Origin of the sequence: Tenacibaculum sp. MAR_2010_89 (assembly GCF_900105985.1) — a bacterium.
Classification (GTDB): domain Bacteria; phylum Bacteroidota; class Bacteroidia; order Flavobacteriales; family Flavobacteriaceae; genus Polaribacter; species Polaribacter halocynthiae.
In genome coordinates this window covers 1-56412 of the sequence record NZ_FNUB01000001.1, presented here as the reverse complement: position 1 = coordinate 56412, position 56412 = coordinate 1, and the positions used below count along the sequence as shown (strand labels likewise).

Here is a 56412-nt window from a genome sequence, read left to right as displayed (position 1 = left end):
CATCCGTTCATAGCTTTAGTTCCAGCTTTAGTAGGACATGCATCATCTTTATCAGCAATACCATCACCATCAGCATCAGGACAACCGTTTAAAGCAGCTAAACCAGCAACTTCTGGACATGCATCGTCAGAATCTTTGATTCCATCGCCATCAGCATCAGGACATCCGTTGAATTCTTTTAAACCAGCAACTTCTGGACATGCATCATCTTTGTCATAAACACCATCACCGTCAGTGTCTTTTCCTCCAAATTTGAAAACTAATCCTACAGAGTGTTGGAAGTGATCCTGAACTTTGTCAGAAAATTCTTTTTTACCACCAGATTGGAAGTTTAAACCTAAGTTTTCGTTAAACCAAGTGTTAAAACCTACACCTGCATTTAAAGTTCCTTCTCCTAAGTCTCCTAAGTTAGCATAACCACCACCTAAGTATACATAAGGGTCGAACCATGAAGTATCACCAAACAAATTGTTTAAGTCATATTTTACGCTTGCATCGATAGCCCAATAAAGCTCATCCATGTCGTTTTCAGCTCTAAAAGTTTCAATTTTGTTTAAAGAACCAGCTAATTGTAATGTAAATCCATCGTTTAAGTATCTGTCAACAGAAATTCTTGAAACTGAAGGTAAGATGTTCCAGTCGCTAGTACCGATGTAATCTTTAGCATAATCGCTAAATTCTGAAGGTATTCTAAAGTCAACAGCGTTAACTCCGAATCCAACTACCCATGGATTGTCTGAATCCTGTGCGCTTGCCGTTCCAATTGTTGCGAACGTAAACAAAGCCATCACAGCTAATTTTAAGTGTTTCATTATTAAAAATTTAAATTAAAAGTTCGTTTATATACAACGCAAATGTAAGTTGTTAAAACTTATTTACAAAAACAAATCTACAAAAACTTACAAGAAAAGCAAGTTTTTTTAGAGTATTATCTATATTACCTTTAGTTCTTTACCAATTTTGATAAATGCGTTTATTGCTTTATCTAGATGTTTTTTATCGTGGGCTGCAGAAAGCTGAACTCTTATGCGTGCCTGTTCTTTTGGTACTACTGGATAAAAGAATCCGATAACATATATACCTTCATCTAATAGTTTTTCAGACATTACTTGAGAAAGCTTTGCATCATAAAGCATTACTGGTACAATAGCAGCATCTGCACCTACTAAATCAAAACCAGCTTTTTCCATTTCGCTTCTGAAATAATTAGTGTTCCATTCTAATTTATCTCGTAAGGAAGTATCTTTAGATAATAAGTCAAATACTTTTAAAGAAGCTCCTACAATTGCAGGGGCTAAAGAGTTTGAAAATAGGTATGGACGGGAGCGTTGACGTAAAATTTCTATTACTTCTTTTTTTGCTGTAGTGTATCCACCCATTGCTCCACCAAGTGCTTTACCTAATGTACCAGTTACAATATCAACTCTACCTAAAACATTTTTTAATTCTAAGGTACCACGCCCTGTTTTACCAATAAAACCAGCAGCATGACATTCATCTACCATAACTAATGCATCGTATTTGTCAGCTAAATCACATATTTCATCTAATTTTGCAACAATTCCATCCATAGAAAACACACCATCTGTAACTATGATTTTAAATCTGTGGTTTTGCTTGTTAGCCTCTATAAGTTGTTCTTCTAAAGAAACCATATCATTATTATTATAACGATAACGAGCAGCTTTACATAAACGTACACCGTCTATAATTGAAGCATGATTTAAACTATCAGAAATAATTGCATCTTCTTTAGTTAGTAAAGGTTCAAAAACACCACCATTTGCATCAAAAGCGGCTGCATATAATATAGTATCTTCAGTTTGGTAGAATTCTGCTATTTTTTGTTCTAATTGTTTGTGTATATCTTGAGTACCACAAATAAATCGTACTGAAGACATTCCAAAGCCATGAGTGTCCATAACATCTTTTGCAGCTTGTATAACTTCAGGATTGTTTGATAAACCTAAATAATTGTTAGCACAGAAGTTTATAACTTCTTCTCCAGTTGAAACTTTAATTACTGCGTCTTGTGATGATGTAATAATACGTTCTGATTTATATAATCCAGCATCTTTAATATCTTGGATTTCTTTTTGTAAATGTTCTTTTATATTTCCGTACATGTTGTTTGTATTTAAAGTTTGTAAAGTTACAAAGTTTAAGTTTTTCGATTAAACTTCTTCAACCGAAATTTCTTCATTAATATATATGAGTAGTTTTTTTAAAATAGTAAAGTTCATTGATGTTAATACTTGTGAATATTTTAATAATTGTTGATGGTGTTTTTTTGAGGGAATACCTGTTTTGTAATCTATAATTGTTACTTGGTTGTTCTTGAAAACTAATCTGTCAGGAATTATGATTTGATTATCAATTGTCACTATTTCTCTTTCATTGTATATAATAGTATCCTCTGAAAAGAATTCTGATAGTTGAGGATGCTGAACAATTTTTTTTATGATACCTTCTATTTTCGGAATAGCATCTTTGTGTATTAATCCTTGATTATTATATGAGTCAATAACAGATTGAATATCTCTTTCATGATAAATTTCTGACATCATTTGATGAATAAGGTTTCCGTATTCAATAGCTTTTTGTTGTTTTGTATTCCAAAGTTTTGATGCACTTGCCAACATATATATATTATGGTCTTGCCATGGTGATGATATAAATCTTTCTTGAGTTTTTGATGTTGTTTTTTCTATGTTTCCTTTTTTACTAACTCTCTCTTTGGCGCCAAAAGTAAAAGTAGGTTCTTCATTACTCCAAACACCTATTTTTTTTAGGTAGTTGATGAAGAGACCAGAATAGTAATTAGTGTTTTCTCCCGTTTTGGTAATTCTTTTTTCTGTAATAATATGTAGTTGTTCTACTGATCTTGTAAGTGCGACGTAAAGTAGGTTTAAGTTGTCAAGTTCCAGCTCTTCTCTTTGTTGTTGGTATGTTTGTGTTCCTTTTTTACTAATAAAGTTTAAATCTTTATTAAATGGAATTAATAGTTCTTTAAATCCGTTAAAATTATTAGGGAGTTCGTTTAACCAAGTCTTTGGATTTATTTGGTTGTAAATATCTAAATCACAAGGAAATATTACAATTGGAAATTCTAGCCCTTTGGATTTGTGAATAGTCATTATTTGAACAGCATCAGAACTATCTGGTGCTACAATGCTTAAATTGTCTTTTTTGCGGTTCCAGAAATCTAAAAAATTTTGAATGTCTGTGCCTTTTCTTTGTTGTTCTAGAACAACATCTAGAAAAAATTGGATATAGGCGTCAGAAGTATTGGTTAAGTTAAACCCTCTTATAATTTCTTCTATTTTTTCATAAAAAGGTAGTTGATTAAAATACATACTATTGAAGTTTGTATTGTAATTTTTTAATTCTTCGAATAAAGAAAATGTAGATAGTTTTATGTGTTTAGCAATAAAAGCATGTTTGTCTTCATTGATGATTAAGTGATGATGTAAAAAATATAAAACTTCTAAAAAAGACTCTTTGTCTGATGGGTGTTGTATTACTTGAAGTATATCAATAATAAAGTTTACTTTATTGTTGTTTTTGAGTAATAAAGTTTCAGAAGAAACGATTGAGACATTGTTTTCAGATAGATAATTTGCAACAGCAATTCCATCACTTTTTTTACGAACAAGTACACATATTTCATGTAAAGAAAATTCAGTTCGTAGTTGTTTAATAGTTTCTAAAACTTTTTTAGGGTATTTTATATCGTTGTTATCTTTGTCTTCTAGTTTTTCTAGAAAAGAAATACTTATGTGTCCGCCTTTTTTTGAATTCTCTAATTGTTTGTTTCCTTCAATATATAATTGTTTGTATTTCTCATTTTGTAAAAAATTAGCTATATGCTGAAAAAAATCATTGTTAAAATTGATAATTTCGGAATAACTCCTGTAGTTAGTGTCTAAGGTCTTTATTATCTTTTTTATATGAAATGGATTTTTTGAATTTTCATTATCTGTTCCAAGATTAATGAATTGTTCAGCTTTTCCTCCTCTCCATCTATATATTGCTTGTTTTCCATCTCCAACTAAAAGTAGATTGCTTTTTTCTTGGGCTAATGCATTATTTATTAAGGGGATTAAGTTTTTCCATTGTAAAACAGATGTGTCTTGCATTTCATCAATGAAATAATGCATAAACCGTTGACCAATTCGTTCGTAAATAAATGGAGTAGGTTGATCTTTTATATTGGTTGATATTAGTTGATTGAATTCAGCGTTTAGTCGAATGTTATTGTCTTCTTTTATTTGATTTAACTCTGTGTTTATGTTATTCAGAACCGCTAAAGGAATGATGCTTTTTAATGCTAATTGAGAAAGTATAAGTTCTCCATAAATAGTTTTACTTTGGTAGTATAGATCAACCAATTTTGGAAGTATGCTCTCAATTGAATTAACAATTTCACTAGTTGCTGTTTTTGTGTAAAAGTTGTTTTGTTCAATAGCTTTTTCTATTGTTTCACTTCGTTTTTTATAATCAAACTTAGAGTTGAACTCACTTAAGTCTTTTAAAAATTTAGGAAAAGTAGCGCGTGTAAAGTTTTTGGGTTCTAAACCTTCACGGTCAATAATACTTAATGCATCTTTTCCAGTTTTTTTTATTTTTACTAATAATTCTTTTTTACTTGTTGATAATGTGTTTTTTAGGTTGTTGAAATCTTCAAGTGTTTTTGTAGATAGTTCTTTAAAGTGTTTTGCGTCGTCTTCGTTTAGTAGAATTTTTGAGATATCATTAAGCTCTCTAGAGATATCCCAAGACTTATCATCATCCGTTTTGTCAAGAGAAAATTGAATAAGAAGTTTGGTGATATCTTTGTCTGTTCCAATTTTTGAAATAAGAACATCTACTGCTTCACTTAATAAAGAAATGGCGTCCATTTCTACTTCGAAATTTAATGATAGTCCTAAATCAAAAGCAAAACTTTTAATTATTTTGTGAGTAAAGCTGTCAATTGTTGTTATTGAGAAGGCTGCATAATTTTGTAAAATAGTATCTATTATTTTTTTACTACGCTTTTTAATGATTTTTTTATCGACAGAGGTTTCTTTTAATATGGCTTTTAATAAATCATTTTCTGCTCCTTCAGAAAAAACTTGTAAATTTTCTAATACACGTTCTTTCATTTCTCCAGCTGCTTTATTGGTAAAAGTGATGGCTAGTATTTTTTGGAAATGAAAAATGTCTTCTGATTGTAAAAGTACTTTAAGGTATTCTTTAACTAATGTAAAAGTTTTTCCACTTCCAGCTGAAGCATTATATATCTCAAAGCTTGAAGGTGTTTGCACGAGGTTTCTAATTTAATGCAAAGTAGTTTTTTTTATGCCAAGCGACAAGTAAAAAAGTTGGTAGAATGTTCAAAAAATTATTAGCCTCTAAATAGAAAGAAATCATTTTTCATTGATTCTATTTCGGTGTCATCATTAGTTATAATATAATTAATTGCTTTTTCTGTAAATAGCTTTCCTTTTGGAGTAAGTGAAATAATTTTTTTATTAATAGTAATCATGTTGTTTTTCTCCGCCAACTCTACAATTAATTTTGATTTAAGTTTGTGCCAGTTAATGTGTTCATTTAAATGATTTATGTGTCTCTCTTTTTCATCTGAATGATTGTTAAGATGTAGTAAAAAAGTAAGAAGTTGAACTTCCTTTTGTTGTTGTTTATTTCTGTACAATACGGAGATTAGTCCCTTATTTGGGGCGAATAAATAAACAATTAAAAATACTAAACCTAACATTGTTGTCATAGAGCCAGAAATAGAAGCGTCTAACAAGTGTGCTACCCAGTACCCTGATATGGCTGAAAAAACTCCAAATGTTATAGAAAGAGTTAGCATTTTTTTTAAATCGTTTGTAAGTAAATATGCAGTTGCTGCTGGAGCTATCATTAAAGCTACTACTAAAATAGCACCAACAGCATCAAATGCTCCTACCGTAGTTATTGAGGCTATACTCATTAATCCATAGTGAATAACAGCAGGGGAGAAACCAAGGGCAGTTGCTAGTCCAGTGTCAAAAGTGCTAATTTTTAATTCTTTAAAAAAGGTAATTACAAGTGTGGTTGTTATTAGCAAGATGGTTCCAATTACCCATATTGATTTAGGACCTAAATCTGTACCGTTAATTAGAAGTCGATCGAAAGGAGCAAATGCCAATTCTCCAAGTAAAACTGCATCAACATCTAAATGTACGTCATTAGCATTTTTAGCAATTAGAATTACTCCAATACTAAATAGGGCAGGGAAAACGAGTCCGATTGCAGTGTCTTCTTTAACTAATTTGGTTCTTTGAATGTACTCTACTAGAACAACTGTTAAAATACCAGATAAAGCACCCATTAGAATTAGTAGAGGAGAATTTAAATCGTGTGTAATAAAAAAACCTATAACTAAACCAGGAAGTATAGAGTGGCTGATGGCATCACTAATTAATGCCATTTTTCGTAATACTAAAAAAGTACCTGGAATTGCACAGGCTATAGCTACTATACTTGCTATTAATTGTATTTCTGTTTGAGCACTACTCATTTTTTAAGTTTTGATTGTACAGGTTACCAGCAAATTGAAATCCTTTTTCTGTCATGGACCACATTTTTCCGTTTACATTAATGTAATCTCTTTCTTCTAGTTTTTTTAAGGTATTTCTAGTGTACCCTTGAAAATTATTTAAAATTTTTACTGCATGTGGATGTGATTTGTCTTCGTGAGTTTTAACAATGTCAAACATAAAAGATAATGTTTTGTGCAGTTTTAGATCACGTCTGTTCTTTAAAAGTCGAATTTGACGAAAAAGAAGCCCTCGTGAAGGTGAAAAGATAAAAGAAAAAACAACAAAAATAGCAGCGACAAGTACTATAACAGGTCCGGTTGATAAATTTGATTGACTAGCGCTAATTCCTGTTCCTATAACACCAGAAAAAGCACCAAATATGGCAGCAAGAATAACCATGATACTTAGTTTGTTGGTCCATTGTCGAGCAGCAGCAGCTGGAGCTAATAACATAGCGCTCATTAAAACAACTCCTACGGTTTGAAGACCTAAAACAATTGCTAATACTATAAAGGTTGTGATTAGCATATCTATAGCTTTTATGTTAAAACCTAATGTTTTGGCATAATCAGCATCAAATAATAAGATTTTAAACTCTTTCCAAAAAAGAAATAATATAATTAAGCAAACTCCAGTTACTATTGCCATAAACCATACATCGTTAATTAGTAAGGTAGCGGCTTGTCCGAATAGAAATTTATCTAAACCTGATTGGTTTGCATTTGGTTGTTTTTGGATAAATGTTAAAAGTAACATACCGAAACCGAAAAAAACGGAGAGTATTAAGCCCAACGCAGTATCGGTTTTTAAGTGAGTGTTTTTAACTATGCCTCGAATCCAGAAAGCACCAATAAGTCCACTAATTAATGCTCCTAATAATAATATGTAAGTATCTTTAGTGCCAGTAATTAAAAAAGCAATAGCGATACCAGGTAGAGAGGCATGAGATATGGCATCACCTAATAAACTTTGTTTTCTTAATACAGCAAAACTTCCTAACATCCCACATATTGCACCAAGAATTGCAGTTCCAATTGTAATAGTACGGAGCGTGTAGTCTGAAAAGATAAGTTTAAAATATTCTTGTAAATCCATTATTGTTGTACACTTACTTTGTAGTTTATGCCGTATGTTTTGGTTAGGTTATTATCGTTAAAAATTTCTTTAACTGGCCCAGTTGCTATTTTTTTTACATTTAAAAAAGTAACCCAGTCAAAATATTCAGGAACTGTTTGAAGGTCATGATGAACTACAATTACAGTTTTACCAGCTTTTCTTAATTCTTTTAAAATGTTAATTATAGCTATTTCAGTGGTAGCGTCTACACCTTGAAAAGGCTCATCCATAAAATATATTGATGCATTTTGAGCTAAAGCACGAGCCAAAAATACACGTTGTTGTTGCCCTCCTGAAAGTTGAGAAATCTGTCTGTTTTTAAAAGCTAACATCCCTACTTTTTCTAGAGCTTCTAGGGCTGTTTTTTTTTGTTTTTTACCAGGGCGTTTTATCCATCCTAGAGTGCCATATGTGCCCATCATAACTACATCTAGAGCAGTTGTAGGAAAATCCCAGTCAACACTTCCTTTTTGAGGAACGTAGGCAACTAGTTTTCGTTGTTTATTATAAGGTTTTCCATAAATTGTAACGCTACCAGCAATAGGATTTATAATTCCTAAAATTGATTTTATTAATGTTGATTTACCAGCTCCGTTGGGACCTACAATAGCCATTAAAACTCCTTCTGGAATAGCTAAATCAATATCCCATAAAACAGGTTTGTAGTTGTAGGCTACAGTTAAATCATCTATAGTTACTGCGTATTTTGTTTTCATTTTATTTTAGTGCGTCAACAATGATGTTAACATTATGGTTGTACATACCTGTATAAGTTCCTTCAATAGTTCCTTTGTTACCCAATGCATCAGAATATAGGGTTCCACCAATTAAAACTTGATGACCTTGTGCATTTACTGCTTCTTGTAGGGCTTCAATAGTTCTTTTAGGAACAGAGCTTTCTACAAAAATTGCTTTTATTTTATTGTTAATGATGAATTTTGCTAGTTTTTGAACATCTTGAACACCAGCCTCAGTAGCTGTTGATAAACCCTGTAAGCCAACGACATTAAATTTATGTTGTTTTCCAAAATAATTAAAAGCATCATGAGCAGTTACTAGTACTCTTTTGTTTTCAGGTAATTCGTTGATTTTTGAATTGATTTGAGTGTTTAATTTTTTTAGTTTTATTAAATACTGTTGTGTGTTTTTCTTATAAATAAGCTCATTTTTAGGGTCTAAATTGATTAGTTTTTTAGATATGTAAGAAGTGATTTTAGACCAATTATTAATATCAAACCAAATGTGAGGGTCGTAATTTGAAGCAAAATTTTCAGATTCAATTAAGTTTTTTTTACTTATGGTGTCTGAAGCAACTATAATTTTTTTGTTTTGATGTTTCATTTTTTCAAAAACTTCTTCAAGTTTTCCTTCTAAATGTAGTCCATTATAAATTATTATATCAGCATTGAATAATTTTGATACATCTCCTTCACTTGCTTTGTATAAATGAGGATCAACACCAGAGCCCATAAGGCCATTAATATTTACCTGATTACCACCTATGTTTTTTACCAGGTCAGTAATCATTGTTGTGGTAGTAACAATATTTAATTTACCGTTTTCTTTTGTTGTTTTTTTATTACAACTTATCATTATTACAATAATAAGTAGGATTGTAATTTTTTTCATTTTAATGTTTTTGAATATATATATTATTAGCAACCTTGTTAGATATTGTAATTGCTTGACCATTTATTTTTATTTGTAAAGATTCATCAAATGGTTCTTTTTCTATAATTTCTATTTCTTTACCTAGGGCAATTCCTTGTTTGTCTAAAAATTTTAAAAACTTAGAAGAGCTATCATCTACACCAACACAAATACCAATTTCTCCTTTTTGTAAGGTTGATAATAAACTCTTTTCAATGGTTTGTAAATTACCATCTTTATCAGGTATTGGGTCACCATGAGGATCTCTTTTTGGGTAATCAAGAAGAGCATCTAATTCGTTTATTAGTTTTGGAGATTTAATATGTTCTAATTGTTCAGCTACTTCATGTACTTCATCCCAGGAGAAGTTTAATTTCTCTACCAAGAATACTTCCCACAAACGGTGTTTACGTATAATGTTAGCGGCAGTTTTTTTGCCAAAGTCAGTTAACGTAACTCCTTGGTATTTTTTATAGATAACAACTTTTTTTTCAGAAAGTTTTTTTATCATGTCTGTTACTGAAGAAGCTTTTGTTTCTAGTTTTTTTGCAATAGCATTAGTACTGATCCCTTTTGAGGAGATGCTGTCTAGGTGATAAATTGCTTTGATATAATTTTCTTCGGTTTGACTAAACATAAATCTATTGTATTCAGGTACAAATATACAGATTTTGTTTTATGTAAACATATTTTTAGATTAATCTAAAAATTATTTTAACTTTGCAAAAAAAACAAAAATGTCGCAGAGGTATATCATTATTGCTACTTAGTTGCAATAATGATATATTTGCAAAAACATTACTTTATAATGAGAAAAAAAATAATTCTTTCAGTATTTTTATTTTTACAAATAACGTACTCAATTTTTAGTCAGACGTTATCGGGGAAAATAACATTCGAAAATAAACCTGTTCCATTTGCTTTTGTATATGTAAAAGGAGGAACTTATGGAGTAACTGCCAATGAAAAAGGGTATTATGAGTTAAATCTTCCAGCGGGTAAAATCACGATCCAAGTGAGTTCGCAAGGATTCAGAAAAGTATCCAAAGAAATAATAACTAAAAACAATGAAAAATTAAATTTAAACATTGAATTATTTGAAGATGTTTTAGGTTTAGACGAAGTGGTTATTAGTGCTACAAGAAACAGAGTAGAACGTAAAGAAACTCCTGTTGTTGTTTCAACAATAAAACCTCGTTTACTAACTGCAACTCAATCTGCTTCAATGGCAGACGGTTTAAATTATGCACCTGGTGTTCGAGTTGAAACTAACTGTCAAAACTGTGGTTTTACACAGGTTCGTTTAAATGGGTTAGATGGTGGCTACACACAAGTTTTATTGAATAGTAGACCTGTTTTTACATCACTAATAGGTGTATATGGTTTAGAGCAAATACCAACTAATATTATTGAACGAATTGAAGTTGTTAGAAGTGGAGGTTCTGCTTTATACGGTTCTAGTGCTATAGCGGGAACGGTAAACGTTATTACTAAAGATCCTGTTTTAAACACCTGGGAAATTGGATCTAATTTTGCCTTCATTGATGGTAAAGCACTCGATAGAACATTAACATTTAATACTTCTGTAGTTGCTGACGATTTGAATAGTGGTATCTCATTATTTGGAATGAACAGAAATCGTGAAAGTCTTGATGTAAACGGTGATGGTTTTACAGAATTAGTAAAGTTAAAAAATACAACTGTAGGAGCTAAAGCCTTTGTAAAACCAACTGAAAAAAGTAGAATTTCTATGAATTTGAATTCTATTAAAGAATACAGACGTGGTGGGAATAAGTTAAATCTTGCTCCTCAATTTACAGATATTACTGAAGAATTAGATCATGATACTTTTATTGGTGGTATAGATTATGAAGTGTATACTAAAGATAATTCTGGTAAATTTCAAATTTACACTTCTATGTCTAACACCGATAGAGGCAGTTATTATGGTGGTCTTGGTGGTGGAATAACTAAACAAGACAGTATTTTAGCAAACAATGCTTTTGGAACTACCAAAGATTTAGCTTGGGTTAATGGTTTACAATTTACAAAATCACTTAAAAGTAAAGATGTTTTAACTGTAGGGGCAGAATACAATTTTACCTCTACCAAAGATGAAATAGTAGGTTACAATCGCTTGGTAGATCAATCTGTAAAATCGTTTGGTGTTTATGGGCAATATGAGTGGAAAGCGTCGGAAAAATTTACAGCTCTGATTGGTGCTCGTTTGGATAATGTAAATATAGATGGAAATTATACCATTGGTACTATTGCAAGAAATATTGATGTGAGTCAAACAACTTTTTCACCAAGATTAACCATTTCATATCAATTTACTGATGCGCTAAAATTTAGAGGTGGTTACGCAAGAGGTTTTAGAGCGCCACAAGCATTTAATGAAGATGTTCATATCTCTAGTGTAGGTGGGGAGCCTCAATTTGTAATTCTTTCTGATGATTTAAAAACTGAGTTTTCCAATGCTTATACTGGTTCTTTAAATTTTTCTAAAAACATTAATCTATTACAATTGGATTTCTTGTTAGAAGGTTTTTATACAACATTAAAAAATCCTTTTACATTGGTAAGTACTGGTTCTACATTACCAAATGGTTCTATAGTAGAAGAAGTAAGGAATGGTTCAGGAGCTAAAGTTTATGGAGTCAATTTTGAATTTGGAATTTCTCCAAATCCTAAGTGGCAATTTCAGCTAGGAGGAACTTTACAAGAATCTAAATATGACGACCCTCAGGTTTTATTTGAAACTAATGGAGTTTCAGGAGAGCCTGATATTACCGTTAATGAGTTTGTAAGAAACCCAAATTTTTATGGATACTTAAACACCGCATGGATTCCAAGCGAAAAATTTAATGTCGACCTTACAGGAACATATACTGGTGGGATGACAGTTCCAAGGGTGATTAGTGATACGGGATTCTTACAATTAAACGAAGTAACAGATTTCTTTGATTTGAATTTAAAGTTAGAATCTCATATTGATTTCAATGATAATTTTATGACCACCATTTCTGCGGGTGTAAAAAACATGTTTAATGCTTATCAGGATGATTTTGATACTGGAGCAACAAGAGATTCGGATTATATTTACGGTCCGAGTGCGCCAAGAACATTTTTTATTGGTATAAAATTTGGTAAATTTCATTAGATGAAACTTTTTAAAAAGAACATATTATTTCTTTTTTTCTTTGGATGTTTTGCTTTTACAGCTATCGCGCAGCAAAAGCAGAATATTAATTGGATTTCTTTTGAACAGTTAGATGATTCTTTGGCAGTTAAACCCAAAAAAGTATTCATTTCATTTTATACAAATTGGTGTGCCTACTGTAAAAAAATGAACAAAGTTGCTTTTAAAAACCCAGAAGTAATTGCTCTTTTAAATTCAGAATATTATGCTGTTAAAATGGATGCTGAATCCAAAAAAAATATAACGTTTGAAAGAGCAGAGTATATTAATGAAGAGGTAGGAAAGAATAGGCAGCCAATACATCAAATCCCATTATTACTGGCATCTAGAAAAAACAAAACTTTTTCATTACCAGCAACAGTAATTTTAAATAAAACATTTAAAATTACAAAACGACATTTTGAATATTTATCTACCAAGAAAATGTTGAAATTTTTAAAAAATTAAATACACCTCAAGTTCTACACTAAACTAAGTATTTCAAAATGCTTAAAGTCATTTATAAAGTAAGAAAATTGTAAAAAAAGAAAGCCTTAAAAATGAGCTTTCTTTTTTAGTGATATAAAATTAATGCATTCGTAACATTACACTGTTGTGTTAACATTAAATAAACATTCTAATAATACAACAATAATTTACAGGTAACATTAGCTTTACAAGATTGCTCCACTTTTGCAGGATAAATAAACAGAATTTAAAGTTAGAATGAAAAAATTATTGTTTGTAGCTTTTTTAAGCTTATGTAATTTAGCCTTTTCACAAAGCAAAGGAACTGTATCAGGAACCGTTACAGATAAAGAAATGAACGGTGAGCCTTTACCTTTTGCTAGTGTATATATTAAAGGTACATCAATTGGGGGGACAACAGATATTGATGGGAAGTATTCTATTAGCGTACCAGCAGGAAATAAAATTCTTGTTTTTAGTTTTGTAGGATATGAAACTGTAGAAAAAGCAATTGTTGTTAAGGCTAATCAAACTATTGTAGTTAATCAAGAACTTGGTCCAAACGAAGGAGTTGCTTTAGATAATGTAATTATAAATGCAACAGTTAGTAAAGAGAAAGAAAGTGCTTTACTTTTAAAACAAAAGAAAGCTACAGTAATTAAAGAAAGTATTGGAGCATTAGAATTAGCTAAAAGAGGAGTTTCTGATGCAGCTACAGCTACTACTAAAATTTCAGGGGTAACTAAAAGTGAGGGAACAGGTAATATATATATTCGTGGTTTAGGAGATAGGTATTTATCTACTACAATGAATGGTTTACCAGTTCCATCTGATGATATTGCTAATAAGAATATTGATTTAGGATTATTTTCAACTAATGTAATTAGTAATGTTGAAATTAGTAAAACATACAATACATCAAGTTATACAGATCAAGCTTCAGGTAATGTAAATGTTGTTACTAAAGAATTTTCTAAAAATGGATTTTCATTAAGTTTAAGCGGTGGAGCAAATACAAATGCTTTAGATGTTGATAATTTTAGAAGAACTGTTATTAGTGATGATGTTACTTTTGGATTTCACAAAAAGAAATACGCTTTATTAAATCAATTAACTTTACAAGGATGGGATACTAAAGAGGCTAGTACACCTATTAACTATAGTTTTTCTTTGTCAGGAGCTAAGAAGTTTGAGTTATTTGGAAAGAAATGGAGAGTTTTAGCTTCAGCTTCTCATTCTAAATCAAATGAATATAGAAGTGGTTTGTTTAGAAGTTTTAGAGCAAATGTTTTAAATACATCTTTTTCTGAAAGTGGAGGTGATGTAGAAAACTTTATGGCAAGAACAAACAGTACTGGGTATATTAGAGTTGCTGTAAAATTAAACGATAATAATAAATTAAAGTATAATACTCTTTTTGTAAACAAAGGGGTAGATAACTTATATGAGCAAGGTAGAAGTGGAAAAGGATATGTTTTTGATCAAGATCCACAAGAAAATGGAGCTTTTGTTAGAGATCAAAACTTTAAACAAACTACTATGTTTGTTAACCAATTAATGGGTGAGCATAAGTGGAATGAAAACAATACTTTAAACTGGGCAACTGGTTATAATTTTGTATTAGCTGAAGAGCCAAACAGAATTAGAAATGAAGTAAATATTTTAGATGTTGATAACAGTTCTTTAATAGAGTTTGCTAGTGTTGGAGATTATCAACAAAGAAAAACAAGTCAAAAAATTGAAGATAAAGAGTATAATGCTTTTATTGAAAACAAGTGGGCTTTAGGTTTTGCAAAAGAAGACGAAGCAAAGCCGTATAAGTTAAACTATGGTTTAAATTTTCGTAAAAAAGAAAGAAGTTTTAGATCTTCTTTTAAAGGTTTTAGAGCAAGAGGTGTAAGAGCTGCTTCTATAGATGAATTATCATCAATACTTCAATTAGGAGAAAGTGCAGGATTAACTTTGAGAGAACAATTACCAGATGCTTATAAAGGTGAGTTTTTAGCTTTAGCAGGTTACACAAATTTTGATTTTAAATTTGATAATAAATTATCTGGTAATATCGGATTAAGATTTGAAAGAGATGAAATTGATGTAGTATGGAATGTAGGTAACTATATTAGTCCAGAGGGTGTTAATAGATATGGTAGTGCAAATAAAGTATACTCTAGTTTATTTCCTAGTGTAAATTTAAAATATGAGTTAGACGAAAAAAACTTTATTCGATTTGCTTCTAGTATCACACAAACTTTACCAGAATTTAAAGAGTTAGCTCCATTTGGATATGTATCTCCTTCAGGTCGTGTTATTTTAGGAAATGAGAATCTTGAAAAATCAGATGTGTATAATTTAGATTTAAAATGGGAATTATTTCCATCTAGGTCAGAGTTAATTTCAGCTACAGCTTTCCATAAACAAATTAAAAACCCAATAAACTTAGTAATGACAAGAGGTTCTTCAGGATACTTCAGTTATTTTAATACAGGTGAAAAAGCAGATATTTATGGTGTTGAATTAGAAGGTAAAATGAATATCATTAACAATGAAGATGATAAAAGTATATTAAGTGCTACTGGTAATATTACTAAAATGTGGTTTAACCAAGATCTTTTACCAAATTTCCAATATAAAGATAAAGTAAAGTCTGATCTTCAAGGAGCTTCTGATTTAATCCTTAATGGATCTTTAAGTTATAATAATAGAAAAGAGAATGAATTTATAGCTACGTTAACAGGTAATTATTCATCAGATAAAATTTTCGCATTAGGTGTGCCTGAAGATTTTGCTGAAAGAGCTACTATATATAATGATGAGATTATAGAGAAAGGATTTTTTACACTTGATTTAGTGTTAAGTAAAAAGTTAACAAAGAACTTAGCTATTAAATTAGTTGGTAGAAACTTGCTAGATCCTAAAATTGAACAAACTCAATTAGTTAGAAACTTAAATACAGGAATTGAAACTAATGAAACAGTTAGTCTTTATAAAAAAGGTAGAAACGTATCATTTAGTTTAAGCTATAAATTTTAGTCAGTTAACTTAAAATTAAAGTTAGCAGATTTTCATAACGAATAATTAATATTCTGTTAAATCAAATAAAAGATAAGGTTGATTTCTTTGTGAAGAAAAAAAACAAACCTACAAATACAAACAAAATGAAAAAATCTTTAGTTAAAATTTTAAGTATATCAGCATTATCAATTGCTGCTTTAACTTTCACAAGTTGTGGAAGTGATGATCCAGATGTAATTCCACCTCAGGTATCTGATGTTGTTGCTAAGTTAAAAGCAGGTGAAATGAATGGTACATTAAAAGAGAGCTATACTTTAACAGGTAACTCATATAACTTAACAGGATCGTTTATTATTGCTGAAGGAGCATCATTAACTATTCCTGCAGGAACAAGTATTATAGCAGAAAAAAAAGGAACAGATGTTTATTTAGCTGTTTTAAAAGGAGGAAAAATTAACATAAACGGAACAAATTCTAGTCCAGTTGTTATGACTTCAACTGATGGAAACCCTGGAGATTGGGGAGGACTAACAATTTGTGGTAAAGCAACTACAACTGCTGGTGTTGATGTAACTGCTGAAGTTGGAGGTTTTAAATACGGAGGTACAACTGATAATGATAATTCAGGAGTAATTAAAAACTTAGTAATTAAAGGAACTGGTGCTCAAATTAATTTAGATTCTCAATATAATGGAGTTTCTTTATATGCTGTTGGTTCTGGTACTGTTATAGAAAATATAGCTGTTTTTAATGGAGCAGATGATGGAATAGAGTTTTTTGGAGGAACAGTTTCTGCAAAGAATATTTACTTGGAAAATTTAGAAGATGATGCCATTGACTGGACTGAAGGTTGGAATGGGACTGTTGAGAATTCGTATGTTTTAAATACTAAAAAAGGATTCTCTACTGTTGTAGAAGCAGATAAAGATAATAAGAACCCTAAGTTAATAAACTTAACAGCTTCTTCTATTGTTGGAGGTACTGCATTACAGTTTAAGAAAACTTCAGGAGCTACTATTACTAATTTATATCTTGATGGTTATACTAAGCAAATAGACATGAAAGATAACGGACCTTTAGCAAATGTAATTATTGATGGCTCTGCTGCAACTACATCAGCAAACTATAATACTGGAACTAAAGTTGATATTTCTGGATGGAGTTTTATTACAGGTGTAGCTACTAGCGTTACTCCTTTACAAGGTGAAGTTTCAGGTACTGTAACATTAACTTCTGATAAAACGTATAATTTAAAAGGATCTTACATTGTAAAAGATGGAGCTACTTTAAATATTGAAGCAGGAACGAAAATTGTTGTTGATCCTAAAGGAACAGATGTTTATATAGCTGTTTTAAAAGGTGGAAAAATAAATATTAATGGTACTGCTGCTAAGCCAGTAGTAATGTCATCTGCAGCAGAAAAGCCTGGAGATTGGGGAGGATTAACAATTTGTGGAAAAGCAACTACAACTGCTGGTACTGATGTAACTGCTGAAGTTGGAGGTTTCAAATATGGAGGTACTACAGATAATGATAACTCTGGATCTATCGAGTATTTAGTAATTAAAGGAACTGGAGCTCAAATCAATTTAGATTCTCAGTATAATGGTATTTCTTTATATGCTGTAGGTTCAGGTACTAAAATAGAAAATGTATCAATAATTAATGGAGCTGACGATGGAATTGAGTTTTTCGGAGGTACAGTTTCTGTTAAAAATATTTATTTAGAAAACAATGAAGATGATTCTGTAGATTGGACTGAAGGATGGAATGGAAAAGTAACAAACACATACATGTCTCATACTAAATCAGGTTTCTCAACAGCTTTTGAAGGAGATAAACTTAATAACAATCCTAATTTTGAAAATGTAACGGCTATTTCATCTGTTGGAGGTACTGCTTTACAATTTAAAAAACAATCAGGAGCAACGATAACGAATCTTTATTTAGAAGGTTATACTAAAGAAATAGATATGAAAGATGGTGGAGCTTTATCAAACGTTAAAATTGATGGTAAAGATGCTTCAACTTCAGAAAAATATAATAAAGGAACTAAAGTAGATGTTTCTGGATGGTCTTGGAAAAAAGCAGGATTATAGTAATAACTTACTTTTAAAAAATTAAAACCGAGCAATTTGCTCGGTTTTTTTATTTTATCTAAAACTCCAGTTTTTGTAATTAGTAGAAGCTTCTAATTTTGTTTCTATTGAATTCGGCAGGTTAGAAAAAAAATCTATACCAGTAATCTTTTCAATCTCATCAATTGAAACAACAAAACTATATAAAGGTTTATTACTTTTTTGATGAGGTACTAAGAAAGCAATCGCTTTAATTTCTGGTTTTGTATAGTCTAATAATATTTTATAAAATTGTTTAGGAACGCTAACTTTATTTTTACCTATGGTTTTTAAGTTAGGTTTTAAAACACCACCAGTAACCACATATAAATGATTGTACTTTTTAGCCCAATAACGTGTTTTTTGTTCTAGTTTATTCCAAATTCCAGCATTAAAATCATGCTTTTGAGGAGAAATGTTTGAGGTGTAAAAAGTTTCATCATGTGCTTTTTTAGAAAAACGTTTGTCACCGGCTGGGCATAAATGACCTTTATCATAGCCAGATTTTTTGTAACTTCTCCAATCTGCAGATTTTGTTTTTACTTTTGGGTCACTTATAAAAAAAGGACGTTTGTGTTTGGTGTAGATAATGTCACTTTTACTTAATGAATATGCTACCCATTCAGCTTGCTCGTGTTTTTCATTATAAGATAACTGGTACCCGTTATGTCTAATAATAGCCCCTGTTGTTGAGGTTGGTAAATAGTTAAAAGCTTTTGAAGCTTTATAATCTACTTCACTATTCTCATTTGAATCATTTTCTTTTTTTTCTGACCATTGTGTCCATAAACCAATAGAAAGTATAATTATGGTAGCAATTAGCTTTATTTTTCGAGAATTACTCATTATTGTTTCAGTAAAATTTCTTGAAAATCAGTTGTTTTTTCTACTTCATTAAAAATTTCTTGGAACTTAATAGGTGGAGTTGATAATTTTCGTTTTGCCAAATCTAACCAAGCACCATAAACTGTAATTATTGCTGATAATTTACCATGACCATTAAAAACTTCATGCTGAATTTTCCATCGTTCTCCTTTATTAGACAATCCAGTCACTTTTAAATTTACTGAAATATCTTCTCCCATGTGTATCTCTTTTAAAAACTTAGTGTTTTCTTCAAATAAAATAGGACCTATTTTTTCTTTAGTAAAATCTTGTATGGTAATGTTATGTTCTTTAAAAAAACGAAGCCTAACTTCTGCTGCATAATCATTATAAGCAGTATGACGCATGTGTATATTGGCATCAAAATCAGCCCATCTAGTAGTGAAATTTACGGTAAAACTCATATTAAAATATTGTAAATTGGAAATTTGTTAAAAACGAATTGTTTTCAGCAAAGGTACTTATTAGATAAAATTAAATACTTAAAAGCTTAAAAAATATGCTATTCATTAAAAACATTTCTCTATGTGTTTTGCTTATGCTTCTAATTCAAACGAATATTGAAGATGATATAGTGAAAACATATAATCATCTTAATAAAGTTTATGAATATGGATTTAATAAAGATTTTGATAGTGCCAAAATACATTTAAAAAAAGCTAGTTTATTTGCTGTCAGATCTAAAAAAAAGGAGTTGATAGCTTACGTAAATATATATAAGTCTAGGCTATTGTACTGGGAAGCAAAAACAGAAGAAGCAAAGAGTGAATTAGAAAATCTTATTGCTAATAAAGTAAACGATACCCTTATGGTAAAACTTAAATTGTTATATGGTGAGATTTGTATCTATGAAAAAAATTATAAAAAAGCAATAACTAGTTATATTGAAATAGAGGATATAGTAAAAGAAAATGGAGTTGTTAAATCTAAAAAAGATAGTGCTAGTTTGTATAAAGGATATAATAACATAGGGTATATTCATAAAAAGTTAAATAATTTAAAAAAAGCAAAAAAGTACTACAAAAAAGCATTCAAGTTTGCACCAAGCCCTAACAGTAAAAGTCTTTTATTGTTTATGATATCTAACCTATATGAAAAAGAAGAAAATATACCACAAGCATTAAAGTATATAACTAAAGCAACACAATTTGCATCTATAAATAAATGGCAATTAATGTTACCTACTTATTATTCAGATTTAAGTAAATATTACATTAAAATGGGTAAGGGTGATAGTGCTGTTTATTTTGCTAAAAAAGGATTAGAAAATAATACTTATTGTCGATTGAATTGGTTGAATGATAATTTAGGAAAAGGGTATTGGTTAAAAAAAGAATATAGTAAAGCAATACATTTTTTTGAAGTGGCATTAAATTATACAACTCTTGATGAAAGCGTAGAGGTTCATCAAAATTTAAGAGAGTTATATACTGAAACAAAAAAATATAAAAAGGCACTTCATCAAAATGCTATTTATTTAAAATTAAAAGATTCATTAGATGGATTAAAAATAAAACAGGAAATTTTTGAGATAACAGAAAAATATGAATCTGAAAAAAAAGAATTAAAAATAGAATTATTGAATACAAGCAATGAAAATAAAGAGCTTGTGATAAAAAAACAAGAAGCCAAAATTTTAATTTTTGGAATACTATTAATATCATTTGTAATACTTATAAGTATCGTTATTTATTATTATAAGAGAGAAGAGAAGAAAAAGCATTTATTGTATGTTAAAAATAGAGAGTTAGTAAAAATTATAAATGTTAATAATAAAAAAAAGAAGAAAGAAGTATTCGTTGAGGGAGAGAAAAAAAACGAAATTAAAAATCAAATCTTAGATTTAATAACTGATGAATTTTATCTAAAAAAAGATGCTACATTAACTAAAGTTTCTAAATTAATTAATACAAATACATCTTATCTTTCTAAAATTATTAATGAAAATTATAAAAAAACCTTTACTAATTTTATTAATGATCTTAGAATTTCATTTATCCTTAAAAAATTAGAGTCAACTTCGGAATACAGAAAATTAACTATTGAGCACTTGGCGGATATTGCCGGATTCACCTCTGTTAATGCATTTTACAGAGCTTTTAAAAAACATACAGGCTTAACACCCTCCTATTATATAAAAAAGAGAATTGAACAAAATTAAGGTGTAATACATCTTACAATTTATAAATTGTAAGAAACTCTTTTTTATATTCTAAACCAATCTGAATAGCTTTGAATAATTCAATATTGAAGTTCAAACTAAGTATTAATTTTTAAACTATTCTTAAAGATGAGGTTTTTTTACATTCTATTATTTACAATGATATCCACATTTGGGTATGCTCAACATAAACACAAGGTTACAACAATACTGAATTCACCAACTGTAGATATTGATGATGCTTTGGCTCTAGACTCTAAAGGTAACTTGTATGGTTCTAATTTTGGTAATTACGCAGGTAATACTGTATATAAAGTTACTCCAACTGGAGAGGTTAGTGCTTTTGTAATTGACTTAAAAGCACCTAATGGATTGGCATTCGATTCTAATGATAATCTTTTTGTAGTTGAATTTTTAGGAGGAGCAATTCATAAATATGATAGTAATGGAAATCTATTAAAAACCTATGAAGTAGGTGGGTATCCATCTGGATTAATTAAAGAATTTCGTAGTGATAATATGATTTTTACAAATTCAGCAGATAGCAGTGTTAATAAGTTGTCTCAAGATGGAACAGTAATAGTTTTACATAAGGGAGCGCCTTTGTTATATCCAGTTGGTTTAGCATATAGTAAATCTGGGAAACTTTTTGTAGGAAATTATGAAGGGAGAGAAATTCATAGCTTAAATTGTTATGGTGAATTGGAATATGTAGCTACAGTTCCAGATTCAGGTACGGATTTTCCTTATTTAGGATTTATAACGTATGCAAAGGGAAACATTTATGCAACTGTATATGGAGAGCATAAGATATACAAAGTGAACCCTAGAAAAATAGATGATGTTAAAGTGTATGCAGGCAGTATTCAAGGAAATACAGATGGAAATATTTCAAAGGCTACATTTACGTATCCAGCAGGAATTATAGCTAGTAAATCTGGTAAAGAATTATATATATCAGAATATAAAAGCACAGGTAATGTTAGAAAAATAACAAGAAAAAAGAAAAAGAATAAAATTAAAATAAACTTAAAAGTATCACCAAACCCAGTTTCAGAAATTTTAAAAATAAAAGGGCAAGTACCCAGTAAAGGAAGTGTGAAAATTAAAATATTTAATCTTTATGGTAGAAATGTTTTTGAATGTGTGATAGCAACAGATAACAAAAAATTTAAAAAAGAAGTTAACTTGAAAAATTGGAGTACAGGATTATATCAAGTGGTTATGTATCATAAGCAGAATAAAATATCAAAAAGAATAATAGTAAAAAAGTAAACTCAGTAACCTAACCGAATATATTAATATTCACTAAATTTTATAATTATGAAAAAAAGTATTTTAAATTTCAAAGGAAGTAAACAATTAAGTAAATCAGCACAAAAATCAATTCAAGGAGGAGGTCGCCCTAGATGTTATAGTGATCGTGACTGTTTTCTTGCAACTGGTGATATTACTGATAAATGTATAAATAATTATTGTTTCTTTTTTTAGAAAATTATTTAAACTGTAAACAAATTCCCATTTGTTTATCAAACCTAACTGCTAACTATATTTTGTTAGCAGTTTTCTGTATTTTTGAATTAGGTTGATTTAAAAATAATGTTTATGTTTTTACATCTAAAGCATCACGAAGTGTATTACCTATTAGCATAAAAGCCATAACTAAACTCATAATTGCTAAGCCAGGAATGATAGCTAAATATGGTTTTCCTAAAATAATATAATTATAGTGGTTTTTAATCATCGCTCCCCATGAAGGAGTTGGTGGTTGCGCTCCAATACCTAAAAAACTTAATCCACTTTCAATTAAAATAGCTGCAGCAAAATTCGCCGCAGAAATCACAATTATAGGAGCTAAAATATTCGGTAAAATATGTTTAAAAATAATTCTAAAATCAGAAAAACCAAGAGCTTTAGCTGCCTCTACATATTGTTGTTGCTTAGTAGTAATAACTTGGCCTCTAACAACACGAGCAACTTCAACCCACATTGTTAAACCAACAGCAATAAAAACTTGCCAAAAACCTTTACCTAAAGCTAAAGTGATAGCTATAACAAGTAGTAAAGTTGGAATTGACCAAGTAATGTTAATAAACCACATGATAAAAGTGTCAATTTTTCCTCCAAAATAACCGGCAATTGCACCTATAGGAATTCCAATTATTAGAGAAATAAAAACAGCAATAAAACCAATAAAAAAAGAAATTCTAGCGCCAATTAAAAGTCTACTTAATAAATCTCTTCCATATTTATCTGTACCAAACCAAAAAGTTTTTTGTTGAATAAATTTTCTTGGTTGATTATTAAAAAGAGATAAAGGATACTTTTTAAGTAAACTATCAGAATAATTAATAATTTCAAGTTGATTACTTTTAATTTCAAAAGATTTTATTGGGATTTCAGTAGAGGTAGTTTGTTTACCATCCATAAAAACGGAAAACCAAGATTGTTCTTTCTCTTTTTTTGAAGGAATGGTAAGTATTTGAACTGAAAAACCTGGAGATTTAGAATGAATTTCCAAATGCATATGATTTGCAGCATTACTATTGTCTGGAGCAAGTAAGTAACAAAAAATAGCTATAAAACCACATAAAACAATATACCAGAAGCTAAAAACACCTGTTTTGTTTTTTTTAAATTTTTGAAGAGCAATTTGCCAAAGAGAATTTGAATGCTTCATTATTCAAAACTATTGAATACAAACCTCTTCACCAACTTTTAAAAAACCTTTTTTTAATTAAAAAGAGCAATCAAACTAATTTGATTGCTCTTTTATATATGTTAATTAGCTTATAAAGCTTCAACAAACAAGCCTTCATCAGTTTTTTCAACTTTGGCTAATTTATTTTTAGTTAATCCTTTTATAGTTTTATCCCACTTTTTATTAGATAAACCTGATTGAGTTTTTAGCTCATTTAAATCAATTTTTTCTACTTTTTCAATGATTGCTAAAACTGTTTTTTCTTCATCGTTCAACTCTATAGAAGGAGCTTTCTTTTCTGGTCTCATTTGAGGGAAAAATAATACTTCTTGTATAGATTGATTGTTAGTTAAGAACATTATTAATCTATCCATACCAATACCTAAACCAGATGTTGGAGGCATACCATATTCTAAAGCACGTAAAAAATCTTCATCAATAAACTCAGTAGCTTCATCATCTCCTTTTTGAGCTAGCTTTAATTGATGTTCAAAACGCTCACGTTGATCTATAGGGTCATTTAATTCTGAATATGCATTGGCAATTTCTTTACCACAAACCATTAATTCAAAACGCTCAGTTAATTCTGGGTTTTCTCTATGCTCTTTACAAAGAGGAGACATTTCTTTTGGATAATCAGTAATGTAAGTTGGTTGAATGTAATTTCCTTCACATTTTTCTCCGAAAATTTCATCAATTAATTTTCCTTTACCCATGGTGTCATCAACTTCAATACCCATGCCTTTAGCTGCAGTTCTTATTTCATCTTCAGTTTTGTTAGTGATATCAAAACCAGTAAAATGTTTGATAGAGTCAGCCATGGTAACACGAGCATAAGGAGCTTTAAAGTCAACTTTGTGCTCACCAAAGGTAGCTTCAGTTGTTCCGTTTACTGCAATTGCACAATATTCTAATAACTTCTCAGTAAATTCCATCATCCAATTGTAATCTTTATAAGCTACATAGATTTCCATGGCAGTAAATTCAGGATTGTGAGTTCTATCCATTCCTTCATTACGGAAGTTTTTAGAAAACTCATATACACCATCAAAACCACCAACGATTAAACGTTTTAAATAAAGTTCATTAGCAATACGCATATATAACGGAACATCTAATGCATTATGATGTGTAATGAAAGGCCTTGCTGCAGCACCTCCAGGAATTGGTTGTAAAACAGGAGTTTCAACTTCAAAATAACCAGCTTCATTAAAGAAGTTACGCATAGCAGTAAACAATTTTGTACGCTTAACAAAAACTTCTTTTACATGTGAGTTTACTACCAAATCTGCATAACGTTGACGATAACGCATTTCAGGATCAGTAAAAGCATCATATACTACTCCGTCTTTTTCTTTTGGAATAGGTAAAGGTTTTAATGATTTACTTAGTAACTTAAAGTTTTTAACTCGAACAGTAATCTCTCCTACTTTTGTTTTAAATAATTCTCCTTCAATTCCAACAAAATCTCCTAAATCTAATAATTTTTTGAAAACATCGTTATATAAAGTTTTGTCTTCACCAGGACAAATTTCGTCTCTGTTAAAATACACTTGAACACGACCTTCAGCATCTTGTAACTGAGCAAAAGAAGCTTTTCCTTGTACATTTATAGCCATTAGTCTACCAGCAACAATCACCTGTTTTTCTTCAGAAAAATCAGCTTTAATCTGTTTGGAATTGTGATTTACTGGGAATAAATCCGCTGGATAAGGATTGATTCCTAATTCACGTAACCTGCCTAATTTTTCTCTACGTACAACTTCTTGTTCTGATAATTGCATTACTTTGTTTTTAAGTGTTTCTTATATTTAAAAGGGCAAAGATACAATCAATTACAAAATAAACCAATGTAAGATAAACTGACTTTTAGTAAAAAAAAATATTTTTTACTTGTGTGTTTAAATAAAGTTCGTATATTTGCAGGCTGTCTTTTTTTAAGGGCAGCGTTTAGTTGTGTTGTTAAGGTGCTTAAATGCACCATGGTTTTGTTACCAATGGAAAGCTTCCCTGAGATGGGTTGCTTTTTTTTTGTGCTAAATTTAGCTCCAAAAGCCACCTTTATACTCCCAAAATTGTATAATAAAAAGTACAAAATAGATTACTGCAACAGAGAATTTAATAGTGACGGAAGCTAAAAAACCTAGAAAAGCACCAAAAGAAGCTTTTAGGGCTCTGTTAACATCTTTACTATCGTATAATAACTCTCCAATCAAGGCTCCAGTAAAAGCTCCTATTAATATTCCAAAAGGAATAGGAGAAAATAATCCTATAATTAAACCAATAGTAGTACCGTAGACTCCATATTTTGTTCCTCCAAATTTTTTGGTTCCCATTGCTGGTATGAAATAATCTAAAATAAATATTGCTAAAGCTATTATGAATGTAATTGTTAGAAATGTTTTATCCATAGGTACTGCATTAGTTAGATGAAGTAATAACAAACCTGTCCAGCCTGTGATAGGTCCCGGTAGAATAGGTAAAAAAGATCCTATTATTCCTAAGAAAACAAATAATAAGCCAAGTAATAACAAAAAAGTATCCATAATTTAGTTTCAATTTTTTTTAAAAAACTATAAGTTTCTAGTGTTAAGACGATGGAAAGGATGTTTTGTTACAATTTTACAACTAAAAAATTAGTTTAAACTAATTTTTTAGTTATATTTGTATCAGTAAATGTTTAAAGTTAAAGGAATAAGATTAATTTCAGACTAACTATGTTTGAGTTTTTTAATAAAATGTATATGAAAAAGCTAGTAGTGATTTTTTTTATAGGAATGGTTTTATGTAGTTGCTCTAAAGAGAAAGTTAGAAATGTAAAAGAGCTTATATCGTTTAAAAATAAATACAAGTTTGATTTTGAGATTTTAGAGAAGTTAGAAAATGATACGGTAGCTTGGAAGTATCAACTATCGGCTAATGAATTTATGTTGAAAGGCAATTATTTAAACGCTTTAAAAGAATGGGATAAAGCATTTAAAGGAAGGGAGGTTTTATATTCATCGCGAAAAGCAGATTCTTTAAGGAGTAATTTTACTGTTCATAATGCTAAAGATGAGATAATAAATGAATCTGAAAATACACGATTGGTGATAATAAATGAAGGGCATCATAACTCATATCATAGGTTGTTTACAAAATCATTACTTGAAGAATTGTATGCTAAAGGGTATAAGCATTTAGGTTTAGAAGCTTTAGCGAATGGTAAGGATAAAGATTTGATGTTAAATACTAGAGGGTACCCTATTAAAACAAGTGGATACTATACAAATGACCCTAATTTTTCTCAGTTAATAAGAACAGCTATAAAAATAGGATATAACGTGTTCCCTTATGAGCAAACAATCGGAGTTAATAATAAAGAGAGAGAAATAGAGCAGGCTAAAAATATACAGAAAGAATTAGAAAAGTTTCCTAATGATAAATTTCTAATACACTGTGGCTTTGATCATGTATTAGAGGGGAGTCATAGAAGGTGGGGTAAAAGCATGGCGGGAAGATTAAAAGAATATACAGGTATAAACCCTTTAACTATACATCAAACGAAATATTCTGAAAGAGGCGACAAAAAATTAAATTCTCCACTGCTAAAAGTGTTTAATGTTAAAAAACCTTCAGTGTTAAAAGACAAAAATGGAAGTTTTTTTAAATATAAAAGGTCTAATGCGTGGGCAGATATAGCAGTTTTTCATTCATCAATAAAAACAGATAAAGGAATGATAGTGGAAAAAGATGAAGTAATGTATACTTTAGAATTAGAAAGATTAAAAGTGGAATACCCTTTGATGATTTTAGTTTTTGAAACAAAGGATGACTTAACAAAAGCAGTACCAGTAAAAATAAAAGAAGTACATAAAAAGCAAAATTCAACAGTTTTAAATTTGCCTAAAGGTGAATATAGTTTTGTAATTGTATCTAAAACAAATAAAACAATAACATTTCAAGAAGAGATAAAATGAGTAAACAGTTAACAAAAGCAGAAGAGCAGATAATGCAAGTGTTATGGGAATTAAATGAAGCATCGGTAAAGGAGGTAATTGCAGAGTTACCCATGCCTAAACCTGCATATAATACAGTATCAACAATTATAAGAATTTTAGAAACTAAAGAGTTTGTAGGTCATAAACCAAAAGGAAGAGGGTACGTATACTATCCAATAATTGAAAAATCATCGTATAGTAATCAAAGTCTTCATAAATTAATGAATGGATATTTTGGCGGGTCATTTAAAAGTATGGTTTCTTTTTTTATGAAAGAAAATAAAATGGACATAACTGAATTAGAAAATATTCTGAAAGAAGTTGATAAGAATAAAAAAAATGAGAAGTAAGGTAATCATTGTTTTGTTTTTTATGTTTTTAGTTTTTGGTTGTAACACTAAAAAGGATAAAAAAGATACAGAAGTTTTAGTGTTTAATTTAAAAGATCAAACGGAAAAAGAAAAAATTAATTTTCTAAAACTAAAGCTAGATGAGAGTCATCAAAATTTATTAAATCCTTCTATTAGTAAAGATAGTATAGGCAAAGTATATAAGTCTTGGTCAGAATTACATAACAACTTATATAAGTTTCTGGTAAAGAATAATTTTAATTGGGGAGTGAAGAAAAAGAATATAAAACTTTTTAATAAAATTTATTTTAATAAGGATGGTGGTATAAAGGTGTATGCATTTAGAATTTATGATTCTGTTTCTGAAATAAATACCCAGAAGTATAAAAAGTTGATTAAAGAGTTTGCAAAGGAAGTTAAAGTATCAATTAAAAAGAGTGATGATTTTGCACAATGTGGAAAAATTTCATTACCAAATTTTTAAAAATAAGTAGTCATGATAAATTATATAATTCAAGTAGTTTTATTTCAAGCATTGTTTGTTGCAGTGTATGATTTCTTTTTAAGTAAAGAAACTTTTTTTACTAAGAACAGAGTGTATTTAATTAGTACTGCACTTTTATCATTTGTACTTCCATTTGTAAAGTTACCATCATTTCAAAAAGCGGTATCACTAGAGTACACAATTTTGTTGCCTGAGGTTGTTTTGTCACCACAAAAAGTAATTGAAAAATCAACATGGTATCAATCTATTAACTATTTAGATGTTTTGTTCATTGTTGGGTGTTTACTTTTTTTTATTGTATTTGTTTACAAATTAAGTAGGGTTATTCGTTTAATTATAAAAAATGAAATAATAAAGAAAGAAGGGTATAGCTTAATTATGTTACCTAAAAACTCTAAAGCATTTTCATTCTTTAATTATATTTTTTTAGGAAAAGAAATTTCTTCAGATAAACAAGAAAAAATTATTCAACATGAACTAGTTCATAGTAAACAAAAACATACGATTGATTTGTTACTTTTTGAATTTTTGAGAGTAGTCATGTGGTTTAATCCAATGATATATGTGTATCAACATAGGGTTTCATTAGTACATGAATATATATCAGATGCTGTTGTAAGTAAATCAGTAGCAAAAGATAACTATATAAATAATTTACTTTCTGATATTTTTCAAGTAGAAAGTATTTCATTCATTAATCAATTTTATAAACATTCATTAATCAAAAAACGAATTATTATGATGACGAAAAAACAATCAAAAAAAATTAAGCAGTTAAAGTATTTATTGTTGATTCCAATACTAGGAAGTATGATATTATATACTTCATGTAGTGTGAATAAATTGGAAGATTTGGGAACAAAGAAGCAGCTTCAAAAAATTTATTTTGGAGAAAAGAAAAAATTTCAAGAAACGAACAAAGAAACGTATTTAGATTTTTTTATATCTTTTAATGAAGAGTCTTTAGGAAAAGAAATAAGCTTAACAGAATTAGATGAAAATGAAAAAGGTGAGTTTCTTAAATTTAAAGAAACCTATTTAGAAAAAAAGAAAGATAAAGATGTTTTTTATTTTAAACTTTATGATTTTAATGGTAGAAAGGTAGTAGGAATGCACAGAAAAGCAATGACAGTTGAAGAAAGAATTTCTTCAGGAGGCGGTCTCCCTATTGATTTACTAGATAAAGCTCCAACTTTTCCGGGGTGTCCAGAAGGAGATAAAGCTTGTTTGAATAAAAGTATACAAAAATTTGTAGCAGAAAATTTTGATGGTAATTTACCTAAGAAAATAGGTATGAAACCAGGTAGAAATAAGATATATACAGTGTTTAAGATTGATGAAAATGGAGATATAACAAATATAAATGTAAGAGCTCCACATCCTAAATTAAAAGAACATGTTATAAGTATGGTAAAAAAATTACCAAAGATGCTTCCAGGAGAAAAAAATAATAAACCAGTTAAAGTAGGGTATACTTTACCTATAATTTTTAGGGTTTATTAACATGAAACAAACTATAGTTTTAATTTTTTTATTATTTGGACTTAGAGTTTTTTTCTCAGCAAGTAGCAGATGATAAATACTTGCCAGTTGTTAGAAAAGCAAGTCATACAGTAGAAATTTTTGTAGATGAAGCTCATAATAATTTTCATACTGTGAGTAATAGGTTTAAACCTTTTGCAACATTGTTAAGAAGAGCTGGGTATACAGTAAAAGGTTTTACTAATAAATTTACTGATAATAGTTTAAAAAAAATTAAAACTTTAGTTATATCAAATGCATTGGCATCTGGAAGTAGACCGCCTTTTGTTATACCTACTAAAAGTGCATTTACGGATGAAGAAATAAAAGTGATAGAAAAATGGGTAGCAAAAGGAGGTTCACTATTTTTAATAGCCGATCACATGCCATTTGCTGGAGCTAGTGAAAAATTAGGAGCTGCTTTTGGATTTAAATTTTATAATAGCTTTTTATTAGATAAAGATAGAAGAGGGATTTTTGACTTTTCTAAGAAAAATTCAATGCTAGCTAAGCATAAGATTACAAGTAATAAATCACCATATGGTAAAATTAAAAGAGTTAGAACTTTTACAGGGCAAGCATTTAAAATACCAAATAAAGCACAGTCTATTTTAAAAACAAATGAAAAATTAATCGTGTATTTACCAGATACGATGTGGCGATTTTCTAGTAAAACAAAACGTTTTAAAGCTACAAATATGTCACAGGGTGCTGTAATAAAATATAAAAAAGGGAAAGTTGCAGTTTTTGGAGAAGCAGCTATGTTCACAGCTCAATTAGCAGGAAGAAGTCAGTTTAAAGTTGGAATGAATGCTGAAGAAGCTTCAGAAAACTATAAGTTTTTATTAAATTTAATTTATTGGCTTCAATCAAAATAAAACTATGAAATTGTATTTAATGAAAAAGAAAATTGTAATTATTATTTTTATTATTGGAATTATAAAAGTCGAAGCGCAAACTTCGGCTTTTAAATCTATAGATGATTTAATAAATATCGGGAGGTATAAAAAGGCATTAATATCATTAAAAAAAATGCCAGAAACATTCTTGTCTCATAAGAAAACAGCATCTATTTATGAAGCAATTGATAATACAAAATTAGCAATTATGTATTATGAAAAGGCATTGATTATAAAAGATGATTATATGACTAGAGTTAAGTTGGGGAAGTTGTATAAAAAAAGAAAACACTTACATAAAGCAATAATTATTTTCAAAGATATTGTTACCAAAGATACAGGTAATTTATTAATTAGCTATCAATTGGGGAAGCTGTATTTACAAGTTAAAAAACCGAAGAAAGCAATTACTATTTTTAAAAAGCTTATTAATAAAGATGATTCAAATGCGAATTATTATTATTACAAAGGGCTTGCTTATAAAATGCTAAAAAAGAGAGATTTGAAAATGAATAGTTTTTTAGAAGCTTATAAGAAAGATAAAACTCACTTAAAGGCAATAGAGCTTTTAGCGAGATCATATACTTCTTTAAGGTATAAAGATTCTGCTAGAATGTTTATTGATAAAGGACTTCAAATTAATCCTAACCATATCAAATTAAATAAATTAAAAATTAATAATCTTTATAGAGCAAAAAAGTATGGTGATGCAATTCAATTATTGCAAAAGATAGATTCATTAGAGCAAAATGAATTATATACTCAAAAAATGTTAGGACGTAGTTTTTATAATTTAAAAGAGTATGATGAAGCTAAGAAGTATTTTAATAAAGCGAAACGAATAGATCGTTCTGATTATAAAATTTACGGATATTTAGGAGATGTTGCTTTTGATCAGAAAAATTATGAAGAGGCAAGTTTAGGATATATGTTTGCGTCTTTCATTGGTAAAGAATCAAGAGATTCTGAGTATTATAAGTTAGCTAGGACCTACGAGAAATTAAATAAGCCAAAGCAAGCAATAAAAGCATACGGTAATGCTGTAAAAGAAAACTATAAAAATCACAAAGCACTGTATCAATTGGCAACAGTTTCTGAAAATTATTATAAAAATAAAAAAATAGCTTATAAGCATTATAAAAATTATATGAATCGATTTGAAATGAAAGATTCTATTCTTTCTGTGCAGGTTAAAAGAAGAATAATAGAAATAAAAAAATTCTATTTTAAAAAAGGTGAAGTGTTAGACTAATAGTTTTTTTGTATTTTCACTTAAAAATCAGTGAAATGCACATTCGAAATGTGATTTTTGGTATAATTCTATTCTTTTTAGTATCGTGTGATTATTTCTCTTTTACTAAAAAGAAAAAAAACACAAGCTATTGATACTATTATTAATTTATCTAAAGTAGATGTTTCACCTTCATTTAATAAATGTAAAGAACTTGATGTAAGTGCCAAAAATGATTGTTTTAGAGCTGAAATACAAGAAAAAATTTCAATGTCATTAAGTGAAATTGATTTTATTGTAGATGAAGATATGGATGAGGTAATTTATGTTCATTTAATCATAAACAATTATGGTAGAGTTAAATTAAAAGAAATTGAAGCATCGAAAAATGTTTTAGAAAAGCTACCAGTTTTAGATAGTTTACTAAAGGTTTCAGTTAAAAAACTTCCTAAAATATTTCCTGCAATTAAAAGAGGAATCCCAGTAACTACTCAATATACATTACCTGTTAAAATTGCTATTAAAAACAACTAATATATTTGATGTATTCTAGTGAATTGATACTTTTTTAAGTGCAATTCGTTGGTTATTAGTTGTTAAAAAACACCGGTTTTTGTTACAAATTTATAATTGATTCGTTTACGAAATAAGTAAACTAATAAAACCAAAATATGAATCAATTAATTGTAGAAACCAAAAATCTCAATTTTTCTTATTCAAAATCAAGAAAAGATATTGAGAGTTTAGCACTTCAGGTACCTAAAGGAAGTGTTTATGGTTTTCTTGGACCTAATGGTTCAGGAAAAAGCACAACCATCCGTTTAATTTTAGGGCTTTTAAAAAAGCAAGCAGGAGAAGTTTCTTTGTTTGGGAAGCCGTTTAATGCAGGAAGCAGAATTAAAAGTTTAAATAAAATTGGAGCGTTGATAGAAAACCCTTCATTATACGAACACTTGAATGCGGTTGAGAATTTAAAGATTGCAGCAAATTATAGAGGAGGAATACCTCTAGAAAGAATTGAAGAGGTTATAGAGATAGTTAGGTTAACTCATGCGAAAAAGAAAAAAGTGAAAGCTTACTCATTAGGAATGAAGCAACGTTTGGGCTTGGCTATTTCATTACTAAGTAATCCTGAGCTTATAATTTTAGATGAGCCAACTAATGGACTCGATCCTAAAGGAATTATTGAAATGAGGGAGTTAATTAAGGAATTGAATGAGAAATACGGAACTACCGTTTTTATTTCTAGCCACTTGTTAAGCGAAATTGAAAAAACATGTACACATGTTGGTATTATAAGGAATGGTAAAATGCTGTATCAAGATACGGTGAAGTCTTTAAAACAATCAAAAAGTAAAAATATGATTGTTGAAATTGAAGTAGACAAGTTTATTGAGGCAATGGTTGTTTTAGAGTCTTTAAATAAGGAAAACATGTCTAGTGAAGATGATTTTATTCAAATAGAAGTAGAAGATAAAGAAGAGATAACTAAAGTTATAGATGCTTTTAGAGCGAATAAAGTACAGGTGTTTCAAGCTAGTATTAAAAATAATTTAGAAGAACTTTTCTTATCATTAACCGAAAATTAATAGTTATGTCAGCAATTACATTTTATATATCTAATACCAAAAATGAATTGATTAAACTAAAAAGAACTTTTGCTTTTTGGTTAACCGTCATTAGTGCTTTAATAATTCCTTTACTGTTTTTTATAGTGTATGCAGTTAAGCACGCAAAATTAGCACCTGGTGCAGGAGTAAACCCGTGGGATAAATACATGTTAAATCAGGTAAAAAATTCAATACCATTTTTTGTGCCCATATTTATAGTTTTAATAACTAGTCTTATAATTCAAGTTGAACATAAAGCAACTGGGATAAAACATCTATTTGCATTGCCAATACCAAAATGGAGTGTGTATTTTGGTAAATTATCTATAGTTTTATTTTCAATTATAAGCACATATGTTTATTTCTTTGTAGCAATTTTGTTTTTTGGAACTTTATTAGGAGTTTTTTATTCAGATTTAGCGTTTTTAGACTTTCAGCCTGATTATTTGAAATATATAAAAATGTTAGGAGTTTCGTTTATTGCTTCTTTAGGGATTGTTGGAATTCAGTTTTGGTTGAGTTTTAGGTTTAAAAACTTTATAGTTCCTTTATCTGTAGGAATGGTTTTTGTTATACTTGGCTTGATTGCTTTCCAAGCACCAGAATCTATTTATTTTCCTTATTCATATAATATTTTGTCAATATCATTAGGAGATCAAATGCCTCAAACTTTTGGTATTTCGTCTGTAACAGTGTATAGTATTTTATGTTTTATACTAACTAGTGTATTAGGATATTTAGATGTTAAAAGATTAAATATAAAATAAGAATTAAGAGAAAGGGGAAGAATAAAGTTATTAAACTTGATGTAACCCAGAAACTATATATTACCCGCTGAAAAATATTCATTTTGGTGGGTTTTCTTTTTTTAATGATGTTTTTTAAATCTTCTAATGAAAGTTTTAGTAACTCATCTTTTGTCATTTTTAAGTCAATAATTCCTTTAACAGATAAACCAGTGTTATACCCTTTCCAAACTTCTTTTGGGTGTGTTAATAAAGAAAATCCCATTGCCCATAAACTCATAAATCCGATTGGGATATGTTTCCAAAGACCAGTAGCTATTTCCCAGCCAGCTATAAAAGCTTCACCTTTCCAGCTAATATCACAATCATATAAAATATGTTGAATGTCATGAATATGGACTACGTTTTTTCTAAATTGAGAATTGGGTAATTTTACTGTAAACAGCCTAAACTTTAAATTAAAAAAATCTTCATTTACACCTCCTTCTTCTGAAAGGTTATTTTCTTTATAAAATATAGTTAGTTTTTCTGAAACTGTCATGATTAATTAGAATTTGTACTACAAATGTATTTTGTAATTTCATTATAATTCTTGACAATTGTCAAGAAATTATTTCCCTCTAATTCTACTGAATGTTTCTGGTGTCATGCCTAAAAATGAAGCTATATGTTTTGATGAAACACGTTGAAATAAATATGGTTTTTTGTTAAGTAAAATATTGTAGCGTTCTTGTGCAGTATGTAATTGTATGTATTCAATTCGTTCAACCAATTCGATATATATTTGTTGTAAAAACAAACGGCCAAAACGTTCATGTTTAGGGTTGTTTTCAAGTACTTCCTCTATATCATTAATATTGATTACAAAAGTATTTAAGTCTTCTAATGCCTGAATGTTGTATTTACTTTTTTTACGTTGAATTAAACTATCAATGGAGGTGATACTTTCTTGTTCTGCAGAAAAATGTACAGTAATATCTTTATCCTCTTTGTAATAAAAAACACGTGCTATACCTGAAGTTATGATATAAAAGTTATTACAGATTGTACCAGCTTCATGAATGATATCATGTTTAGAAAAACTTCTGACAGTCATGATTTCTTGAAGAGCTTCCATTAATTCAGGGTTTTCTAGCAAAAAGGAGATGTTTTTATGGGGATAATCTATCATTTATAATTGTAATAATTCTTCAATAAATTCACGTTGATTTGAAAGGCGAGGTACTTTGTGTTGACCTCCCAATTTTCCTTTTCTTTTTAGCCAGTCATAAAATAACCCTTTGCGAGCTTTATGAATCTTAGGCATTGATAAGGTCATGTTGTTATAGCGTTTAGCTTCATAATCAGAATTACAAGTTTTTAATGAGTTATCTAATAATTCAGTGAAAAAAGCCAAGTTTTCAGGAGCTTTATTAAATTCAATTATCCACTCATGTGCTCCTTGTTTTTTACCATCCATAAAAATAGGTCCAACAGTATAATCTTTAATACTAGCGTTGGTTTTATCGCAAGCAGCTTTTAATGCTTCTTCTGTGTTTTCAATAATAAGTTCTTCACCAAAAACATTTATATGGTGTTTTGTTCTTCCTGTAATTTTTATTCTATAGGGCTTTATTGATGTAAATTTGATGGTGTCACCAATTAAGTAACGCCATAAACCTCCATTGGTGGTAATCACCATTGCATAATTGATGTCTTTCTTTACTTCAGAAAGAGGAATAGCAATTGAGTTTTCTCCATTATATTGATTCATAGGGATGAACTCATAAAAAATCCCATAATCTAGCATTAATAAAAGCTCTTCAGAATTATTTTGATCTTGTAAAGCAAAGAAACCTTCAGAAGCATTGTATGTTTCATAATAGCGGAAACTTTTTTTAGGAATTAACTTTTTATATTGTTCTCTATAGGGATTAAAATTAACTCCACCATGAAAGTATACTTCTAAATTGGGCCATACTTCAAGAATGTTGTTTTTGCCTGTTTTTTCTAAAACTCTATTTAATAAAACAAGCATCCATGAAGGCACGCCAACTAAACTAGTGATGTTTTCATTAATGGTTTCATCAATAATGGCTTCCATCTTTGTTTCCCATTCTTCCATTAAAGCAACTTCTTGTTTAGGAGCAGAGCTAAAATCAGCCCAAAAAGGCATGTTTTCTATAATGATAGCTGATAAATCCCCGAAATACGAATTGTTATCTTCGTAAACAGCAGAGCTACCACCTAATCGAAGTCCTTTTCCTTTAAATAGTTGAGCATTTTGATTGTTGTTAATGTATAAGCAAAGCATATCTTTTCCTGCTTTCATATGGCAATTTTCAATAGCATCATCACTTACGGGGATAAATTTACTTTTTGCATTTGTAGTTCCGCTTGATTTTGCAAACCATCTTATTTGGGAAGGCCAAAAAATGTTTTGTTCACCTTTTCTACAGCGTTCAATTAGTGGCTCAATACTTTCATATTTTTGAATGGGAACTTGTGAAGAAAATTTCTTGTAAGAATCTATAGATGAAAAATGGTGTAATTTACCTAATTCAGTGTTTTTGGCAGTGTTTAATAATCTGAATAATACTTCATTTTGAACATCAATAGGGTATTTTAAAAATAGTTCTACTTGATGCTTACGTTTTTTTAAAAACCAAGAAATGATTGAATTTATAAACGGAAACGCCATATATTTTTTTAAGTTTGTACTTTGTTGTTGCTGTATTTTCTATTTTAAAAAACATCAGCAAAAATTTTTAGCTAAAAGTAATAAAATTTAAGACATGCAATATCAAGGAGTGTTAAAAAAAATGGCTACCGAGAATTTAGAAACGGTACAATATTATTTAGATATGAAAACTGATTTTTTAAATATGAATCAGTTGTTAAATAAAGAGCTTGAATTTCATTTTATTACTTATGAATGTTTGAGTTGTGGATTGGAGAAAGAGATTTACAGACAAGGTTTTTGTAAAAAATGTTTTTTTGAAACAGCGAAAGCTGGTGATTGGATTATGCGACCTGAATTAAGTAAGGCTCATTTAGGAATTGAAGATCGTGATTTAGAATATGAAAAACAAGCACAATTACAGCCTCATATTGTGTATTTAGCAAATTCTAGTAATGTAAAAGTTGGAGTAACACGAAAAAATCAAGTACCTACAAGGTGGATAGATCAAGGTGCGCATGAGGCTATTGAAATTGTTGAGGTTCCTAATAGGTATTTAGCAGGTATTACCGAGGTTGCTTTAAAAGAGCATGTTGCTGATAAAACCAATTGGCGAAAAATGCTTAAAAATGACATAGAAGATGAAAGTTTAGAATCATGGCAAGAAAAGTTACGTGAATTTATACCTGAAGAAGCAAAGGCATATTTTATTGAAAACAACAAAGAAACAAGTATTAATTTTCCTGTAGAGAAATATCCTTCGAAGCCAAAAAGTTTGAACTTAAAAAAACAAGAATCTTATAAAGGTAAATTAGTAGGAATTAAAGGGCAGTATTTTATTTTTGAAGATGAAACTGTTTTTAATGTTCGAGCTAATGAAGGTTTGGTAGTTAAAATCGTTGTTAAATAGTATTAATCGATATATAAAGAAAAAAGGATCTGCAATTTAATTGCAGATCCTTTTTTAGTTGTAATTCAGATATTAAGACAATCCAGAAATTTTACCATTATTATCAATACTCATACCTTCAGAGGCAGGAGTAGCTGGTAAACCAGGCATACGCATCATTTTTCCTAAAATAGGGATAATGAATTGAGCACCTGCAGCAATTTCTATTTCTCTAACTGTAACAGTAAATCCTTCTGGTCTTCCTATTAACTTGTCATTGTCAGAAAATGATTTTTGTGTTTTGGCCATACAAATTGCAAAATCATTAAAACCTAAGCGATCTATTCTTCGTAGGTTTAATTGAGCTTTTTTATCGTAAGTAACACCAACTGCACCATAAATTTCTTTTGCAATTGTTTCTATTTTTTCTTTTACAGGGCTTTTCCAGTCGTATAAAGGTTTGTATTGTGTAGCCTTGTTTTCAACAACGTTTATAACTGCATTGGCTAATTTTTTTGTACCATCGCCACCATTAGCCCATCCTTCAGAGACCACTGCTTCAACACCTAGTTTTTTACATGCACCAATAACAAAAACTACTTCATCAATAGAGTCTGAAATAAAAGAGTTTATAGCAACAACAGGTTCAATATTATATTTACGAATGTTTTCAATATGTTTTTCAAGGTTTTTAAATCCGTTTTGAACACGTTCTAAATTTGGAGTATTGTATTCTTCTTTTGGAGAACCTCCATGATGACGCAAAGCTCTAACTGTAGCTACTAATACAACACATTTAGGATTAAGTTTAGCGTGAGCAGATTTTATATTTAAGAATTTTTCAGCTCCTAAGTCAGCGCCAAAACCAGCTTCAGTTACTACATAATTTGATAAAGATAATCCCATTTTAGTAGCAATTACACTGTTGGTTCCTTGCGCAATATTTGCAAAAGGACCACCATGTATAATTGCAGGGTTTTCTTCTAATGTCTGAACAAGGTTAGGTTTTATGGCATCTTTAAGTAAAATAGCCATAGCGTTTTCTGCTTTTAAATCCTTAGCAAAAACTGGTTTTTTATCAAAAGTAAAGCCTATAAAAATATTCCCTAAACGTTCTTTTAAGTCATTGAAGTCACTAGCCATACATAAAATAGCCATAACTTCAGAAGCAGGAGTAATATTAAAGCCATCTTCACGAGGAATTCCATTTCCAGTACCTCCTAAACCAATAGTAATTTGACGAAGAGCACGATCATTCATATCTATAACACGTTTCCAAAGAATTGTTCTTGGATCAATGTTTAAATTGTTGACTTTACTTTGAAGGTTATTGTCAATTAATGCAGATAGTAAATTATTTGCTTTTTCAATAGCATTAAAGTCTCCTGTAAAATGTAGGTTAATATCTTCCATTGGTACTACTTGTGAGTAACCACCTCCGGCAGCTCCTCCTTTTATACCAAAAACAGGACCTAAAGAAGGTTCACGTAAAACTACAGTAGCTTGCTTTCCTACTTTATTTAATCCTTCAGTTAAACCAATAGAAACAGTTGTTTTTCCTTCACCAGCAGGAGTAGGTGTTAAGGCTGTAACTAAAACTAAATTGTTTTGTTTTATTTTTTCTTCATCAATTAAATCTAAAGGAAGTTTAGCTTTATACTTACCGTACATTTCTAAGTTGTCTTCTTCTATCTTAAGTTTTTGAGCAATATGCTTAATATGCTGCAATTTTTTTCCTTGAGCAATCTCAATATCAGTTAAGTGTGCTGTTTTAGGAGTTTCAATGTCAGTAGTATGTGCCATTGTATCGAATTAAATTATTTAAAGTTGTTTGATGTGCTTGAAAAGCTTGTAAATATACATAATATAAATACCAAAAAAGAAGTATTCTATTATCAAGTATTTGTTAATTAGTAGCTAGAAACATAAATATGACAAAAGAATTGTCAAATCTTTTTTGAAATACTATATTTGCACGTTTTAAAAAAAGTCGATTTAAATTATAAGAATATGCAAAACAAAGGTCTTATTAAATTATTTGCTATTCTTTTTGGATTAGTAAGTTTATACCAATTATCATTTACATTTTTTGCCAACAAGGTAGAAAGCAGTGCAAAAGAATACGCTGAGAAAAATGTTAACGGTGGTAGTGGTAGAGAGTTAGCTAAGCTAGAAAAGAAATACATTGATAGTGTAGCAAATAAAGAAGTAGTTAATTTAGGAGTTGCTAAATACACCTATAATGATATCAGGGATAAAGAAATGAACCTTGGTTTAGATTTAAAAGGTGGTATTAATGCAATTTTACAAGTATCTGTTAAAGATATTTTAATAGGGTTATCAAATGACTCTAAAAACTCTGTATTCAATGAAGCTTTAGCAAAAGCTGATGAAGCACAGAAAGATAGCCAAGACGATTATATAGATTTATTTTATAGTCAATTTGAGGCTTTAAGTAACGGAAGTGTTAAATTAAGTGATCCATCAATTTTTGGAACTAAAGCACTACGTGATAAAATAGACTTTAATAAAACCAATGAACAAGTAAAATCGACTTTACAACAGGAAATTAACACGTCTATAAATACAGCTTTCGAAGTATTACGTAGCCGTATTGATAAATTTGGTGTAGTTCAACCAAGTATTCAACGAATTGGAACTTCTGGAAGAATTCAAGTAGAATTGCCAGGAGCTAAAGATATTGAGCGTGTACAAAAATTATTACAAAGTACAGCTGAATTACAGTTTTGGGAAGTATATACTAATGCTGATGTAATTCCATATTTTGTGCAAGCTAACGCTAAATCTATCGAGTTATTAAAAGACAAGACAGCTAGCGCTACTGAGCAAGTAAAAGATACTGCAAAGAAAGGTGATGATATTGATGATTTATTAGGAGAATCAAAAGACTCAACAAATGTTGAAGCTCAAAAAATGTTATTTAACTTTTTAAGTCCAAATCAATCGCAAGTTAGTTCTACAGTAGGGTATGCTAGAGTGCAAGATACTGCTAAAGTAAATGAATTGCTTAACAATAAGGAGATTAGAGCTTTATTACCAAATAACTTAAGAAATGCAAAGTTTTTATGGAATTATCAGTCAATTACACCTGCAAAAGCAGCTGATGCTCCAGAAGATGAGGAAGTTGCTGCTATTATTGCATTATATGCTATAAAATCTAATAGAAATGATAAAGCTCCTATTGAAGGAGATGTAATTGCTGATGCAAAACAAGATTATGATCAATTAAGTAAGCCTGTAGTGTCAATGACCATGAATGGAATTGGTACTAAGAAATGGGCTAAAATGACTAGTGATAATGTTGGTAAATTTGTTGCTGTTGTTTTAGATGATTATGTATATACTGCACCTTCAGTAAATGCAGTAATATCAGGAGGAAGTACTCAAATTTCAGGAGGTCAAATGACAGTTTCTGAAGCACAAGATATAGCAACAGTTTTAAAAGCTGGTAAGTTACCTGCACCTGCACGTATTATTCAATCAGAAGTTGTAGGTCCATCATTAGGTAAAGAATCTATTAACGCAAGTATATGGTCATTTGCCTTAGCTATTTTATTAGTTTTAGGATGGATGGTTTTATATTATGGTAAAGCTGGATTATATGCAAACATTGCATTATTAGTAAATATCTTATTTATTTTTGGTGTATTAGCATCATTTAATTCTGTATTAACATTACCTGGAATAGCAGGTATTATTTTAACAATAGGTATGTCGGTTGATGCCAACGTAATTATTTTTGAAAGAATTAAAGAAGGGTTAACAGGAGGTAAGAGCTTAGCTACCGCAGTAGATGAAGGGTTTAGTATTAAAGGAGCTTTATCTGCAATTATTGATGCAAACATTACAACGTTATTAACTGGTGTAATTTTATATGCTTTTGGTACAGGTCCAATTAAAGGATTTGCATTAACATTAATGATTGGTATAGCAACATCATTATTTACAGCTATTTTCATTACACGATTATTAGTTGATGGAGCTGTAACTAAAGGAACTAATTTAACATTCAATACTAATATTTCTAAAAATTGGTTTAAGAATATCAATATTGAATTTTTGAAGAAACGTAAGTTAGCTTATGTTATTTCTGGAGCTATCATTGCTTTTGGTTTAGTTTCTATTTTAACTATAGGATTAAAACAAGGAGTTGATTTTAAAGGAGGACGTTCTTATATTGTTCGTTTTGATAAGCCAGTAAAAGCAAATGAAGTAGCTGCTACTTTAAAGAATGCTTTTGGTACTGCTCCTGAAGCAAAAACGTATGGTTCTGAAAATCAATTAAAAATAACTACAGTTTATAAAATTGATGAAGAAGGAAGACAAGTTGATGAGCAAGTTCAAAGTGAATTATATAAAGGGTTAAAGCCTTATTTAGGTGATACTACTTACGAGAACTTTAAGCCTGGTTTTGAAAAAGCTGGTAGTGGTATAATGAGTTATATGAAAGTTGAACCAACAATTGCAGATGATATTAAGCAAGCTGCATTATGGGCTGTAATAGGTTCGTTAATTGTAGTGTTCTTATATATCTTATTGCGTTTTAGAAAGGTTGCCTTTTCTATTGGAGCAGTAGTAGCCGTATTCCATGATGTTTTAGTTGTATTAGGTGTGTTCTCAATTTTATATAAAGTTATGCCTTTTGATATGGAAATTGGACAATCATTTATAGCGGCAATACTTACAGTAGTAGGATATTCACTGAATGATACCGTGGTAATTTTTGATAGAATTAGAGAATATGCTAATAACAGTACTTCTTTTACTGCTGGTTTAGTTGATAAAGCATTAAGTAGTACGTTAGGAAGAACTATAAATACATCATTAACAACATTGTTAGTAATGTTAGCGATATTCTTCTTTGGAGGTGATAGTATTAAAGGATTTATGTTTGCATTAATTATAGGTGTAATTGTAGGTACTTATTCATCTTTATTCGTTGCAACTCCAATTATGTTTGATGTTGCCAAAAAAAGAGAGAAGAAATAAAAAAATAAGAAACAAAAATAAAACCGTTTTGAATAATGTTCAAAACGGTTTTTTCATTTACTATCAAGCAACTATCTTTGCAATCTGATGAAAATAACAAAACTCCACGATTTATATTTTAAAGAATTCGTTTCTAAAAACGATATAGCTACTATTGTAAAGCAATTAGCGTTACAAGTAAAAAAAGATTTACCTAAAGATGAAGTACCTCTTTTTATTGGTATTTTAAATGGTTGTTTTGTTTTTGCTGCTGATTTTGTAAGAGAATTTAATGGAGATTGCGAAATTTCTTTTGTTAAGTTAGCTTCTTATGAAGGAACAAATTCTTCAGAAAAAGTAAAGAAATTAATTGGAGTAAATGAAGATTTATCTGACCGTACCGTTGTGATATTGGAAGATGTAATTGATACAGGAACGACATTACAAGAGATTTACGAAATATTCAAAACCAAAAACTTAAAAGAATTAAAAATAGCAACGCTTTTCTTTAAGCCAGATGTATATAAAAAAGAGTTACCAATTGACTATATAGGAAAAAGTATTGATGATGCTTTTATAGTTGGTTATGGACTTGATTATAATGGTTACGGAAGAAATTTACCTGCTGTTTATCAGTTAACAACAAAACCTAAAATGAAAAACATCGTATTATTTGGCCCTCCAGGTGCAGGAAAAGGAACACAAGCTACAGTTTTAAAAGATAAATATAACTTAGTACATATTTCAACAGGAGATGTTTTCCGTTATAATATCAAAAATGGAACTGAGTTAGGGATTTTAGCAAAAACATATATGGATGCTGGAAATTTAGTTCCAGATGAAGTAACTATTAGTATGCTTAAAGCTGAAGTTGAAAAAAACTCAGATGTAAATGGGTTCATTTTTGATGGATTTCCAAGAACACAATCTCAAGCTGAAGTATTAGATGAGTTTTTAGCAGAGAAAGGAGAACGAATTAATGGAATGGTTGCTTTAGAGGTTTCTGAAGATTTATTAGTTGAGCGTATCTTAGAGAGAGGTAAAACTAGTGGAAGATCTGATGATACTGATGAAAGTAAAATCAGAAATCGTTTTAATGAATACAATACAAAAACAGCTGTATTAAAAGACTTTTATGAAGATAAAGGTACATATTATGGGGTAAATGGTGTGGGTTCTATTGAAGAAATCACAGAGCGTTTATCTGATGTTTTTGATACATTATAAAAATATATTTAACTATTAATTTAGCTAAATAAATAAACAAAAAAAATGACCGAAGGAAATTTTGTCGATTATATAAAAGTTTATGCATCTTCAGGTAAAGGTGGTAAAGGTTCTGTTCATTTACACCGTGAAAAGTACATAACAAAAGGTGGTCCTGATGGAGGAGATGGAGGAAGAGGTGGTCACGTAATTGTGCGTGGAGATAAAACTATGTGGACACTTTTTCACTTAAAGTTTAAGCGTCATTTTAAAGCTGAACATGGTGGTCATGGAAGTAGTAGTAGAAGTACTGGTGCTGATGGAGCAGATATAGTAATACCTGTTCCTTTAGGTACAGTTTTTAGAGATGCTGATACTGATGAAATACTTTTTGAAGTCACTGAACATGACGAAGATATTATTTTATTAGAAGGAGGTAAAGGAGGAAGAGGAAATTGGCACTTTAAATCGTCAACAAATCAAGCACCTCGTTATGCTCAACCTGGAATTGATGGTGTCGAAGGTTGGTTTCGAATGGAACTTAAAATTTTAGCAGATGTAGGATTAGTCGGATTTCCTAATGCAGGAAAATCTACCTTACTTTCAGTAATAACTGCAGCTAAACCTAAAATTGCTGATTATGCTTTTACAACTTTAAAACCTAATTTAGGAATTGTAGAATATAGAAATCATCAAAGTTTTGTGATGGCTGATATTCCTGGTATTATTGAGGGAGCGTCAGAAGGTAAAGGGTTAGGGCATTATTTCTTAAGACATATTGAACGTAATTCTACTTTATTATTCTTAATAGCTGCTGATAGTGATGATATTAAGAAGGAATATGAAATTTTATTAAATGAACTTCGTAAGCATAACCCTGAGTTATTAGATAAGCAACGATTATTGGCTATTTCGAAATGTGATATGCTAGATGATGAATTAAAAGAAGAAATTAAACAGGAATTACCAGATGGGGTTGATACATTGTTTATTTCATCTGTAGCTCAAACTGGTTTAATGGAGTTGAAAGATACTCTTTGGAAGATGTTAAACTAAACAATATAGTTTTTATAAAAAAAAGCTGTGATTTTAAAATCACAGCTTTTTTGTTTTTAAGTTTAATCTTAGTTTTTCAAAAACTTTTTAGTTAACACACCAGTTATTGTTGTTAATCGTAAAATGTAAACTCCTGTAGGGAGGTAGTTTAAATTAATACTGTTATTGCTTTTTCCTTTGAAAACGATTCTGCCAGAAATGTCTGAAATATTGATGGTGGTAATTTCTTCTTTGTTAATACCAATGTTTAATGTTTCTTTAACGGGTACAGGATAGATTTTTACAGTTGCTAATGAGTTTTTATTAATACTCGCTGTAGCACAATTTTCGCTAAAACTTGAAGCACTATCAAAAGCAAAATTACTCCCTGTCCAATTACTTGTACTATAGGCAATATCATCTACTTGGATACAATTTAGGCTGCTATTTCTAACAACTTCAATTTCTTTAAAAGTAGTATTAGTACCATTAGCTAAATTTAATGAGGTTAAACTATTAATAGAGCAGTAAAGTTTAGTTAGCTTAGGGCAGTTACTCACATCTAAGCTAGTTATTTTATTTCCACCACAGTTTAATGAACTAAGTTCAATATTTTTGCTTACATCTAGGGAAGAAATATTGCCATTGTTATAACAGAAAAATAAACGCAGATCAACATTTTTTGTAACATCTAAATCTGTAAGTTGATTTGTATGGCAGTAAATTTTTGAAAGCATTGTGTTTTTACTTGTGTCTAAGGTATTTATCTTGTTAGTGCTACAGTCAAAATAAACTAAAGATAAGTTGTTCGTTATGTCAATGCTCGTAAGTTCATTGTCATAAGAATATAAAGTGTTTAATTCTGTATTTTTTGAAACATCAATGCTTGTAAGTTTATTATTGTATGAGTAAAGATACTTTAACTTTACATTTTTACTAAGATCCAAGCTTGTTAATTGATTACTATAACATGATAAGCTTGTAAGATTAATAAACGCTTCGATACCATTTAAATTTGCAATATTTTTATTAGAAACATCCATACTTCCACTAAATGCATTGGCTTCGCTAGTTTGAATTTCTGAATCATTATTGGTGTTTATTGCGGTGTTAGCTACTAAAGTAGCTTTGAAATTTGTGTCTGGTATTGTAACATTTTGTGCACTTACAACCATGCTACTAAAAAATAATAATAAAAGTAATTGTTTTGTCATAATAATAGGGGAATTAATAATTGTTTTTAAGAATGAAATTAATTTAATACTCGTTTAGCTTTAACAAAAGCTGTTTTCCAATAGGGTTCATTTAATGAATTTGTAATTACTCCTTTTGAAGTAGTAGAATGTATGAAGTAAATATTGTGATTGTCAATATTTGTAACTAAACCGACATGATTTATTTTTCCTTTTAGCCTATTAATATTAAAAAATAATAAATCACCAAGCTTTATTTTATCGGTAGATATTTTTTTGCCTTTATTACTCATTGAACTAGAAGAGCGTGGTAATAATACATTAATCTGTTTGAAAGATGTTTGTACTAGGCCAGAACAGTCCATTCCTTTTGATGTAATTCCTCCAGGTTTATAAGGTACGCCGTTATAAGAATTAGCAATAGAAATAACTTTATCAGTTAAAGAAATTAGAGGAGCTTTCTTATTACTTGATTGCTTTTTTTCAGTTTTAAAAAAGCAATACATAATAAAAGTGATAATACTAATTAGTAAAACAACTCTTTGTTTCATTTTGAAAATTATAGTTACAAAACTCTTTTTGCTTTAATAAAAGCTCTTTTCCAATATTTTTCACGTAAAGAGCTTACTAACACCCCTCGTGAACTCGTAGAATGAATAAAACGAATTACTCCGTTTTTTACTGAGGTAATTAATCCAACGTGATTAACTTTACCTCTTTTTCGAGTAGTTTTGAAAAAAAGCAAGTCACCTCGCTTAACCTTATTTAAAGGTATTGAATAGCCTTCTAAATACATTAACTTAGATGTTCTAGGCAAAGAAACATTCCGTTTTTTGAAAGAAGTATAAATTAAACCAGAGCAATCCATTCCTTTTTTACTAGTACCTCCATACTTATATGGAGCTCCTTTATAGGAAACGGCAGTCCAAACAATTTTATCAGCAGTTGTAATTTTTTTCTTAGAAGGTTTTGAAACTTGATGTTTAATAGGTTTATTAGAACTAACTTTTTTTGATGAACCACACGAGTACATAAAAAATAAAATACAAAAAACTGGAAATAATTTTCTAATCACTTATTTAATTGTTTTTTAATCCATCAACAATCAACTTAGCTGTTTTTTCAGAAGCACCTTTACCTCCTAAAACTTTCTCTAAATCAAAATAATCTAAGAATAGTTGCTCTCTATGAGTAGAATCTAATATACGAAATAATTCTTGTTTAAGTTTTTCTTTTGTAAAGTCATTTTGAATTAATTCAGTAACAACTTCTTTATTCATAATTAAATTAACCAAAGAAATATAATCTAATGTTATAATTCTTTTAGCTATTTGGTATTCAATATTACTACCTTTATAGCAAACTACTTGAGGAACCTTAAATAAAGCCGCTTCTAAAGTAGCAGTTCCAGAAGTAACCAAAGCTGCGTACGAAATACTTAATAGGTCGTAAGTTTTATTTGAAATAAAAGAAACATTTTTATTTTTAATAAACTCTTGATAGAATTCATAAGATTGACTAGGGGCACCAGCTACAACAAATTGATAATTTGAAAAGTCGTCTGTTAATGATAGCATAACAGATAACATTTTAGAGATTTCTTGTTTTCTGCTTCCTGGTAAAAGGGCAATAATCTTTTTTGAGCCTAAATGATGTTTTTTTCTAAATTCATGTTCGTCTACTTGTTTTCTACCTTCAATGCCATCAATTAGTGGATGTCCTACAAAATTTACAGTATAATTAAACTTACTGTAAAAATCCTTTTCAAAAGGAAGTATAACAAACATGTTATCAATGTCACGTTTTATACTTTCTACTCTTCCTGGTCTACTAGCCCATACTTGAGGTGAAATATAGTAATTGGTTTTAAAATTGTTTTTTTTTGCCCACTTAGCAATTCTTAAATTAAAACCAGAGTTGTCTATAAAAATAATCACATCTGGATTATATTTTGCAATATCTTTTTTACAAGATTTAATAAAGTTTAATGCTTTTTTAAGGTTTAAAAGAACTTCTACAAAACCCATTATAGCTCGTTCTTTATAATGTGTTACTAATGTGCCACCAACATTTTGCATTAAGTCACCACCCCAAAATCGAATATCTGCTTCAGGGTCTTCTTTAAATAAAGCTTTCATTAAATTTGCTCCATGTAAATCTCCTGATGCTTCTCCTGCAAGTATATAGTATTTCATAAAATCTTCTAATGCGTCTTGTTGAGATTTATATAAATTTCAAGATAAAGGTAAATATAGCAATTGTAATTGTTGCAATTAAAACACCTCTAGCTCGATAATCTTGTTTCTTTTTTAAAAAAACAAAAAAAACAAACAAATTTGGTATAGCTGCTAAAGCAATAACAGCTCCTAAAACTCCTCCCTCTTTAATTTTATTAAGCGTTTCGGAAATATTTGATTGAGAAATATATTGTAAATAAATAAAAAAACCAGAAACAGTTGCTAGTAATGAAACTAAAAAACCAATGATAACTTCTTTTTTTATATGTCCCATGAGTTTAGTTTTTGTATTGCATGATGAGCAGTCATATCAAATTGAACAGGAACAACAGAAATGTATCCGTTTTCCAAAGCCCATATATCTGTATCTTGCCCTTTGTCTTTATTAATAAATTCACCAGTTAACCAGTAATATTCTTTTCCGTAAGGACTTTTTCGTTTATCAAAGGTTTCTTTCCAGTACCCATTTGCTTGTCTACAAATGCGAATCCCTTTAATGTCGTTTTCTTTAAGTTTAGGGATATTTACATTTAAAACAACTCCATCAGTAAGTCCATTTAAAAGAACATTTAGTGTAATCTTTTCTATGAATTTTTTAGCAGCTCTAAAATCTGCATGCCAATCAAAATCTAATAAAGAAAAACCAATAGCAGGAATCCCTTCAATACCGGCCTCAACAGCAGCACTCATAGTTCCAGAATAAATAACATTGATGGAAGAGTTTGAGCCATGGTTTATGCCAGAAACACATAGGTCTGGAGTTCTGTTTAAAATTTGATTTTTGGCCATTTTAACACAGTCAGCTGGAGTACCAGAGCAACTATATTCAATTTGAGGGCCATCATCAATAGTTATAGGGTTACAATGTAAAACATTATTTACTGTAATTGCATGCCCCATACCACTTTGAGGACTGTCCGGAGCTACCACTACAACATCGCCTATTTTATTCATGATTTCAATAAGCATTCTTATACCAGGAGCGGTAATTCCATCGTCATTTGTAACTAAAATTAAGGGTCTTTCTTGCATAGTAGATTTAGTTTAACAACAAATGTAAGATAAAAAAAGGATTCTTTTTTAACATTTTGTAAAGATAGAAGAGGTGAAATATTGTGTAAAATTGTAACACTCAAATACAAAGGTATGATACGTGTTGTTGTTTATATTACAATTTTTGTTATTTCAACTTTTTTTTCAATAATTACAGCTCAAACTACAGTGAAAAAACCATGTAGTTCTATTCAGTATTCGCAATTTGATTTTTGGGTAGGTAATTGGAATGTTTATAATGATAAAGGTGCGTTAATAGGTGTTAATAATATTGTTAAAATGACTAATGCTTGTACGATTCAAGAAAATTGGACGTCTAAGACATCAAAAAGTAAGGGAACGAGCTACAATTATTTTAATAAAATAGATAATTCATGGAATCAGGTTTGGATTGATAACTCAGGATTTTCATTAATACTTAAAGGGAAATTTGAAAAGGGAAAAATGATCTTAAACAGTGAAATAATAAAAAGTAAAAAAGGAAGTTATCGTAATCAAATTATTTGGGAAAAGAAGAAAGACAATTCTGTTGTTCAAATATGGAATTACATAAATGAAAACGGAAAGGTAATAAAGGAAGTGTTTAAAGGGCTATACAAAAAAAGAGAAGAATAGTAAAAGTGGCATTATTTTAGTAGTTTAGCAGTTAGTGAAGACTACGTACATTTTAAAAACAGAAGATTTATGAAGACGAAATTCATTATTCATTTTTTTGCAATAATTATTTTATTTGCTAATTCAGTGCATGCATCATCAAATTTTAAAGATGAAGACCCTGAAAAAGACAGAGTAATAGTATATGTTTTAAAAAATATATTAAGTAGGTATCATTACGTGCAAAAAAAATTAGATGATAATTTTTCTGAGCATGTTTACAATTCTTTTATTGAAGGGTTAGATCCAAGTAAAAGATATTTTACTCAAGAAGATTTAAAAGAGTTTTCTCAGTATAAGTATTTAATTGATGATCAATTAAGAGATACTAATATTGATTTTTACAAATTAGTTTATGGAAGGTTTTTAGAGAAGTTAGATGCTGCAAAAATTAATTATAGAACATTATTAAAGCAGTCATTTAATTATAATAAAAAGGAAACTATTAATGTTGATTATGAAAAAATACCATTCGCTAAAAATGAAAATGAGTTGTTAGACTATTGGAGAAGACAGTTAAAGTTATCAATAATAGGTAGAATTGAAGAGGGAGAAAGAATACAGAAAGATAAAATTGATAAAGGAGAAAAGGTTGAAAAGAAAACTTTTACGGAATTAGAAGTTGAAGCTAGAGCTGAAGTGTTGAAAAATATGAATGAGTTATATATCAGAATTGATGAACTAGAAAGTTCAGATTGGTATTCAACATTTTTAAATAGCATCGTTAGCGGATTTGACCCTCACACTACTTATATGTCTCCAAGAATTAAATCTCGTTTTGATCAGGATATGTCTGGTAAACTAGAAGGGATTGGAGCACGTTTACAAAAGAAAGGAATGTATACCCATGTTGTAGAGTTGATTTCTGGAGGGCCAGCTTGGAAACAAAATGAATTAGAAGCAGGAGATATTATATTAAAGGTAGCTCAAGCTGATGCAGAACCAGTTAATATTGTAGGAGTAAGATTAGATGATGCGATCAAATTTATAAAAGGAAAAAAAGGGACTGAAGTAAGGTTGACAGTTAAGAAAAAATTTGATGGGTCTACTCAAGTAATTTCTATAATAAGAGACGTAGTTGAGCTAGAAGAAACATTTGTGAAATCAAGTATAGTAGAAAAAGATGGTAAAAAGTATGGAATAATAAATTTACCTAAATTTTATATTGACTTTAGTGACTCCAACAGTAGAGATGCAGCTAAAGATATGGAGAAAGAAATTGAAAGATTAAAAGCTGAAAATGTAAAAGGGTTGATTGTTGATTTAAGAGATAATGGAGGAGGATCTTTAAAAACCGCAATTGAAATTGGAGGTTTGTTTATTGATAAAGGGCCAATAGTTCAAGTAAAGTATAGAGGAGAAGATCCATTAGTGAAAAATGATACGGATAGTAAAATACAATGGAATGGACCTTTAGTAGTTATGGTGAATGAGTTTTCAGCATCTGCCTCTGAAATTTTTGCTGCAGCAATGCAAGATTATAAAAGAGGAGTGATAATTGGAGGAAAGCAAACCTATGGTAAAGGAACAGTTCAAAATGTTTTACCTATAAATCGTTTTTATGAGCAATATCCTAGTGATTTGGGAGCTCTAAAAATGACAATTCAAAAATTTTACAGAATTAATGGAGGATCAACTCAAATTGAAGGAGTTTATTCTGATATTTCTTTACCAAGTAGGTATAGTTATATGAAATTTGGTGAAAGAGATCTAGATGGGGCTTTAGCTTGGGACAAAGTAAAACAAGCAAATTATAAGATTAGAAACTCATATAGTAATTTTGCAGATGTTGTATATAAGAGTAATCAAAGGGTTCTTAATGATGAAAAATTTCAAAAGATTAATGAATACGCAAAATGGTTAAAGAAAAATCAAGATGAAAATATTTACTCATTAAACTATAATGAATTTAAAAATGAGACTGATAAAAAATCTATGCAAGGAAAGAAATTTAAAGAAGTTTTTAAATTCAAATCTAACATAACATTTAATGCACCTAAATATGAATATGAATTATTTAAAAAGGATACTATTTTAAAAGGTAAGCGTATAGCTTGGCATAAAAACCTTAAAAAAGATATTTATATGAATGAAGCTTTAAATGTTTTAAGTGAATTGAAAATGAAAAAAGAATATTCAATAGTAAAACATTAAAAGGTCATTTTATTTTTGGCTTAGCAAAGTTTAAAAATGTGGTAATATTAAATATTGTATGTTTGTAGCCCAAAAAATAAAATAATAAATGAAAGCATATATTTTTCCTGGTCAAGGAGCACAGTTTACAGGAATGGGACTAGACTTATATGAAAAGTCACCTATAGCTCAAGATCTATTTGAAAAAGCTAATAATATATTAGGTTTTAGTATTACTGATATAATGTTTGAGGGAGATGCTGAAGAGTTAAAACAAACAAAAGTAACACAACCAGCTATTTTTTTACATTCAGTAATTTTAGCAAAGGTTTTAGGAGATGATTTTAATCCTGAAATGGTAGCTGGGCATTCTCTTGGAGAGTTGTCGGCATTAGTTGCAAATAAAGTATTGTCTTTCGAAGACGGATTAAAATTAGTTTCAAAAAGAGCTTTAGCTATGCAAAAAGCTTGTGAAGTGCAAAAATCAACAATGGCTGCTGTTCTTGGATTAGAAGATAATGTAGTTGAAGAAGTATGTGAAGATATAGATGGGATCGTAGTTGCAGCTAATTACAACTGTCCTGGGCAACTTGTAATTTCTGGAGAAGTAGATGCTATAAATAAAGCTTGTGATCTACTAAAAGAAAAAGGAGCTAGAAGAGCTTTAGTTTTACCAGTTGGAGGAGGTTTTCATTCTCCAATGATGGAGCCAGCAAGAGAAGAATTGGCAAAGGCAATTGAAGAAACAGAATTTAATGAGCCTATTTGTCCTGTTTATCAAAATGTAGTAGCTAAAGCTGTAACAAATCCTGATGAAATAAAAGAAAATTTAATATTACAATTAACAGCTCCTGTAAAATGGACTCAGTGTATTAAAGCAATGATTGCAGATGGAGGAAGTGAGTTTGTAGAAGTTGGGCCAGGTAAAGTTTTACAAGGTTTAATGCGAAAAATTGATAGAACTGTAACAGCAAGTAGGGCTGAATTAGTATAAAATTACTTTTAAAAATTATAATTAAGAAGCAGGTTTTTATGAAAACCTGCTTTTTTTTGTTTTAAAAAAAGGAACAAAAGAGCTCAAACACCTGCTTCAATCCCTAACACAGGTATATAATATTAGTATAAGTACTATATAAATTGCTTGATTTTTGAATAAAGTTTACAAGAATGGAGAACAATTATATAAGTATAGAGTTATATAATGTATAGGGATTACTGTAGGAAAATTGGCTTTTATAACAGTACTCAAAAAAACTTTTTGATTTAAAAGCTTAGTAGGTAGTTGATTAAGAAAATCTTTAAAAATAACTTCAAAAAAGTCATTGTCATGTTAGAAAAGGGATCTATATTTGCACCCGCAAACGGATAAGCGCAGAGTTTAAAAGTAAGCAAAGTTCATTAAAATAGGGTTATTAAGATATTAAGCGAGGGTTAAAAAATAAGTTAAAAAAAGCTTGTTTAAAACAAATGAAAGTGAGTATCTTTGCAGTCCGAATTTTAGGGAATAGTTCATTGATTTATGGGATTTACAAATTTAAAAAAAAACTTCAAAAAAGTTTTTGTCAGATTAAAAATAGTTTGTAGGTTTGCATCCGCTTAGAGAAAGCGACACGATTACAGAGATTTTGGAAAGACCGTTAAAAAGTCAGTTAGTTCGATTCTAACGTTTCTACAAAAAGTTAATTAAGGTTTTGATTGAGAGATATCAAGTATTAAGGTTAACAAAGTTCATTGAAAATATTGAAATTGACAGCGTAATTAAAGAGTAGAATTACCACAGTCTAATTAGTTAGATTAAAAAAATTCTTTTGAAACTTATTCATTAATAATATTAAAGATTATACAATGAAGAGTTTGATCCTGGCTCAGGATGAACGCTAGCGGCAGGCTTAACACATGCAAGTCGAGGGGTAACAGGGGAGCTTGCTTCCGCTGACGACCGGCGAACGGGTGCGTAACGCGTATAGAATCTGCCTTGTACAGGAGGATAGCCTTTAGAAATGAAGATTAATACTCCATAATATTGAGAAGTGGCATCGCTTTTTAATTAAACATTTATGGGTACAAGATGACTATGCGTCCTATTAGCTAGATGGTAAGGTAACGGCTTACCATGGCAACGATAGGTAGGGGGTCTGAGAGGATTATCCCCCACACTGGTACTGAGACACGGACCAGACTCCTACGGGAGGCAGCAGTGAGGAATATTGGTCAATGGAGGCAACTCTGAACCAGCCATGCCGCGTGCAGGATGACTGCCCTATGGGTTGTAAACTGCTTTTATACAGGAAGAAACAGTCGTACGTGTACGGCCTTGACGGTACTGTAAGAATAAGCACCGGCTAACTCCGTGCCAGCAGCCGCGGTAATACGGAGGGTGCAAGCGTTATCCGGAATCATTGGGTTTAAAGGGTCCGCAGGCGGTCAATTAAGTCAGAGGTGAAATCCCATAGCTTAACTATGGAACTGCCTTTGATACTGGTTGACTTGAGTTATACGGAAGTAGATAGAATGTGTAGTGTAGCGGTGAAATGCATAGATATTACACAGAATACCGATTGCGAAGGCAGTCTACTACGTATATACTGACGCTCATGGACGAAAGCGTGGGGAGCGAACAGGATTAGATACCCTGGTAGTCCACGCCGTAAACGATGGACACTAGTTGTTGGGATTTATCTCAGTGACTAAGCGAAAGTGATAAGTGTCCCACCTGGGGAGTACGATCGCAAGATTGAAACTCAAAGGAATTGACGGGGGCCCGCACAAGCGGTGGAGCATGTGGTTTAATTCGATGATACGCGAGGAACCTTACCAGGGCTTAAATGTGGTCTGACAGCTTTAGAGATAGAGTTTTCTTCGGACAGATCACAAGGTGCTGCATGGTTGTCGTCAGCTCGTGCCGTGAGGTGTCAGGTTAAGTCCTATAACGAGCGCAACCCCTATCGTTAGTTGCTAACAAGTAAAGTTGAGGACTCTAGCGAGACTGCCGGTGCAAACCGTGAGGAAGGTGGGGATGACGTCAAATCATCACGGCCCTTACGTCCTGGGCTACACACGTGCTACAATGGTATGGACAATGAGCAGCCACTATGCGAATAGGAGCGAATCTATAAACCATATCACAGTTCGGATCGGAGTCTGCAACTCGACTCCGTGAAGCTGGAATCGCTAGTAATCGGATATCAGCCATGATCCGGTGAATACGTTCCCGGGCCTTGTACACACCGCCCGTCAAGCCATGGAAGCTGGGGTGCCTGAAGTCGGTTACCGCAAGGAACTGCCTAGGGTAAAACTGGTAACTAGGGCTAAGTCGTAACAAGGTAGCCGTACCGGAAGGTGCGGCTGGAACACCTCCTTTCTAGAGAAAGATGGTGAGTTACAAAAGAGGTACATTTTGCTCTTTGCTGTTAATTTTAAAACACACTAATATATAGCTATTATAGTCTCGTAGCTCAGCTGGTTAGAGCGCTACACTGATAATGTAGAGGTCGGCAGTTCGAGTCTGCCCGGACTACAAATAAAGAAGTATATATTAGGAAGGAAATTCTGGAAGTTAGAGAATTCAACATTCATAATTGAGGATTCATATTCTGAATTTCATAATGGGGGATTAGCTCAGCTGGCTAGAGCGCTTGCCTTGCACGCAAGAGGTCATC

General features: G+C 30.1%; 46 protein-coding genes, 1 tRNA gene and 1 rRNA gene. 25 read left to right on the top strand and 23 right to left on the bottom strand.

The genetic code is table 11. The features are described from left to right. The 8 genes from BLV71_RS00240 to BLV71_RS00205 all read right to left on the bottom strand — a co-directional run. Positions 1-812 (bottom strand): thrombospondin type 3 repeat-containing protein (locus BLV71_RS00240; protein WP_176974316.1); only part of this gene is annotated, 812 nt, incomplete at its 3' end. A gap of 120 nt (positions 813-932) precedes the next feature. Beyond that, entirely contained in the window at positions 933-2126 is a 1194-nt protein-coding gene (gene kbl / locus BLV71_RS00235; protein ID WP_093868616.1) for a glycine C-acetyltransferase, read from the bottom strand. Positions 2127-2174: 48 nt separating this feature from the next. Further along, on the bottom strand, positions 2175-5309 hold the full coding sequence (locus tag BLV71_RS00230) for a UvrD-helicase domain-containing protein (RefSeq protein ID WP_093868615.1): 3135 nt from the start codon (positions 5307-5309) through the stop codon (positions 2175-2177). An 80-nt stretch (positions 5310-5389) separates the two neighbouring features. Beyond that, positions 5390-6550 carry a metal ABC transporter permease gene (locus BLV71_RS00225; RefSeq protein ID WP_093868614.1) on the bottom strand — a complete coding sequence of 387 codons (1161 nt, stop codon included), beginning with the start codon at positions 6548-6550 and terminating at the stop codon, positions 5390-5392. Further along, positions 6543-7667, bottom strand: coding sequence for a metal ABC transporter permease (locus BLV71_RS00220; RefSeq protein WP_093868613.1), 1125 nt, complete (start codon positions 7665-7667; stop codon positions 6543-6545). Before BLV71_RS00220 ends, BLV71_RS00225 begins: the two co-directional genes overlap by 8 nt. Beyond that, the gene (locus BLV71_RS00215) at positions 7667-8404 is read right to left on the bottom strand and encodes a metal ABC transporter ATP-binding protein (RefSeq protein ID WP_093868612.1); all 738 of its coding nucleotides are present in this window, start codon (positions 8402-8404) and stop codon (positions 7667-7669) included. The genes BLV71_RS00220 and BLV71_RS00215 overlap by 1 nt, the downstream gene beginning before the upstream one ends. Before the next feature lies 1 nt (position 8405). Next, entirely contained in the window at positions 8406-9317 is a 912-nt protein-coding gene (locus tag BLV71_RS00210; protein WP_093868611.1) for a metal ABC transporter solute-binding protein, Zn/Mn family, read from the bottom strand. Position 9318: 1 nt separating this feature from the next. Next, positions 9319-9975 (bottom strand): metal-dependent transcriptional regulator, encoded by a 657-nt coding sequence (locus tag BLV71_RS00205; RefSeq protein ID WP_093868610.1) that lies wholly within the window; start codon positions 9973-9975, stop codon positions 9319-9321. A gap of 171 nt (positions 9976-10146) precedes the next feature. Between BLV71_RS00205 and BLV71_RS00200 the strand changes: the two genes are divergently transcribed. The 4 genes from BLV71_RS00200 to BLV71_RS00185 all read left to right on the top strand — a co-directional run bounded on the left by BLV71_RS00200 (position 10147) and on the right by BLV71_RS00185 (position 18098). Next, on the top strand, positions 10147-12501 hold the full coding sequence (locus BLV71_RS00200; RefSeq protein WP_093868609.1) for a TonB-dependent receptor: 2355 nt from the start codon (positions 10147-10149) through the stop codon (positions 12499-12501). Beyond that, positions 12502-12987 (top strand): thioredoxin family protein, encoded by a 486-nt coding sequence (locus BLV71_RS00195; RefSeq protein ID WP_093868608.1) that lies wholly within the window; start codon positions 12502-12504, stop codon positions 12985-12987. It begins immediately after the preceding gene. 258 nt (positions 12988-13245) lie between these two features. Next, positions 13246-16017, top strand: a complete 2772-nt coding sequence (locus tag BLV71_RS00190) for a TonB-dependent receptor (protein ID WP_093868607.1) — start codon at positions 13246-13248, stop codon at positions 16015-16017. A gap of 125 nt (positions 16018-16142) precedes the next feature. Beyond that, entirely contained in the window at positions 16143-18098 is a 1956-nt protein-coding gene (locus BLV71_RS00185) for an autotransporter outer membrane beta-barrel domain-containing protein (RefSeq protein WP_093868606.1), read from the top strand. 54 nt (positions 18099-18152) lie between these two features. Here the strand turns inward: BLV71_RS00185 and BLV71_RS00180 are convergent, their stop codons facing one another. Next, entirely contained in the window at positions 18153-18962 is an 810-nt protein-coding gene (locus BLV71_RS00180; RefSeq protein WP_093868605.1) for a DNA/RNA non-specific endonuclease, read from the bottom strand. Further along, positions 18962-19405 (bottom strand): acyl-CoA thioesterase, encoded by a 444-nt coding sequence (locus tag BLV71_RS00175; RefSeq protein WP_093868604.1) that lies wholly within the window; start codon positions 19403-19405, stop codon positions 18962-18964. The genes BLV71_RS00180 and BLV71_RS00175 overlap by 1 nt, the downstream gene beginning before the upstream one ends. Positions 19406-19500: 95 nt before the next feature. Between BLV71_RS00175 and BLV71_RS00170 the strand changes: the two genes are divergently transcribed. From BLV71_RS00170 to BLV71_RS18405, 3 genes are all read left to right on the top strand, one after another. Then, positions 19501-21162, top strand: a complete 1662-nt coding sequence (locus BLV71_RS00170; protein WP_093868603.1) for a helix-turn-helix domain-containing protein — start codon at positions 19501-19503, stop codon at positions 21160-21162. A gap of 159 nt (positions 21163-21321) precedes the next feature. Beyond that, positions 21322-22437: a T9SS type A sorting domain-containing protein gene (locus tag BLV71_RS00165; protein WP_176974315.1), complete on the top strand. Its 1116-nt coding sequence runs from the start codon at positions 21322-21324 to the stop codon at positions 22435-22437. Between the two features lie 48 nt (positions 22438-22485). Next, complete coding sequence (locus BLV71_RS18405) at positions 22486-22653, top strand: hypothetical protein (RefSeq protein WP_176974314.1); 168 nt, start codon at positions 22486-22488, stop codon at positions 22651-22653. Between the two features lie 112 nt (positions 22654-22765). Here the strand turns inward: BLV71_RS18405 and BLV71_RS00160 are convergent, their stop codons facing one another. From BLV71_RS00160 to BLV71_RS00145, 3 genes are all read right to left on the bottom strand, one after another. Then, entirely contained in the window at positions 22766-23842 is a 1077-nt protein-coding gene (locus BLV71_RS00160) for an ABC transporter permease (protein ID WP_369813864.1), read from the bottom strand. 110 nt (positions 23843-23952) lie between these two features. Further along, on the bottom strand, positions 23953-25647 hold the full coding sequence (lysS, locus tag BLV71_RS00155) for a lysine--tRNA ligase (protein WP_093868600.1): 1695 nt from the start codon (positions 25645-25647) through the stop codon (positions 23953-23955). A 258-nt stretch (positions 25648-25905) separates the two neighbouring features. Next, complete coding sequence (locus BLV71_RS00145; RefSeq protein WP_093868598.1) at positions 25906-26409, bottom strand: DUF456 domain-containing protein; 504 nt, start codon at positions 26407-26409, stop codon at positions 25906-25908. A gap of 198 nt (positions 26410-26607) precedes the next feature. Here BLV71_RS00145 and BLV71_RS00140 point away from each other — a divergent pair, with 198 nt between their 5' ends. From BLV71_RS00140 to BLV71_RS00100, 9 genes are all read left to right on the top strand, one after another. Then, entirely contained in the window at positions 26608-27822 is a 1215-nt protein-coding gene (locus tag BLV71_RS00140) for a hypothetical protein (protein WP_143032737.1), read from the top strand. Beyond that, positions 27819-28193, top strand: a complete 375-nt coding sequence (locus BLV71_RS00135) for a BlaI/MecI/CopY family transcriptional regulator (RefSeq protein ID WP_093868596.1) — start codon at positions 27819-27821, stop codon at positions 28191-28193. Before BLV71_RS00140 ends, BLV71_RS00135 begins: the two co-directional genes overlap by 4 nt. Continuing rightward, positions 28183-28677: a hypothetical protein gene (locus BLV71_RS00130; RefSeq protein WP_143032736.1), complete on the top strand. Its 495-nt coding sequence runs from the start codon at positions 28183-28185 to the stop codon at positions 28675-28677. Before BLV71_RS00135 ends, BLV71_RS00130 begins: the two co-directional genes overlap by 11 nt. A 12-nt stretch (positions 28678-28689) precedes the next feature. Further along, positions 28690-30201, top strand: coding sequence for a M56 family metallopeptidase (locus BLV71_RS00125; RefSeq protein WP_093868594.1), 1512 nt, complete (start codon positions 28690-28692; stop codon positions 30199-30201). A 35-nt stretch (positions 30202-30236) separates the two neighbouring features. Continuing rightward, positions 30237-31097, top strand: coding sequence for a motility-associated ABC transporter substrate-binding family protein (locus tag BLV71_RS00120; protein ID WP_093868593.1), 861 nt, complete (start codon positions 30237-30239; stop codon positions 31095-31097). A 19-nt stretch (positions 31098-31116) separates the two neighbouring features. Continuing rightward, positions 31117-32370, top strand: a complete 1254-nt coding sequence (locus tag BLV71_RS00115) for a tetratricopeptide repeat protein (protein WP_093868617.1) — start codon at positions 31117-31119, stop codon at positions 32368-32370. Positions 32371-32457: 87 nt separating this feature from the next. Further along, positions 32458-32883, top strand: coding sequence for a hypothetical protein (locus BLV71_RS00110; RefSeq protein WP_093868592.1), 426 nt, complete (start codon positions 32458-32460; stop codon positions 32881-32883). A 137-nt stretch (positions 32884-33020) separates the two neighbouring features. Beyond that, positions 33021-33938 (top strand): ABC transporter ATP-binding protein, encoded by a 918-nt coding sequence (locus BLV71_RS00105; RefSeq protein ID WP_093868591.1) that lies wholly within the window; start codon positions 33021-33023, stop codon positions 33936-33938. Between the two features lie 5 nt (positions 33939-33943). Continuing rightward, complete coding sequence (locus BLV71_RS00100) at positions 33944-34726, top strand: ABC transporter permease (protein WP_093868590.1); 783 nt, start codon at positions 33944-33946, stop codon at positions 34724-34726. On the opposite strand, the gene BLV71_RS00095 is transcribed toward BLV71_RS00100, so the two are convergent. The 3 genes from BLV71_RS00095 to BLV71_RS00085 all read right to left on the bottom strand — a co-directional run bounded on the left by BLV71_RS00095 (position 34704) and on the right by BLV71_RS00085 (position 37385). Then, positions 34704-35246, bottom strand: a complete 543-nt coding sequence (locus BLV71_RS00095; RefSeq protein WP_093868589.1) for a hypothetical protein — start codon at positions 35244-35246, stop codon at positions 34704-34706. The two genes, BLV71_RS00100 and BLV71_RS00095, sit on opposite strands and share 23 nt — an antisense overlap. A gap of 69 nt (positions 35247-35315) precedes the next feature. Further along, entirely contained in the window at positions 35316-35876 is a 561-nt protein-coding gene (locus tag BLV71_RS00090; protein WP_093868588.1) for a Crp/Fnr family transcriptional regulator, read from the bottom strand. Continuing rightward, positions 35877-37385 (bottom strand): GH3 auxin-responsive promoter family protein, encoded by a 1509-nt coding sequence (locus tag BLV71_RS00085; protein WP_093868587.1) that lies wholly within the window; start codon positions 37383-37385, stop codon positions 35877-35879. It lies immediately after the preceding gene. A gap of 94 nt (positions 37386-37479) precedes the next feature. On the opposite strand from BLV71_RS00085, the gene BLV71_RS00080 reads away from it, so the two are divergent. Then, on the top strand, positions 37480-38274 hold the full coding sequence (locus BLV71_RS00080) for a DUF2797 domain-containing protein (RefSeq protein ID WP_093868586.1): 795 nt from the start codon (positions 37480-37482) through the stop codon (positions 38272-38274). 72 nt (positions 38275-38346) lie between these two features. On the opposite strand, the gene BLV71_RS00075 is transcribed toward BLV71_RS00080, so the two are convergent. Further along, complete coding sequence (locus BLV71_RS00075; RefSeq protein ID WP_093868585.1) at positions 38347-40056, bottom strand: formate--tetrahydrofolate ligase; 1710 nt, start codon at positions 40054-40056, stop codon at positions 38347-38349. A 207-nt stretch (positions 40057-40263) separates the two neighbouring features. Here BLV71_RS00075 and secDF point away from each other — a divergent pair, with 207 nt between their 5' ends. The 3 genes from secDF to obgE all read left to right on the top strand — a co-directional run bounded on the left by secDF (position 40264) and on the right by obgE (position 45504). Then, complete coding sequence (gene secDF, locus BLV71_RS00070; RefSeq protein WP_093868584.1) at positions 40264-43263, top strand: protein translocase subunit SecDF; 3000 nt, start codon at positions 40264-40266, stop codon at positions 43261-43263. Positions 43264-43350: 87 nt separating this feature from the next. After that, on the top strand, positions 43351-44469 hold the full coding sequence (locus tag BLV71_RS00065; RefSeq protein WP_093868583.1) for an adenylate kinase: 1119 nt from the start codon (positions 43351-43353) through the stop codon (positions 44467-44469). 45 nt (positions 44470-44514) lie between these two features. Continuing rightward, the gene (gene obgE / locus BLV71_RS00060) at positions 44515-45504 is read left to right on the top strand and encodes a GTPase ObgE (RefSeq protein WP_093868582.1); all 990 of its coding nucleotides are present in this window, start codon (positions 44515-44517) and stop codon (positions 45502-45504) included. Positions 45505-45572: 68 nt separating this feature from the next. Here the strand turns inward: obgE and BLV71_RS00055 are convergent, their stop codons facing one another. Genes BLV71_RS00055 through surE form a run of 6 tightly spaced genes read right to left on the bottom strand, consistent with a single transcriptional unit; the run spans position 45573 to position 49945 of the window. Next, positions 45573-46697 (bottom strand): T9SS type A sorting domain-containing protein, encoded by a 1125-nt coding sequence (locus BLV71_RS00055; protein WP_093868581.1) that lies wholly within the window; start codon positions 46695-46697, stop codon positions 45573-45575. Between the two features lie 38 nt (positions 46698-46735). Beyond that, the gene (locus BLV71_RS00050; RefSeq protein ID WP_093868580.1) at positions 46736-47227 is read right to left on the bottom strand and encodes a C40 family peptidase; all 492 of its coding nucleotides are present in this window, start codon (positions 47225-47227) and stop codon (positions 46736-46738) included. A gap of 14 nt (positions 47228-47241) precedes the next feature. After that, a complete protein-coding gene (locus BLV71_RS00045; RefSeq protein WP_176974313.1) occupies positions 47242-47751 on the bottom strand; it encodes a C40 family peptidase in 510 nt (169 codons plus the stop codon). A 4-nt stretch (positions 47752-47755) separates the two neighbouring features. Beyond that, positions 47756-48871 (bottom strand): lipid-A-disaccharide synthase, encoded by a 1116-nt coding sequence (gene lpxB / locus BLV71_RS00040; RefSeq protein ID WP_093868578.1) that lies wholly within the window; start codon positions 48869-48871, stop codon positions 47756-47758. A 28-nt stretch (positions 48872-48899) separates the two neighbouring features. After that, positions 48900-49187, bottom strand: coding sequence for a hypothetical protein (locus tag BLV71_RS00035; protein ID WP_093868577.1), 288 nt, complete (start codon positions 49185-49187; stop codon positions 48900-48902). Next, positions 49175-49945, bottom strand: coding sequence for a 5'/3'-nucleotidase SurE (gene surE, locus BLV71_RS00030; RefSeq protein WP_093868576.1), 771 nt, complete (start codon positions 49943-49945; stop codon positions 49175-49177). The genes BLV71_RS00035 and surE overlap by 13 nt, the downstream gene beginning before the upstream one ends. Before the next feature lie 114 nt (positions 49946-50059). On the opposite strand from surE, the gene BLV71_RS00025 reads away from it, so the two are divergent. From BLV71_RS00025 to BLV71_RS00005, 5 genes are all read left to right on the top strand, one after another. Then, positions 50060-50581, top strand: coding sequence for a hypothetical protein (locus BLV71_RS00025; RefSeq protein ID WP_143032735.1), 522 nt, complete (start codon positions 50060-50062; stop codon positions 50579-50581). Between the two features lie 69 nt (positions 50582-50650). Beyond that, on the top strand, positions 50651-52774 hold the full coding sequence (locus BLV71_RS00020; protein ID WP_093868574.1) for a carboxy terminal-processing peptidase: 2124 nt from the start codon (positions 50651-50653) through the stop codon (positions 52772-52774). 88 nt (positions 52775-52862) lie between these two features. Continuing rightward, positions 52863-53747: an ACP S-malonyltransferase gene (gene fabD / locus BLV71_RS00015; RefSeq protein ID WP_093868573.1), complete on the top strand. Its 885-nt coding sequence runs from the start codon at positions 52863-52865 to the stop codon at positions 53745-53747. An 848-nt stretch (positions 53748-54595) separates the two neighbouring features. Then, positions 54596-56114, top strand: a 16S ribosomal RNA gene (locus BLV71_RS00010). An 82-nt stretch (positions 56115-56196) separates the two neighbouring features. After that, a tRNA-Ile gene (locus BLV71_RS00005) sits at positions 56197-56271 on the top strand. Positions 56272-56412: the final 141 nt, after the last annotated feature.

Bases quoted from the DNA above. Each gene is read 5' to 3' on its own strand.
- kbl (WP_093868616.1), bottom strand. From the start codon at position 2,126: ATGTACGGAAATATAAAAGAACATTTACAAAAAGAAATCCAAGATATT.
- BLV71_RS00225 (WP_093868614.1), bottom strand. From the start codon at position 6,550: ATGAGTAGTGCTCAAACAGAAATACAATTAATAGCAAGTATAGTAGCT.
- BLV71_RS00220 (WP_093868613.1), bottom strand. From the start codon at position 7,667: ATGGATTTACAAGAATATTTTAAACTTATCTTTTCAGACTACACGCTC.
- BLV71_RS00215 (WP_093868612.1), bottom strand. From the start codon at position 8,404: ATGAAAACAAAATACGCAGTAACTATAGATGATTTAACTGTAGCCTAC.
- BLV71_RS00210 (WP_093868611.1), bottom strand. From the start codon at position 9,317: ATGAAAAAAATTACAATCCTACTTATTATTGTAATAATGATAAGTTGT.
- BLV71_RS00205 (WP_093868610.1), bottom strand. From the start codon at position 9,975: ATGTTTAGTCAAACCGAAGAAAATTATATCAAAGCAATTTATCACCTA.
- BLV71_RS00200 (WP_093868609.1), top strand. From the start codon at position 10,147: ATGAGAAAAAAAATAATTCTTTCAGTATTTTTATTTTTACAAATAACG.
- BLV71_RS00195 (WP_093868608.1), top strand. From the start codon at position 12,502: ATGAAACTTTTTAAAAAGAACATATTATTTCTTTTTTTCTTTGGATGT.
- BLV71_RS00190 (WP_093868607.1), top strand. From the start codon at position 13,246: ATGAAAAAATTATTGTTTGTAGCTTTTTTAAGCTTATGTAATTTAGCC.
- BLV71_RS00185 (WP_093868606.1), top strand. From the start codon at position 16,143: ATGAAAAAATCTTTAGTTAAAATTTTAAGTATATCAGCATTATCAATT.
- BLV71_RS00180 (WP_093868605.1), bottom strand. From the start codon at position 18,962: ATGAGTAATTCTCGAAAAATAAAGCTAATTGCTACCATAATTATACTT.
- BLV71_RS00175 (WP_093868604.1), bottom strand. From the start codon at position 19,405: ATGAGTTTTACCGTAAATTTCACTACTAGATGGGCTGATTTTGATGCC.
- BLV71_RS00170 (WP_093868603.1), top strand. From the start codon at position 19,501: ATGCTATTCATTAAAAACATTTCTCTATGTGTTTTGCTTATGCTTCTA.
- BLV71_RS00165 (WP_176974315.1), top strand. From the start codon at position 21,322: ATGATATCCACATTTGGGTATGCTCAACATAAACACAAGGTTACAACA.
- BLV71_RS18405 (WP_176974314.1), top strand. From the start codon at position 22,486: ATGAAAAAAAGTATTTTAAATTTCAAAGGAAGTAAACAATTAAGTAAA.
- BLV71_RS00160 (WP_369813864.1), bottom strand. From the start codon at position 23,842: ATGAAGCATTCAAATTCTCTTTGGCAAATTGCTCTTCAAAAATTTAAA.
- lysS (WP_093868600.1), bottom strand. From the start codon at position 25,647: ATGCAATTATCAGAACAAGAAGTTGTACGTAGAGAAAAATTAGGCAGG.
- BLV71_RS00145 (WP_093868598.1), bottom strand. From the start codon at position 26,409: ATGGATACTTTTTTGTTATTACTTGGCTTATTATTTGTTTTCTTAGGA.
- BLV71_RS00140 (WP_143032737.1), top strand. From the start codon at position 26,608: ATGAAAAAGCTAGTAGTGATTTTTTTTATAGGAATGGTTTTATGTAGT.
- BLV71_RS00135 (WP_093868596.1), top strand. From the start codon at position 27,819: ATGAGTAAACAGTTAACAAAAGCAGAAGAGCAGATAATGCAAGTGTTA.
- BLV71_RS00130 (WP_143032736.1), top strand. From the start codon at position 28,183: ATGAGAAGTAAGGTAATCATTGTTTTGTTTTTTATGTTTTTAGTTTTT.
- BLV71_RS00125 (WP_093868594.1), top strand. From the start codon at position 28,690: ATGATAAATTATATAATTCAAGTAGTTTTATTTCAAGCATTGTTTGTT.
- BLV71_RS00115 (WP_093868617.1), top strand. From the start codon at position 31,117: ATGAAAAAGAAAATTGTAATTATTATTTTTATTATTGGAATTATAAAA.
- BLV71_RS00105 (WP_093868591.1), top strand. From the start codon at position 33,021: ATGAATCAATTAATTGTAGAAACCAAAAATCTCAATTTTTCTTATTCA.
- BLV71_RS00100 (WP_093868590.1), top strand. From the start codon at position 33,944: ATGTCAGCAATTACATTTTATATATCTAATACCAAAAATGAATTGATT.
- BLV71_RS00095 (WP_093868589.1), bottom strand. From the start codon at position 35,246: ATGACAGTTTCAGAAAAACTAACTATATTTTATAAAGAAAATAACCTT.
- BLV71_RS00090 (WP_093868588.1), bottom strand. From the start codon at position 35,876: ATGATAGATTATCCCCATAAAAACATCTCCTTTTTGCTAGAAAACCCT.
- BLV71_RS00085 (WP_093868587.1), bottom strand. From the start codon at position 37,385: ATGGCGTTTCCGTTTATAAATTCAATCATTTCTTGGTTTTTAAAAAAA.
- BLV71_RS00080 (WP_093868586.1), top strand. From the start codon at position 37,480: ATGCAATATCAAGGAGTGTTAAAAAAAATGGCTACCGAGAATTTAGAA.
- BLV71_RS00075 (WP_093868585.1), bottom strand. From the start codon at position 40,056: ATGGCACATACTACTGACATTGAAACTCCTAAAACAGCACACTTAACT.
- secDF (WP_093868584.1), top strand. From the start codon at position 40,264: ATGCAAAACAAAGGTCTTATTAAATTATTTGCTATTCTTTTTGGATTA.
- BLV71_RS00065 (WP_093868583.1), top strand. From the start codon at position 43,351: ATGAAAATAACAAAACTCCACGATTTATATTTTAAAGAATTCGTTTCT.
- obgE (WP_093868582.1), top strand. From the start codon at position 44,515: ATGACCGAAGGAAATTTTGTCGATTATATAAAAGTTTATGCATCTTCA.
- BLV71_RS00055 (WP_093868581.1), bottom strand. From the start codon at position 46,697: ATGACAAAACAATTACTTTTATTATTATTTTTTAGTAGCATGGTTGTA.
- BLV71_RS00050 (WP_093868580.1), bottom strand. From the start codon at position 47,227: ATGAAACAAAGAGTTGTTTTACTAATTAGTATTATCACTTTTATTATG.
- lpxB (WP_093868578.1), bottom strand. From the start codon at position 48,871: ATGAAATACTATATACTTGCAGGAGAAGCATCAGGAGATTTACATGGA.
- BLV71_RS00035 (WP_093868577.1), bottom strand. From the start codon at position 49,187: ATGGGACATATAAAAAAAGAAGTTATCATTGGTTTTTTAGTTTCATTA.
- surE (WP_093868576.1), bottom strand. From the start codon at position 49,945: ATGCAAGAAAGACCCTTAATTTTAGTTACAAATGACGATGGAATTACC.
- BLV71_RS00025 (WP_143032735.1), top strand. From the start codon at position 50,060: ATGATACGTGTTGTTGTTTATATTACAATTTTTGTTATTTCAACTTTT.
- BLV71_RS00020 (WP_093868574.1), top strand. From the start codon at position 50,651: ATGAAGACGAAATTCATTATTCATTTTTTTGCAATAATTATTTTATTT.
- fabD (WP_093868573.1), top strand. From the start codon at position 52,863: ATGAAAGCATATATTTTTCCTGGTCAAGGAGCACAGTTTACAGGAATG.